Annotated in this window: 44 protein-coding genes (1 of these 44 cut by a window edge); 16 read left to right on the top strand and 28 right to left on the bottom strand. The window is 52.8% G+C overall.

Annotated elements, in window-relative coordinates:
• The 5 genes from AB1L42_RS14015 to AB1L42_RS13995 form a co-directional block, all read left to right on the top strand.
• Window positions 1–882: the 3' portion of a DUF1549 domain-containing protein gene (locus AB1L42_RS14015; RefSeq protein ID WP_367056581.1), read on the top strand. Its footprint begins 2064 nt before the window's first position; 882 of the gene's 2946 nt are visible here — the last part of the coding sequence; its start codon lies beyond the left edge, outside the window; it ends in the stop codon at window positions 880–882.
• Window positions 883–1046: 164 nt separating this feature from the next.
• Window positions 1047–2318: a DUF1501 domain-containing protein gene (locus tag AB1L42_RS14010; protein WP_367056578.1), complete on the top strand. Its 1272-nt coding sequence runs from the start codon at window positions 1047–1049 to the stop codon at window positions 2316–2318.
• Between the two features lie 133 nt (window positions 2319–2451).
• On the top strand, window positions 2452–4557 hold the full coding sequence (locus tag AB1L42_RS14005) for a LamG-like jellyroll fold domain-containing protein (RefSeq protein WP_367056575.1): 2106 nt from the start codon (window positions 2452–2454) through the stop codon (window positions 4555–4557).
• 138 nt (window positions 4558–4695) lie between these two features.
• A complete protein-coding gene (locus AB1L42_RS14000; RefSeq protein WP_367056572.1) occupies window positions 4696–5682 on the top strand; it encodes a hypothetical protein in 987 nt (328 codons plus the stop codon).
• Window positions 5683–5978: 296 nt separating this feature from the next.
• Window positions 5979–7397, top strand: a complete 1419-nt coding sequence (locus tag AB1L42_RS13995) for an arylsulfatase (protein ID WP_367056569.1) — start codon at window positions 5979–5981, stop codon at window positions 7395–7397.
• Between the two features lie 271 nt (window positions 7398–7668).
• On the opposite strand, the gene AB1L42_RS13990 is transcribed toward AB1L42_RS13995, so the two are convergent.
• The 6 genes from AB1L42_RS13990 to AB1L42_RS13965 form a co-directional block, all read right to left on the bottom strand.
• The gene (locus AB1L42_RS13990) at window positions 7669–9222 is read right to left on the bottom strand and encodes an HlyD family efflux transporter periplasmic adaptor subunit (RefSeq protein ID WP_367056566.1); all 1554 of its coding nucleotides are present in this window, start codon (window positions 9220–9222) and stop codon (window positions 7669–7671) included.
• A gap of 301 nt (window positions 9223–9523) precedes the next feature.
• Complete coding sequence (locus AB1L42_RS13985) at window positions 9524–11482, bottom strand: Hsp70 family protein (RefSeq protein WP_367056561.1); 1959 nt, start codon at window positions 11480–11482, stop codon at window positions 9524–9526.
• A 314-nt stretch (window positions 11483–11796) separates the two neighbouring features.
• Window positions 11797–12855 carry a DUF1559 domain-containing protein gene (locus AB1L42_RS13980; RefSeq protein WP_367056552.1) on the bottom strand — a complete coding sequence of 353 codons (1059 nt, stop codon included), beginning with the start codon at window positions 12853–12855 and terminating at the stop codon, window positions 11797–11799.
• Window positions 12856–13218: 363 nt separating this feature from the next.
• Window positions 13219–14499, bottom strand: a complete 1281-nt coding sequence (locus tag AB1L42_RS13975; RefSeq protein ID WP_367056549.1) for a DUF1501 domain-containing protein — start codon at window positions 14497–14499, stop codon at window positions 13219–13221.
• 147 nt (window positions 14500–14646) lie between these two features.
• A complete protein-coding gene (locus tag AB1L42_RS13970; RefSeq protein ID WP_367056546.1) occupies window positions 14647–16437 on the bottom strand; it encodes a DUF1549 domain-containing protein in 1791 nt (596 codons plus the stop codon).
• A gap of 333 nt (window positions 16438–16770) precedes the next feature.
• A complete protein-coding gene (locus AB1L42_RS13965; protein ID WP_367056543.1) occupies window positions 16771–17673 on the bottom strand; it encodes a sigma-70 family RNA polymerase sigma factor in 903 nt (300 codons plus the stop codon).
• 229 nt (window positions 17674–17902) lie between these two features.
• Between AB1L42_RS13965 and AB1L42_RS13960 the strand changes: the two genes are divergently transcribed.
• The 4 genes from AB1L42_RS13960 (at window position 17903) to AB1L42_RS13945 (ending at window position 24689) form a co-directional block, all read left to right on the top strand.
• Complete coding sequence (locus tag AB1L42_RS13960; RefSeq protein ID WP_367056540.1) at window positions 17903–18292, top strand: TraR/DksA C4-type zinc finger protein; 390 nt, start codon at window positions 17903–17905, stop codon at window positions 18290–18292.
• A 392-nt stretch (window positions 18293–18684) separates the two neighbouring features.
• Window positions 18685–22773: an FtsK/SpoIIIE domain-containing protein gene (locus AB1L42_RS13955; RefSeq protein ID WP_367056537.1), complete on the top strand. Its 4089-nt coding sequence runs from the start codon at window positions 18685–18687 to the stop codon at window positions 22771–22773.
• A gap of 31 nt (window positions 22774–22804) precedes the next feature.
• Window positions 22805–23968: an aminotransferase class V-fold PLP-dependent enzyme gene (locus tag AB1L42_RS13950; protein ID WP_367056534.1), complete on the top strand. Its 1164-nt coding sequence runs from the start codon at window positions 22805–22807 to the stop codon at window positions 23966–23968.
• Between the two features lie 163 nt (window positions 23969–24131).
• Window positions 24132–24689: a thioredoxin family protein gene (locus AB1L42_RS13945; RefSeq protein WP_367056531.1), complete on the top strand. Its 558-nt coding sequence runs from the start codon at window positions 24132–24134 to the stop codon at window positions 24687–24689.
• Between the two features lie 56 nt (window positions 24690–24745).
• On the opposite strand, the gene AB1L42_RS13940 is transcribed toward AB1L42_RS13945, so the two are convergent.
• A complete protein-coding gene (locus AB1L42_RS13940; RefSeq protein WP_367056528.1) occupies window positions 24746–25360 on the bottom strand; it encodes an N-acetyltransferase in 615 nt (204 codons plus the stop codon).
• Window positions 25361–25838: 478 nt separating this feature from the next.
• On the opposite strand from AB1L42_RS13940, the gene AB1L42_RS13935 reads away from it, so the two are divergent.
• The 4 genes from AB1L42_RS13935 to dcd all read left to right on the top strand — a co-directional run bounded on the left by AB1L42_RS13935 (window position 25839) and on the right by dcd (window position 30403).
• Window positions 25839–28010, top strand: coding sequence for an alanine:cation symporter family protein (locus tag AB1L42_RS13935; protein ID WP_367056524.1), 2172 nt, complete (start codon window positions 25839–25841; stop codon window positions 28008–28010).
• A gap of 57 nt (window positions 28011–28067) precedes the next feature.
• Window positions 28068–28508 carry a universal stress protein gene (locus tag AB1L42_RS13930; protein WP_367056521.1) on the top strand — a complete coding sequence of 147 codons (441 nt, stop codon included), beginning with the start codon at window positions 28068–28070 and terminating at the stop codon, window positions 28506–28508.
• Between the two features lie 39 nt (window positions 28509–28547).
• Entirely contained in the window at window positions 28548–29624 is a 1077-nt protein-coding gene (gene lpxK / locus AB1L42_RS13925; protein WP_367056518.1) for a tetraacyldisaccharide 4'-kinase, read from the top strand.
• Between the two features lie 194 nt (window positions 29625–29818).
• Window positions 29819–30403: a dCTP deaminase gene (gene dcd / locus AB1L42_RS13920; protein ID WP_367056515.1), complete on the top strand. Its 585-nt coding sequence runs from the start codon at window positions 29819–29821 to the stop codon at window positions 30401–30403.
• Window positions 30404–30613: 210 nt separating this feature from the next.
• Here the strand turns inward: dcd and AB1L42_RS13915 are convergent, their stop codons facing one another.
• From AB1L42_RS13915 to csrA, 5 genes are all read right to left on the bottom strand, one after another.
• Window positions 30614–31963 (bottom strand): Gfo/Idh/MocA family oxidoreductase, encoded by a 1350-nt coding sequence (locus AB1L42_RS13915; RefSeq protein WP_367056512.1) that lies wholly within the window; start codon window positions 31961–31963, stop codon window positions 30614–30616.
• Between the two features lie 385 nt (window positions 31964–32348).
• Entirely contained in the window at window positions 32349–33437 is a 1089-nt protein-coding gene (locus AB1L42_RS13910; RefSeq protein WP_367056509.1) for an exo-alpha-sialidase, read from the bottom strand.
• Between the two features lies 1 nt (window position 33438).
• On the bottom strand, window positions 33439–34461 hold the full coding sequence (locus AB1L42_RS13905; RefSeq protein ID WP_367056506.1) for a bile acid:sodium symporter family protein: 1023 nt from the start codon (window positions 34459–34461) through the stop codon (window positions 33439–33441).
• 165 nt (window positions 34462–34626) lie between these two features.
• Window positions 34627–36567: a S41 family peptidase gene (locus tag AB1L42_RS13900; protein WP_367056503.1), complete on the bottom strand. Its 1941-nt coding sequence runs from the start codon at window positions 36565–36567 to the stop codon at window positions 34627–34629.
• A 56-nt stretch (window positions 36568–36623) separates the two neighbouring features.
• Complete coding sequence (gene csrA, locus AB1L42_RS13895; protein WP_367056500.1) at window positions 36624–36821, bottom strand: carbon storage regulator CsrA; 198 nt, start codon at window positions 36819–36821, stop codon at window positions 36624–36626.
• Between the two features lie 499 nt (window positions 36822–37320).
• On the opposite strand from csrA, the gene ispF reads away from it, so the two are divergent.
• Window positions 37321–37830: a 2-C-methyl-D-erythritol 2,4-cyclodiphosphate synthase gene (gene ispF, locus AB1L42_RS13890; protein WP_367056497.1), complete on the top strand. Its 510-nt coding sequence runs from the start codon at window positions 37321–37323 to the stop codon at window positions 37828–37830.
• 46 nt (window positions 37831–37876) lie between these two features.
• On the opposite strand, the gene AB1L42_RS13885 is transcribed toward ispF, so the two are convergent.
• Window positions 37877–40174 carry a DPP IV N-terminal domain-containing protein gene (locus tag AB1L42_RS13885; protein WP_367056494.1) on the bottom strand — a complete coding sequence of 766 codons (2298 nt, stop codon included), beginning with the start codon at window positions 40172–40174 and terminating at the stop codon, window positions 37877–37879.
• 35 nt (window positions 40175–40209) lie between these two features.
• Window positions 40210–41226: a DUF368 domain-containing protein gene (locus tag AB1L42_RS13880; RefSeq protein WP_367056491.1), complete on the bottom strand. Its 1017-nt coding sequence runs from the start codon at window positions 41224–41226 to the stop codon at window positions 40210–40212.
• 248 nt (window positions 41227–41474) lie between these two features.
• Between AB1L42_RS13880 and AB1L42_RS13875 the strand changes: the two genes are divergently transcribed.
• Complete coding sequence (locus AB1L42_RS13875; RefSeq protein WP_367056488.1) at window positions 41475–42824, top strand: MFS transporter; 1350 nt, start codon at window positions 41475–41477, stop codon at window positions 42822–42824.
• A gap of 42 nt (window positions 42825–42866) precedes the next feature.
• On the opposite strand, the gene AB1L42_RS13870 is transcribed toward AB1L42_RS13875, so the two are convergent.
• From AB1L42_RS13870 to mgtE, 3 genes are all read right to left on the bottom strand, one after another.
• Window positions 42867–43658 carry a metallophosphoesterase gene (locus AB1L42_RS13870; RefSeq protein WP_367056484.1) on the bottom strand — a complete coding sequence of 264 codons (792 nt, stop codon included), beginning with the start codon at window positions 43656–43658 and terminating at the stop codon, window positions 42867–42869.
• 74 nt (window positions 43659–43732) lie between these two features.
• Window positions 43733–44422: a hypothetical protein gene (locus AB1L42_RS13865; protein WP_367056481.1), complete on the bottom strand. Its 690-nt coding sequence runs from the start codon at window positions 44420–44422 to the stop codon at window positions 43733–43735.
• A 227-nt stretch (window positions 44423–44649) separates the two neighbouring features.
• Window positions 44650–46011, bottom strand: a complete 1362-nt coding sequence (mgtE, locus tag AB1L42_RS13860) for a magnesium transporter (RefSeq protein ID WP_367056478.1) — start codon at window positions 46009–46011, stop codon at window positions 44650–44652.
• A gap of 177 nt (window positions 46012–46188) precedes the next feature.
• Between mgtE and AB1L42_RS13855 the strand changes: the two genes are divergently transcribed.
• Complete coding sequence (locus AB1L42_RS13855; RefSeq protein WP_367056475.1) at window positions 46189–48489, top strand: xanthine dehydrogenase family protein molybdopterin-binding subunit; 2301 nt, start codon at window positions 46189–46191, stop codon at window positions 48487–48489.
• A gap of 285 nt (window positions 48490–48774) precedes the next feature.
• Here AB1L42_RS13855 and atpC read toward each other — a convergent pair whose 3' ends face one another.
• From atpC to AB1L42_RS13800, 11 genes are all read right to left on the bottom strand, one after another.
• Window positions 48775–49176, bottom strand: coding sequence for an ATP synthase F1 subunit epsilon (gene atpC, locus AB1L42_RS13850; RefSeq protein ID WP_367056472.1), 402 nt, complete (start codon window positions 49174–49176; stop codon window positions 48775–48777).
• Window positions 49177–49276: 100 nt separating this feature from the next.
• Entirely contained in the window at window positions 49277–50725 is a 1449-nt protein-coding gene (atpD, locus tag AB1L42_RS13845; RefSeq protein WP_367056469.1) for a F0F1 ATP synthase subunit beta, read from the bottom strand.
• 21 nt (window positions 50726–50746) lie between these two features.
• Window positions 50747–51616, bottom strand: coding sequence for an ATP synthase F1 subunit gamma (atpG, locus tag AB1L42_RS13840; RefSeq protein WP_367056466.1), 870 nt, complete (start codon window positions 51614–51616; stop codon window positions 50747–50749).
• Window positions 51617–51652: 36 nt separating this feature from the next.
• Window positions 51653–53194, bottom strand: a complete 1542-nt coding sequence (gene atpA / locus AB1L42_RS13835) for a F0F1 ATP synthase subunit alpha (RefSeq protein WP_367056463.1) — start codon at window positions 53192–53194, stop codon at window positions 51653–51655.
• Complete coding sequence (gene atpH / locus AB1L42_RS13830; protein ID WP_367056460.1) at window positions 53145–53783, bottom strand: ATP synthase F1 subunit delta; 639 nt, start codon at window positions 53781–53783, stop codon at window positions 53145–53147. The genes atpA and atpH overlap by 50 nt, the downstream gene beginning before the upstream one ends.
• Before the next feature lie 26 nt (window positions 53784–53809).
• On the bottom strand, window positions 53810–54526 hold the full coding sequence (locus AB1L42_RS13825; protein ID WP_367056457.1) for an ATP synthase F0 subunit B: 717 nt from the start codon (window positions 54524–54526) through the stop codon (window positions 53810–53812).
• Between the two features lie 126 nt (window positions 54527–54652).
• Complete coding sequence (locus AB1L42_RS13820) at window positions 54653–55258, bottom strand: ATP synthase F0 subunit B (RefSeq protein ID WP_367056454.1); 606 nt, start codon at window positions 55256–55258, stop codon at window positions 54653–54655.
• Between the two features lie 78 nt (window positions 55259–55336).
• Window positions 55337–55651 (bottom strand): ATP synthase F0 subunit C, encoded by a 315-nt coding sequence (locus tag AB1L42_RS13815; RefSeq protein ID WP_367056451.1) that lies wholly within the window; start codon window positions 55649–55651, stop codon window positions 55337–55339.
• Window positions 55652–55727: 76 nt separating this feature from the next.
• Window positions 55728–56621, bottom strand: a complete 894-nt coding sequence (atpB, locus tag AB1L42_RS13810) for a F0F1 ATP synthase subunit A (RefSeq protein ID WP_367056448.1) — start codon at window positions 56619–56621, stop codon at window positions 55728–55730.
• A gap of 23 nt (window positions 56622–56644) precedes the next feature.
• A complete protein-coding gene (locus AB1L42_RS13805; protein WP_367056445.1) occupies window positions 56645–57070 on the bottom strand; it encodes a hypothetical protein in 426 nt (141 codons plus the stop codon).
• Window positions 57071–57116: 46 nt separating this feature from the next.
• The gene (locus AB1L42_RS13800; RefSeq protein ID WP_367056441.1) at window positions 57117–57401 is read right to left on the bottom strand and encodes an AtpZ/AtpI family protein; all 285 of its coding nucleotides are present in this window, start codon (window positions 57399–57401) and stop codon (window positions 57117–57119) included.
• Window positions 57402–57671 lie beyond the last annotated feature (270 nt).

The following is a 57671-nucleotide window of genomic DNA, read 5'->3' as shown; positions in this document are numbered from 1 at the left end:
TCCGCTCGATTGACTCTCGAAGAATCTTTGTCGTTACTCCAGCGATCGAATCAGAGTCTTTCACAGCAACTCGAAGCGAGTAGCCAGTCAGTACAACAGGCAGCGAGTGATGAGGACAAGTGCAGGCACAGACTCACGGAAATTCATTCACAGATTGATGAGCTAAAACAGACGATTGCAATCCATCAGTCAGACTTGGGTACGCAACAGAGTGCAGTCAGTCAGCATTCAGAAGAACTTGCTCGTTCCAAGCAGACCTGGGAAGAGGTTGCGGGTAAACAGCTCCTCGCAGCACGGACGACTCCACTGTCTGCGGAGCAACTCGCTTGGAGCTTTGTGACAGCGACGGGACACCAATCTCGGCAATCCGCGATTGAAACAGCTCGAATCGATGAAGAAACTCGTCAGGCGAATGAAGAGAAGGCGAAGGCTGAAAACGCTGAAGCCAGCGGAACAAACGAGGAAATGAAAGAGGATTCAATCGATCCACAAGTGCGACAGGAAAAGATCGCACAAGCAACTCAAGCGGCACTCACCAAAGATGTCGCCACAATTGCGAATCTCTTTGCATCAGAGGCGGGCCAGTCACAATACGACTTCTTTGCAACTCCCGATCAAGCGTTGTTCTTGTCGAACGGCAATGAGTTGCGGCACTGGTTGACGCCGGGGCATGGAAACCTCACCGATCGGCTCAACCAGCTGCAGGCACCAGATGAAGTTGCGACCGAACTTTATCTCTCGGTGTTCTGCCGTCTTCCAACTCCGGAGGAACTGCAAGCAGTTGTCAATTACATTCAAGACCGCGGTGAAGACCGGCAGGCAGTGGTACAGGAACTTGCTTGGGCACTTTTAACTTCTGCCGAGTTCCGTTTTCGCTACTAAATTATGAAACGAAATTGTTGCTCGTAGTAGATTCAACGGACAACACGAATACCTGAAAGCAAATCGATCTGTGTGTGTTGAACTCGAACTTATCCCTTTAAACACAATTTGAATGTCGGCGATTCCGTGGTCAGGCCAAGAGTGAGAAAGAAGGAAACGTTTCAATGAAGTGTCGATACTTCTGTGACAGCGAAGCACATGCACTTGGTCGCCGCAGCTTCATGCAGGCATTCGGAGCAGGACTGGCAGTCGGCGGCTGGGGGCTTGCATCTCAGTCACAAGCTCTGGCCCAACTCAAAAGCGAGCAGAAGCGAATGCTTGTTGTGTTTCTAGCTGGAGGGGTCAGCCAACTCGAAACATGGGATCCAAAGCCGAAAACAGACACGGGCGGCCCTTTCCGAGCAATTCCAACGTCCGTTCCGGGCATTCACATCTCTGAACTTCTACCTCAAACAGCGAAGAATTTCGACAAGCTGTCGCTGATACGCAGCATCAATTCCCACAACGATGATCACGGGAAGGGAAGCTATCAGATGGGCTATGGCCGTAATCAAATGCCCGGCGTCGCATACCCTCATCTCGGATCGGTGTGTGCCAAAGCACTGGAACGTCAGAATTCACCGCTGCCTGGATTCCTCAGAATTCCCGGAGGAGGACGTGGGAATGATGCTGCCTATCTCGGTCCTGCGTATAACAGCGTGGGAGTTAATGGCAACCCGCTGGCCAACTCAGCACGGCATGGTTCGCTTTCGGATCAGATCGATCAGAAGCGTCATGATTTTCGTCGTGGGTTAAACGATCGCTTTCTTGCCTCTCGCAGAACAGCGGAGACTGAGGTTTATACGGAGAGTTTCGAGCAGGCACTCGGGCTGATGGAGAGACGGGATGTCTTTGATGTCTCGAAAGAGTCGGCTGAGGATCAGGCTCGCTATGGCAGTCACGATTTCGGGAAACATTGCCTGATGGCCAGACGTCTTCTGGAACAGGATGTACCGTTCGTTCAGGTCTCTCATTCCAACTACGATACCCACAATGAGAACTTTAACTTTCATCTCGAACAGATGGCGGAGTTTGACACGCCATTTTCGAACCTGATTACTGACCTCGATGATCGAGGTATGATGGAGTCCACACTTGTTGTTGTGATGTCAGAATTCGGTCGAACGCCGCGAATTAATGCTCGCTACGGGCGAGACCATTGGGGAAAATCATGGTCCATCTGCCTCGGCGGGGCAGGCATTCAACCAGGTGCAGTCATTGGAAAGACAAACGAAAACGGAACGGAAGTGATCGACAGAGAAGTCGCTCCGGGAGACCTCTTCCACACCTATCTATCAGCAGTCGGAATTGATTCGTCAGGAACGTTCGACATCGATGGTCGAGAACTCCCGGTCGCAGATCCCGCACACGGTCCGATCAGTGAACTCATTACTTAAGTGCGCTGCGGAGACCTGTAAAAATCAGAGTCGTCAAACACTGTCGGAATCGCAGATGGAGATCAACTTCACCATGCTTCAAAGTTCAACGAGTGATGTGTCCTTCTTGCGAACGATGCATTGCGGACTGTTCATGCTGTTGTCATTGAGTCTGCTCGCTAATCAGACAAATGCTGAATTGAAAGTTGGTGCTGTCGCGACAGAAGTCACACCTGTTGATCTTCCGGTGTTGGTCAACGGAAGCATGGTTTCACGAACTGTCAGCGATGTGACGTCAAAGCTGCACGCACGGACAGTCGTCATTGATGACGGTGAGGAACGTTTGGCGATCTGCGTCGTCGACAGTTGTATGCTTCCCAAAACACTGGTCGATGATGTCAAAGCCCTCACAGCGGCGAAAACAAAACTCAAGCCGGATCAGATTCTCATCTCGGCGACTCACACTCACTCAGCACCCTCATCCATGGGCGCGCTCGGGACAAGCCCGGATGAACAGTATGTTGCATTCCTTCGCGAACGACTGGTCAACAGCTTTGTAGCAGCTGAGAAGCAACTCGAACCGGCTGTCGTTGGTTGGGGGCAGCAGTACGCTCCGGAGTATACCGCGCTGCGTCGATGGATTTATCGAACAGACAAGCCGCAGCTGGATCCGTTCGGAAATTCAACCGTTAAAGCCAACATGCACGCTGCTCGCAATCCGGATGATGTCACTGGAGAGTCCGGCCCGGAAGATCCGGTTCTTTCACTGTTGTCGTTTCAATCTCCTGATGGACGCCCAATCGCTCTGATCGCTAACTTTTCGATGCACTACTTCGGAGACAAGGGGCTCAGCTCGGATTACTTCGGTCTGTTTTCAAACGGCCTCCAAGAGCAACTCTCGCATCAGGACGAAAATTCGCCGCCGTTCGTGGCAATGATGTCTCATGGTTGCAGTGGAGATATCTGGAGACGCGACTATCGTAAGATCATCGAAACGGGAGAGTCTTCCGAACATCAGACGATTACGGAGTTTGCCGAAGGTCTGATTGGTGTTGCAAAGACTGCATATGACGAAATTGAATATCAGCCCGACGCGACAATCGACATGGCGGAGAGTCGGTTCGAACTCGATTATCGAACTCCTGACCAACAAAGGCTGAAATGGGCGAACGAAATCGTCGCTGAGTTGGATGGCCGATTGCCCGAAACGAGACCGGAGATTTACGCCAGAGAACAGGTTTTTCTGGACGAATTGCAGTCGACCGAAGTTGTCGTTCAAGCTGTTCGAATTGGTGATTTCGCCATCGCGACGACACCGAACGAAACCTATGCACTCTCTGGGCTGAAGATTAAGCGAAGCAGCCCGTTCGCGAAAACGATGGTGATCGAACTGGCAAACGGAGGTGACGGATATATTCCGCCACCGGAACAACATTACCTTGGAGGATACAACACGTGGCCAGCACGGTCTGCCGGGTTAGAAGTTCAGGCAGAGCCTAAAATTGTAGCTGCAGCGAAGTCACTGCTCGAAACCGTCGCTGGTCGACCCGGGAAAAATCCTGAACTGGCGGTCACTGACTCAACACAATACGTGCTCGACCGAAGTCCGGCTGCGTATTACCGACTGAGCGAGATGAACGGGCCAATTGCGAAGGATGCTACACCGAACGGGCATCACGCGTTTTATGAACCCGGGATCGCTTACTTCCTGGAAGGTCCGACGATTGACGAGACGAATTGGGAAGAAACCAACCGCTGCCCACACTTCGCCGGCGGCAGGCTCACTTCTGCTTTGGACAACATCGGTGAAGAATACACGATCTCGCTTTGGATTTGGAATGGGCTTCCGGATCAAGCCCGATCTCCAACCAAATGGTTCTTTTCACGAGCAGAGAATGATATGCCTTCCGAGCGTGGGACACATCTCGGATTAAATGGAAACGGCGTTTTGTGTGTCGGTGCCGAAGGAAACACTGCCGAGGGACTCAATGCTGTACCGCGTTGGACGTGGGCACATGTTGTGTTTGTCGTGAAAGGTCAAACGCTGACAGCCTATCTGAATCAGAATGCAGATCCAGAGTTTCAACTCCAGCTTGACGATTCACCGCGTTCAAGTCCAAGCTTCTTCTTCGGAGGAAGGGCGGACAGGGCATCCCCATGGGAAGGAAGACTCGACGAAGTTGTTGTCTTCGATCGTGCCCTCTCCAGTCAGGAAGTGGAATCAATTCAGAAAGAGTTCGGCACGTTGAAAACTGAATAGAGCATTTTTGATTTTGTGTGCACAGGAAAGAACATCTTGCTCTAACGGTCAATTCTACCCCAGCTGATGAGTGAAGGCGGAGTTGCTGGCCAGTCATTTGCCGTCCGAAGAAATCCGTCAGTGAACAGGGACTTCGTTGTGGACATCACGAAAACACATATTCAGTCAGACTGGGAGGTCAGCAAGCCGCTCCTCTCTTGTCTCTTTCATCCATCAGGAGAGTTTGTCTTCAGCGGTTCAGAAGACTACTGCGTCTGGCGTGTGAAAGTGGCCGACGGAACCAAAGAGCAACTCGATTGTGATGCCTGGGTGCGGGCGCTCGGGTTTGCCGACTCCGGAAACATGCTGATCACCGGAGGCTACGACGGGAAGCTGAATTTCTGGGAAGACATTCTTTCGACTCCGAAGATTCGAAAATCGATTGAGGCGCATGCTGGCTGGATTCGAGCGATTGCAGTCAGTCCCGATCAGTCATTGGTCGCCAGCGTGGGGAACGATTTGGTCGTTCGACTCTGGCGAACATCGGATGGAGAATTACAGCACGAATTTCGAGGACACGAGTCACACATCTATAACGTCTGCTTTCATCCATCACTGCCTCATCTGGTGACAGGCGATTTGATGGGGCAACTCATTGAATGGAACATCACTGACGGAAATCAAATTCGGACCTGGAAGGCGGAGTCGCTCTCGAAGTACGACAATGGGTTCAGAGCCCAAATCGGTGGGTTTCGAGGTTTGACGTTCGGGCCAGATGGCAAAACCCTTGCAGGGTCAGGTATCACGAAAGTCTCCAATGCTTTCGCTGGGATTGGAAATCCCTCCGTTGTCGTTTTCGACTACACAGATGTTGAGAAGATGACTGAGTACCTGACAAAGGAACCGCTACAAGGAGTCGCCTGGAATGTGCGTCTCCATCCCGACGGAACAATCATCAGCGGATGCGGCGGAAGTGGTGGAAGTTTGTTGTTCTGGAAACCGGGGCAGACCGAACAGGTGCATCAACTGAAACTTCCTTCCGATGTGCGGGACCTTGATCTCTCGGCCGATGGGAAACGTCTCTCTGTGGCACTGGCAAATGGGCATCTGGCAGTTTGCCTGATGGATGAAAAATCGCCATCATGAGCGGGAACTCGTTCCGAAACTGTCAGTAACACCTCTCGGTGTTCGTGACAGTTTGAAACGAAATTCGTGCAGTTGGTTCGCTGACTGGTCGAGTCGAATTCCACTTCGCCAATGAATTGAAGCAGCAATACGCTGTCCAATTCTAAACGTTGGGTATTGAATCGGTCTTCGGCAACTCGCATGAACAATCAATTCCGAATCTGCTTCCAAAACTCAGGTGTTTGCACAAGCACGAGCGGTCCGCTCTCGTTTTGTGGTCGCCTCATACGAAAATCGTCGAGAAGAAAGTCTTGTTTATGTTGCGTATCTTTGCTTCGGTTGCTGTTTGTTTATTCTTGTACACGATCGTTTCGTGTTTCGAGTCGTCTGCGTTCGCAGAAGAAGGCAAACGCCCGAATATCGTGTTCATCTTGGCCGATGATCTTGGCATCGGAGACCTGGGTTTCTACGGACAAGAGCGAATTGAAACTCCGCACATCGATCAGATGTTTGCCGAAGGAATGGAGTTCACGCAGCACTATTCGGGCTCGACGGTCTGTGCTCCTTCCAGAAGTTGCCTGATGACGGGGCTGCACACCGGGCACACTTACATGCGCGGGAATGGATCAGAAGTGGTTCTGAGAGATGATCCAGAGGATCGAACGGTTGCCTCCGCACTTCAGGATGCAGGTTACGCGACAGCAATGATTGGAAAGTCATGCGTTTCTGGAGGGATGTCTGACATCGATTTGCCAAACCGAAAGGGCTTCGATCACTTCTTTGGAGTCTTGAGTCATACAGAAGCGCATCACTACTTTCCGAAAGTCGTTTACCGAAACGGGCAGGCGATCGAACTGCCTGGGAACTTCGAGCACGAAGGAGATCAGTACTGCCACGATCTTTATCTTGAGGAAGCGACAAGCTGGATTCGCAAACATTCAGCGGAACCCTTTTTCCTGATGTACTCAGCTCATATTCCTCACGTCAGCCTTTATGCACCGGAGGAATGGAAAGCAAAGTACCGCGGCAAATTCGAAGAGACTCCTGTTACGAACCAGAAGCACTACAGAAACGAGCCTGAGCCGCTGACCACGTGGGCAGCGATGGTCAGTCGATTGGATTGGGAAGTAGGACAGATCCTGAAAACACTCAAGGATCAGAACATCGCTGAAAACACTCTGGTCATCTTCGCCAGTGACAACGGAGCAACCGAAGCGGGCGGACATTCGGAGAAGTCGTTTGAATCTTCCGGCCTGCTGCGGGGTGCGAAACGAGACTTATATGAAGGAGGAATTCGCACTCCCATGGTGGCCTGGTGGCCTGGAACGATTCCTGCTGGCTCAGACAGTGATCACGTTTCAGCGTTCTGGGATTTCTTCCCGACAGCGTGCGAACTGGCCGGTGCAACGACTCCATCAGACTTGGATGGAATTTCTTTCGCACCAACACTTCTCGGCAAGAAACGTGACCAAGAGCAGCACCGCTGGCTCTATTGGGAGTTCTTCGAACAGGGAGGGAAGCGGGCTGTCCGCATGGGCAACTGGAAAGCAGTGCAGGTCAATATGCTGAAGAAAAGTCCGAGTCCCATCGAACTTTATCACCTGGGAATTGATCCACGCGAAGCAAACGATGTGGCATCGGAGTATCCAAACATCGTCGAAGTTGCGAAGCAAATCTTTGAGGAAGCACGAACCGAGTCGCCAATCGAACGATTCAACTGGCCATCCAATCGGTAGACCGAGTTGAAGTTGGTCCAGCTCACACAACAAACAAAAATCGCGAAGGTGCCACATGGATGAGCGCCTTCGCGACTTTTGTATTTGGATGCTGGTTTCAGAGGAGTCGAATTCGGACTCTTCGGAAGTGCTTTTCCTTCATTTGGTCCCAATAGTTGTGGGGAACCGATTAGAGCAAGTTGCTCTTTTCTGTGCACTCGCTTGCACTGTTTCTCAACATAAATGGCTGTGCTTGCTCGTGAGAGATCGTGCACACCAAATCAAGTATGCTCTAGTTAAGGAATGCCAACCAGCCTGAGATGCCATCTTTGGTATCGGTGCGATCCTGAAGCGACGCGATCAAAGAAGCACAGGCGATTCGTGGTTTGGTAACGACCTGGTCACCTTCTTCGAGGCCGCTGATGATTTCGATTTGAGAATCGTCATTAATCCCAACTTCGACGAGTCGCTCTTCAACATGATCTCCGCTTTGAACGAACGAGTAGTAATCCCCGCCGACTTCGACGACTGATTGATGAGGAATTCGGAGAACGTCATACCGCTGGTCTGAGATGATCGAGACATTCGCTGACAGCCCGGGAGCGATCGTTCGAGCAAGCTCTGGATCGATGTCGAGTGCAACGGTCACCTTGTATTCGCGAAGGTGGTAGTTCGGGTAGCGACCGCTGGTTGGGATCTTGGAAACGTGGCTTACCTTGCCTCGGAAAGGTGTTTCCTGCAGTGCGTCAATCTTGACGACTGCTTCTGAGTCATGTCCGATCAAACGGATGTTGGACTCATGGACTCGAAGTTCCACTTTCAGGTTGTCCCGATCAGGGACGTGAGCGATCTGCTGCAGATATCGAACACGGCTGCCTTCTTCGAGTCCTTTGGCGGAGCTGGAACTTTCTCGAGCGTGAATCACTGCACCTGCGTTCTTGGCGATGATCTTGCAAGCTTCAATGTTGGTCTTCAGACGTTCCTGATATGCCTTGTAGATGTTGTAAGAACGCTCTCTCGAGCTGAGCGTGATTTGGCGACTGAGTTCTGCTGATCGAGCAGCGATTTTGACTCTGTCGAGATTTCGCTCTGCTTCCTGACTCTGAGCGACGTACTGCGTCATGTTGCGAACGTACGTGTGATCGGTGTAGATGTTGAGAGCGTCTGTGGCTTGCTTGTATTTGTTTTCCTCGCGGATCACTTTCAGACGTTCTGCTTCGCAGTCATCGTGAGCTCGATATCCTCGTTTGAACATCGAAAGCGTGAACTCGTACGACTTCTGAGCCCGGGCCATTGTCTCTTCTGCGAGGACTTTAGCACTCTCCAATTGATGAAGCTTCTGCGGATGTTCGGCGTTGACATATGCATCCAGCTTGAGCTTAGTGAGTTCGAGTTCCAACTCGGCTGCAGCAATTTTGCTCTCGTTGGTGAGAACCTGAATGTTGAGGTTCTCTCGTGCTTGTTCGAGAGCGGCGATCGAGTTGATGTAGCGGACTTCTCGTTCCTGAAGCCGTTCGCGCAATTCCGCGTCATCGAGGACAGCGATCACATCACCCGGTTGGACGATTGTTCCTTCAGGCAGAATTTCGACGATGCTTGTCGACCATTCGCAGTGATTGACAACAGTGTTCCGTTCTGCGCTTTGCAGCTCACCCTGTTGGGTCACGATTTGTTCGATGTGACCTCTTGTGACAACAGAAAACCCATCTTCAGCAACGACAACAGGTTTTTCGGCCACTCCCCAGCTGACAATCGGGACGCTCATCACCAAGAGCGTCAGAGCGACGACAAGTGAGAGCAGAACTTTTCCGCTGCGTTGGGAACCAACGTGAGTGGTAGGTTTCATGGTGGGCCAAACCTTCAGATGCGTGTTTCCATCGCAATGGTGGGATGACAGCTGAAAGCCGTCAGAGCGATGAAAGGTGGGTGAGTGGCGCAAATCGCATTGCGACCACTGGGGACTCAATTATAAGGCAGTGCAGTACAGAAGTCCAATAGACTCTATCGCCCGAGCTTCCTAATCGGAATAGTTCCTCGACCGAGCAGTTCATAATCGGCCGAAACCGATTCATCTATTCTGTTTGAGGAGAACCGCAACGGTTGGCCGAGATGCAACTCGATTTCTGAAAGTTTGAATTGATTCTCAGTTATGGATTTGAGCGGGGAGGCTGACGCTGCCGCGAAGACGTTTTGGAGCAGTTTTGACACCGATTCTGTTTGTCGAGCGGATGCCCGCACTGATTGCAAAGAGGAATGGGCCGTTCCGCACGCTCCAGCTGCGGAGTCGACTTCAGCTTGGGGGGAGACTTCTTTCGACTGGATCGTGAAGTCTTTGCGGCTGACGTTTTGGCAGCCGAGGTGGGGGATTTCTTCTCAACGGATGTGGCTGCTCCGGAGGATCTCGACGTCAACTCGCTCGATTTGGTCTCTTCTTTCACCAGCGGAGAATGTTCCTGGTCGATCGATGTTGGGAACTCGGTCGAATCTGATTCATCGACGTCGAGGTACAGTTCTGAGTCGAGATCGACTTCGAAATCATCATCTCGCCCCTCATTGGGAGAGGACTCGGCGGGCGAGTCGGTTTCAGATTCCCCCGGACGGACGATCGTCGCACGTGCTTCTCGGCCGCTTGTGGTTTCAATGGCTGAGACTCGAACTCTTCCCTGTTCGTTGTAGCCGATCGTAACCGCGATCGGTGACTTCATTGGCAGATTCGGTGGAAGTTCGTCAATCACACAGTCTCCAAGTTCGACGAACTCTTCACCCTGACTGGCTCCACTTTCGACAATGTGAAGATGAACCCGCTTCTGATTTTCGCGGACTGTTCCGAAGTTCTGCTTGTAGATGCAAGGCAGTTGCGTGTTTGGAGGAATCAAATAGTGCGGGCGGAGAAGATCTGTTTCGGGGTCGCGAACCAGAATGCCTAAGCCTCGCCCGGTCACGCTTCTCTGATGGAATTTCTGCAGTCGAGCGGTGGCTGTATCGTCTAGGGACGATTGTTCCAGCCGCTGTCCACTGAGCAACATTCCTGCGTAGTACGCTGCCCCATGAGCAATCGACTGATCTGGGGAAAGAGTCGTGTTCAGAGTTGTTCCGCTGATCTTCTGAAGCATTTCCCGAACCATCGGCATTCGAGAAGCTCCACCGGTGACGAGTACCGAATCAACATGTGCCCAGCCCAGCTTGTGCTCTTTGAGCATCTGGCGGGTGATCTCTTCGGTGCGTTCGACCAGACTCTTCGAAAGTATCTCAAAGGTATTTCGAGAGATGGCGAAAGTCTTTCTGCGGCCATCGTGCTGGACGAGAATCGAAGCACGCGGCCGAACACTCAGGCTTCGCTTGACTTGCTCAATTTCAGTGGCGAGTGCCTGCATGCTTTCGCGGTCGATGCGTGGATCACTGATGGAGTCTTCGACGTAGCGATCGCAGGCGAAATCTTCGAGGACCTTATTCCAGTCGAGTCCACCCAAACGCAAATCTCCGCCGGAGGCGATGACTGTCACCTCGTTCTTGTTGTAGCGGACCAGAGAGAGGTCAAAGGTGCCGCCGCCGAGATCGAACACCATGACGGTCTGTTCGTTGGCCAGTTCCGCAAACCACATTCCATCGCTTAGAACATGACACATGGCTGTCGCGACGGGCTCGTTAATGATGTCGACACGATCGAGCCCCGCTTCAAGACCAGCTTCGACGGTCAATTGGCGCTGAACGTCACTGAACTGTGCGGGAACGGTAATCACTGCTGCATGGATTCTGCCGAGCCGTTCTTCTGCCGACTGGAGCAGCTTCTTCAGAATGAATGAAGAGATGTCCTTGGGCCGGTAGACCTTGTTGTCCATGATCCAGGTCTTGTTCGGATCACCCATGAACCGTTTCGCGTGTCGAACCACACGATCGGGCATCATCACCGCATTGCGAAGTGCTTCGGTGCCAACGACGACTTCATCACCGTCAAACAGAACAACTGAAGGTGTGGAGAGTTCCCCTTCAGAGTTGGGAATAGCGACCGGTTGACCGCTCGGCGTGAGATGGGAAATGCAGGAATAGGTCGTCCCAAGGTCAATGCCGATCGGATGGACGCGCTTCTTTGTGCGATTCAATGACATGAGCAGCTTTTCGAAATTCGAGTCCAATACCGGAGTTTGTGCTCCAGAAATGATAACACCCGGGATTCAACTGCACCAAGCCACAGGTTGAGAACCTGTGGTGTGATGGCACTCAAACCCATTGGATCAAGCTGTGCGAATCGTGATCGTCAATCACTTTCACGGCTTCAGCTGTGCCCGGATAAAGAAACGGACTTGATGATACAGATTTAACACCCAGAAAGATGCCGCCACTAAAAAAGGCTGTGCAATTTGAAGCGGACAGTTGGGGATAGAAGAGTTCGAGTGAAACTGCGACACCCGCCGACAAGGTTCTAGAATTGTCCGAGCGATTGGCCGTCAGCTCGGTCAAGCAGATTGCGATAAACGGTTGGGGCAATGTTCTCGCTGAGAAATCTCACAGACCCATCGCACAGAAGAAATTGTGCTCCGCCAACATGATGGCTTCCAAATCCACCTGGATCGAACGCATATGAAGCTGGCAATTCCGGTTCCGGTGGACGCACAGGGGCTTCACCGTCCTCCGTGGTCTTCGAGTCCTCTTCCGTGGTCTCGTCACTACCATATCCGCCATATCCGCTGTAGCCAGCACCATACCCCCCGCCGTATCCACTTCCGGAACCGCTGGAGTTGATGTTTTGCTCGTTCCAATCAACCGAATCGCGTGATTTCTGGCCGGTCGCGATTGCGTTCAGGTCATTGTAGTAACGGCTTCCCTCGGGAGTTTGATTGATCGCAGCGCCGCCGTTTCGAAGACTCGATCGAGTGCCTGATGCCCATCCCAGATCCTGAGGATTTCGGACTGCTTCGCCCGCGAGAATCGTTGCAGCTGTCCCGTCGTAGATGTCGTTGTACTGAACGCGGCTGTTGAGAAAGAGGACACCATGGTTGTTGACGTCAATCGATGCTGAAGTCGGATGGTGGTTTCCGGAGTAACTACTTAGAGCTACTCCATGATTCTCTTGGACAGCATTTCGCGGAGTGGATTCAGAAGGGCAAATGTAAACTGAGAGAACAGTTTGACGAGCAGGTAGGTTTTCCTCTGCGTAAATGCTCAGGTTCGGGTCAATCGCAGAAAAGACATTGGGCGCATCAACATACGGAAGAATCGAAGTCAGCCATCCATGGTGATAGCCTTCGGGGAACTGCTCAATCGGGCCATTCAAGTTCACGACTCCGGGAGGAAAGACCTCATGCGAGGCGTGATAGCTGTGAACAGCGAATCCAAGTTGTTGCAAGTTGTTCTTGCACTGCATTCTCCGGGCTGCTTCTCGCGCCTGCTGGACAGCGGGCAGCAAGAGTGCCACGAGGATCGACATGATTGCGATGACAACGAGCAATTCGATGAGTGTGAATCCGGTCCGTCTGGACACGTTCCCTCCAACCAAAATCCCGGGGCAATTCAATATAAACGACCAGTTCGCTTGAGCGGTTTGTTCGAGACTCGGACGTCTGGATCAATGCTGCGGTCGATCGTTCACTATCTGAATACGATCAGTGTTATCCGACCGTTGGTCTAATTTCGCGAGTTTGACGGAATTGTGCAATTCGTACACTCAAAGTCAGGCTGCGCTTCGAACTCGGGAAGCGCTCGAAGGTGCGATCTCAATCCACGAAACACAGATCGATTCGCGCAAAAAAGAACCCCGATGACCGAAGCCACCGGGGCTGCTACTGCACCAACACAGTGCAGTCGCGCGGATTAAAGATTTTCGAATCTGATCGAGCGGAAAAGATCAGGCAAAGAGTTCAGCGACCGATTCACCGCCGTCGACAACCTTCATCGGACGACCAAGCGGGCTGATGTTTTCGTGGTTTGCATCCACTCCCAAGCTCTGGCAAATTGACTGGAACAAATCGTGGACACCGACGGGACGGTCAACGATTTCGTTTCCATCCCGGGAAGTGGCTCCAATCGTTTGTCCACCGCGAACTCCACACCCAGCCAGCCAGACATTAAAAGCCCGTGGGAAGTGATCGCGGCCGCCTCGAGGATTGACGCGTGGCGTTCTTCCGAACTCTCCGGCGAAAACCACGAGCGTGTCGTCGAGCATGCCACGTTGTTTGAGATCTTTGATCAAAGTTGCGGAAGCAGGATCAACTTCCTGCGCTTTGTCGGAAATCGTTGAGAAGTTGTCTTGATGAGTGTCCCAGCCATTCGATCGAACTTCGACAAAACTGACTCCCGACTCGACCAGTCTCCGTGCGAGCAGACAACCTCGCCCGAAATCGGAGTCGCCGTATTGGGCTGTCAATTCTTTTGATTCGTCCGTCAGATCGAAGACTTGTGACTGCGGGCTGAGGACCAGTTTCGATGCTTTGTCATAAAGCTGTCGATGGTTTCGAACGGGCTGCTCTGCGCCACGAGCGGCGAATTCGTCTTCGAGTTCTCCAAGCAGCCCGAGGCGACGTTGATAGCGTGACGCAGACTTTTGGAGTGACAAATTCTGAGGCATCGAACCGGGGCGAGTCACGTTGAACGGTTCGTAATCCACTCCCAGAAAGCCAGCGCCGATGGTCTGTCCGATTGAGACGAAACTTGGCAGGTCGTTCTCGTGATCCGCAAGTTGCTGAGCGATGCAACTTCCCAAACTCGGATGCTTCACACTTCCGGACGGGACGTACCCGGTGTGCATTTGATAGGTCGCTCTCTGGTGGGCGCCTTCTTTGTTTTGCATGCTGCGAATGATAGCGAGGTCGTCCATGACACTCGCCAGTTTCGGCCAGTCTTGAGCGATTTGAATGCCGGGAACAGATGTCGAGATCGCTTTGGTTCCGCCCCCATTCTCATGGCTCGGTTTCGGATCGAATGTTTCCAATTGGCTTGGACCTCCCGCGAGCCAGATCAGAATCATCGACTTCCCTCGCTGACGCAGTTCGTCAGCGTGTAATGACATCACATCGCGGAGCGGAAGTAGTCCGGAAGCCAAAGCCCCGACGGAGAGGTTTCTCAGAAATCGACGACGGTTCAACCGCCCCGAGTTCAGGCAGACAGATTCGTGAACGAATGCGGACATGTGTGTTTCCTTCGAGTCTCTACAACGGATGGCAGAGCAGTATTGTTGGAGCAATTTTCAAAAGAGTTCTCGCCGGATTGCACATGCAACCAATGCGACGGCACTGTCAAACAGTTCGAGAAAGTGCATGATCAACACCTGCTTTCTCTAACGGCGAGTGATGAACTCAGTGGAATTGAGAAGGCTCCAGTAGATGTCTTCGAATGCCTCGTTGCGATTTTTGATTTCGGAAAGGAACCGGGTATTGATGGACATTTCACGAGCAGTGGGCTCGCGGCTGAGGACACGCAGGTACAGCTCTGACAGAGCGTCTTCGTCGTCTGGATACTCGCGGAGCAGTCGAGCGAGCATCGAGTTCCCGGTCCCTCGGATGTTTTGCTCGATGATCGGTGAGTTCATGACGAACAACGCTTGCGGAATGTTTCCGATGATGTCTTCCGATGGTGTCGAGGGATCAACACCGAAGAGTTCTACGAATTGGTTCCGTTCAGGATCGATTCCGTAGCGCTGCTGAATCGCGTTGCCACGATTACGGCCGGGGAAACGACTCATTGAGTTGACATCGAGTACTTCCTGAAGCGACTGAAAGATCTGATCTGCACTCAACCGTGTCGGAACTGCGGAAGCGAATGGCGGTTGATATTCGTCCGTCGGGATTGCGACAAGTCGACGTTGATAGGCTTGCGTATTAGCGATCGTCCGATAGACCCATTTGATGTCGTAGCCGTGATCGGCAAAGCCTTGAGCGAGCATATCGAGAACAGGTTCGTAGAGAGCAAAACGCTCGGGGCCCATATCGTCGACGGGCATGTAAAAGCCTTTTCCGAGCATTTCAGCCCAGACGCGATTCACAAACGCACGAGCAAACCAGGGGTTTGTCGGAGAAGTGACGTAGTCGGCGAGTGCATGTCGACGCGTGAGGTCGGAGGAACCAGGGTGAATTTCTGGTCCGCGAACCTCTGGAATAAAGAAGACAGGTTGTGTGAGGGTTCCCTGTGATGCGGGGTTGTTCAAGTCAGGCATGAAGTATTCAAGTTCACCGCGTCCGGGTTGCGGCATGTTCGCCATATTCCGAACGTTCTCGAATTCTTTCAGTGAAAGTTTGCCATCCTTATTGGTATCCGAACCGGCAAGAATTTGATCAAACCGAGATGCGAGTTGGCCTCTTGCTTCCGACTTGATGAGGAAACCGTCTCGATTCCGATCAAGTGCTCGGAAGATCTGATCAAAGTTCTCAGTCGGTCGTGCGCGACGATTCGATTGTTCCAGCGACCGGACTGCAAAGCTTCGAGGATCTCCCGGTTCTTCACGGCGAACAGTAACTCGCGGAAGAAATGCAGCCAGTCCATGAAACTCGTCGCGAGTCCAGGAGTCTGTCGGATGGTCATGACAGTTGGCACAGCTGAGTTGAATTCCCAGAAAGATGCGGGAGATTTCGGCCGCGACTTCTTGAGGTTCACCGGTGTGAGAGAAAATCAGACCGGTCGCTCCAGAATCCATGACTGATCCAGTTGCAGTGATCAGGTCTCGCGTAATTTCATCCCATGATCGGCCTTCTGAAATCTGCTCAATGAACCAAGTTTCAAAAGCGGGTTCCACCAGACGAATGCGTTGTTCGGTGGCTCGCGAAGTCACGAGCTGCTTGAAATAGCGTCCCCAAAACTTGGCGAATTCTTCCGATGCGATCAGCGTGTCAATCACTTTCGCTCGCTTATCGAGATCAGGATCGAGCCCGAACAGATTGATTTCGCTGGATGAGGGAACTCGCCCGATCAGATCCAGGTAAGCGCGACGTAGAAAGTCTTCGTCTGACGTTTGAGGGGCGACTTCGACATTTTCTTCGAGAAGAAGACGCTGTAGTTCATGATCAATCCTTGATGAAAATTCGTGCTCTGATCCATGACTGGTGCTGTTCCAGACCGAAATCGATCCAGCCACCGCTATGATCATCAAGAGTTTCATATTCAATCCCGAACGAATGTCGTCGATGGTGCCTGCTTCAACAGAATTGAGAAGCTGTCAGGTTTTGGATTGAACACCGTTGAGGTCAAACAGTTCCGGCTGAGTTCAATCTTTTCTCCCCTCCTTCCACCAGCTTGTCCGGGGAAAACTGGCCGCCATTGACGGTTTGCAACTGTTTTTCTTCGCTGTTCAAAAAACGAAACACCCGCCAGCGAGTTGCTGGCGAGTGTTCGAATGGAACCGATGAATTGTTTGGAGGGGCGAACTGAATGAACTGTTCTCCTTAAGCCGAGGCGACCAACAACATGATTAAAACGTTGGCTCAAGACGAAGGTTAAGTTTCAACGCCAGGTCCTGAAGCTTCTCAATCGCTGTCATTTGAAGTTGTCGGACCCGCTCCTTGCTCAGCCCAACTTTCTTGGCCACCGATTTGAGGGTCTCGGAAGACTGTTCATCATTCAACCCGAATCGCTCACGGATGATGACGACTTCTCGCTCGTCCAGACATTGGCCGAAGTGATCGATCAATGCGTCTGCTATTTTGTGGTCGAGAGGTGCTTCAGTTTCGCGAGTTGGAACAACATCGCCCAGAATTTCCGATGAGGTGTTCACCTCGCGGTTCTGGCGGCGTTGTTGTCGCTGCATGACTCGATAGTAGTGACGCTGGATGGCGTGTGTCGCGTAGGTGCTGAAGCGAAAGCCTCTTGAGTAGTCAAACTTGTCCACGGCATTCACAAGGATCATGTTGCCTTCGCTGACAAGATCTTCGAAGTCATTTCGCGACCGGGCGAACTTCTGAGCGATCGAGGCGACGAGACGAAGATTCGCTTCGATAATCGCTGCCCGAGCTCGCTTCGCCTCTTTGACAAAACGTTCATATCGTGACATTGCCGAAGAGTTCCGAACTTCGCCATTCGAATTGATTTCAATGCGTGAAGCTCGCGACTTCATGTAATTCATCTTACGGAACAGGAACGCTTCGCCCGGTGGGGTGAGGAGTCTGTGCATCGAGCGGTTCGCCTGATCTTGATCACTCTGCTGACTCATATCGTGGGTGTCTTCATACAGGTTCTCTGGGCATTCCTTTGCCAAATTCTTCTCAGAGAGCTTCTCGAAGTCCGGGTGGTCGATGAACGCGATCTCGCGGTCGGGTACGCGGAGCGATTTTCGGGGACGAGGGGCGGCCGACGTTGCTGTTCGTGAATTTGCCATGAATCTGCTCCGGGTTAAAACGTTCAATACGGTCACTCTAAGCGATTCCTTTGTGTTGGCAATATCAAAAACATTCAAAACGTTCATTTTGTTTCGAGAAGGGATAATCGGTCACGTTCGAGTCGTCATCTGTTCAGATCGGATTTTCCGGGACGAGTTGAAAATGAGACGCACGAACGGAATAATTGGTGTTTTCCGATGACAGACTCCTCTCGAGAAGGACGTTTTGATGCTGAACAAGAAAGACTTGGAGCTGTTCAAAGAGCTTTTGAGTGTTCAGGAGGCCAGAATTCGCGGAGATGTGCAGACGTTGACGTCAGGTGCGTTGGGAACCGGCAGTGAGTCGCGAACACCAACTCATATGGCAGAACTCGGAACCGAAACCTATGAGCAGGACTTTTCGCTTCGCGTTATGGAAAGCGATCAGGAAGTACTCAAAGAAATACGTGCTGCTCTGAAACGTATAGAAGATGGAACCTACGGGATTTGCGAAGGCTGCGAAGATGCCGGGCGACCACCATCGAAGCGATGGATCCCCAAAACCCGGCTCAAAGTCATTCCTTACGCCAGATATTGCGTTTCCTGTGCGGAAAAACTCGAACGTCAGTTCAGCTACTAGAGCCAGTCAAGCGACTGGCTCTGTTTGGATTGAGTGATCTTGTGAACGATTTCATCAGTCTCAAGATCGTCCCTCAGACGAACTCCTGACAAACGCAATCGAGTGAACCGGGGCACTGATTCGGTGCACTGCTTCGAACGAATCCAGTCCGATGACTGGGGAGCAGCGAACTCTGAATTCGTCCCTGATTTGTTGGAGTGATTCACACGATCGCTTCAATTGATTTAAGAACACTCCGAAACGGTCGAGAACATCGTGTCTCGACCGTTTCTTTTTTGTATGGTTGACTGATTGATCGCTGGCCCGTTTTATTGAACATGCGCCTATCGACACAATCTCTTCCGAGACTGTCGGACGGCGCTGTGATCCTTTGACTTGATACGGTGAAGTTCATGTCGGAATTCGGCGACCTGTTCGAACAGTTTCAACACGATGCGCAGCTGCGTCACGATCGTGAAGAACAGCTGCAGCAATCCATAACGGCACCGAGCACACGTCAAAGAGAACTCCAGAATCAACTGGCCTTTCTGCGGGAAGAATATCAATCCAAACAGGGCGAACTCGAATCATCTCGCAACTCATCGCTGACTGAACTCACACAGATTTTCGAACAGAAGCGGTCTGAGATCCGAGGTCTTCACAACTCCATCGTGAAGAACATCCAGACTGAAACGGACCGCGCCTCGAAATCGGTCGAACGACAACGTGAGGATAGCGAATGGGTTGTCGAGTCGGTCCTGGACGATGACAGCGAAGGAAGTCCACAGCGGGAGTTGGAGAAGGCTACTCAATCGATCGATCGAACGCTTGTTGAACAAGATGCGGTTCTTTCCTCTACGAAAGAACGCTTCGATCGGATTCTTCGCTCAACTCGGAAGAAAACCCCGCCAGCAGACCCACCCGAAAGAGATGTCAAGGATCGATCCGAAGCAGTCGACAGGTTTCAAGAAGAGATTGGCCGCACAGATCAACTCATTCGACGGTTCGATAAGCTGGTGCTGGCCAAAGTCTTCACCGGATTCCCGGCATTGATCTCGCTGATCGGACTGATGGCTCTGTTCTCGGGTCTCGTCTTTCAATTTGCCGATCCGATGATTGCCGACATCACTGGCCCTCGCATGCAATCGAGTTGGATTGGTGTCTCGACAGCAGTCGGTGCGGTCGCTGGGCTCGTGGTCTTTGGACTGTTTTTCCTGATTGCCACAACTCAACGCTCAAATCTGATTGCCCTCATCAGCGAATCGATCGAACATGCGAAATTCTATCGATCGAGGTTTGACAGTTACTCGCAGAAGGACTTGGCAAAGCTCACCAAGAAGACAGCGGCTCTTCAGAAGAAAATCGAATGCGAACGTCAGGCTGCGCTGAATCGTTACGAAGAAGCACATCGGCAACGACTCTTCGAGATTGAGCGGTCCAACGAGGAACGTCTGACTGACGAAAAACGCAGGTTCGAAGCAGAAGAAACCGAACTCACCGCGGATCACGAAGCAAAAGTCCAAGCGATTCAGGAAGGCTTCGACCGTCAGCTTCAGGAACTCAACGAGAGTTCACTCTCGAAGATCGAACAGAAGGAAGCCGAGCTTCAAGCGCTTCAAAGTGAACAGGTGCGCTCACAAACTGAGCAATGGATGCAGCTGAAAACGGAATGGGAAGAGTCGGCCAAACTCTTCCAAACCGCGATCTCAGCCATTGGGTCTGAAGATCAGGCGACAAATCTCGACTGGTCGAAGACGTCGAACCCAGAACAGTGGTCTCCGAGTTCGCAGCTGCCAAGAGGCATCCGCTTAGGCGGTCTGCAGGTTGATCTTCAGGAATGGCCGGTCGCCGTTTCGGAGGATATCCGTTTGGCTCCGCGGACGACTCAGTTCGAAGTTCCAGCCATTGTGGAGTTCCCCGGAAATGCGTCGACCTTGTTTCTTTCGCCAACTCCGGAAGCACGAATGCAGGCGCTCGATGCACTGCAAACGATGATGCTTCGATTGCTGTTGCAGATCCCGCCTGGAAAGTTGCGATTTACGTTGATCGACCCCATTCGCCTCGGGGAAACATTCGGCGGCTTCATGCACCTCAGCGACTACGATGAGCTGATGGTGACGAATCGAATCTGGACCGAGAGCGGGCAGATTGAACAGCGCCTCGCCGATCTGACCGAGCATATGGAGAACGTTTTCCAAACGTACTTGCGGAACGAATTTCAAACGATCGAGGAATACAATCAATCGGCCGGGGAAGTTGCAGAACCGTACCACTTTCTGGTGATCGCCGACTTCCCCGCAAAGTTCAGCGAGATTGCGGCGAGACGTCTCGTCAGCATCGTGAACAGCGGACCGAGATGTGGTGTTTATACGCTTCTCAATCTCGACCCGACTAAAGCGATGCCGAATCAGTTCGACATCGAAGACATTTTGCCGCACATGACTTCATTCGAATGGAAAGACGAACACTTCCATCCGAATGAACAGATTCTCTCTCGCTGGCCGATTCGCATACAATCGCCTCCTACACCGGATGAGTTTACATCGATCGTCAAAATGGTCGGCGAAGCATCGAAGGATGCTCGAAAAGTCGAAGTCTCATTCGATCGAATCGCTCCACAATCGAGCGAACTTTGGTCGAAAGATTCGAGGAGAGAACTGGAAATTCCTTTGGGGCGTGCTGGTGCCACTAAGCTGCAAACCATGAAACTCGGACGCGGAACTTCTCAGCACATGCTTGTTGCAGGGAAAACCGGTTCTGGAAAGTCGACCTTCCTCCACATCCTCATTACAAATCTCGCACTGTACTACGGTCCAGACGAAGTCAACTTCTTCCTCATCGACTTCAAGAAGGGTGTGGAGTTCAAAGACTACGCATCATTCCAGCTTCCGCATGCTCGTGTGATCGCGATTGAGAGTGATCGGGAATTTGGAGTCAGTGCACTGCAGCGTCTCGACGAGATGCTTCAAGAACGCGGAGAGTTGTTCCGTCGCGAAGGCGTTCAGGACATCGCAGGTTATCGCGATGCAAATCCAGATCAGCCTCTGCCGCGCGTCTTGCTGGTCGTCGATGAGTTTCAGGAGTTCTTCATCGAAGACGACCGCATCAGTCAGTCGGCGGCTCTGCTTTTGGATCGGCTTGTTCGTCAGGGTCGGGCATTTGGGATTCACGTGATCCTCGGATCGCAGACGCTCGGCGGAGCATACTCCCTCGCCCGAACAACGTTGGGGCAGGTTGCTGTGCGAGTGGCACTGCAGTGCAGTGACGCCGACGCACATTTAATTCTCAGCGAAGAAAATACCGCAGCTCGACTCCTCACACGTCCCGGCGAAGCAATCTACAATGACGCCAACGGAATGATGGAAGGCAATCATCCATTCCAAATTGCATGGATCTCAGACGAACAACGTTCGGACTGGCTGGCTGATATCGAAAAGAGAGCATCGCGTTCGGGGGTCGAAGCAGAGCCAGCGATTGTCTTCGAGGGCAATATCCCATCAGATCTGAAACGCAACAAACAGCTGCGTCGACTCGCAGAAGAGTGGCGAGATCGCAGCGAACCACTGAGAGCACCGAGAGTTTGGCTTGGGGATGCTGTTGAGATTAAACCTCCTTCCGTGGTTTCTCTGGATCGACACAGTGGAAGAAATCTGCTCGTCGTCGGCCAAGATTCCGAAGCAGCGATGGGAGTCCTTCACGCGTCAGCATTAAGCTTTGTTGCATCAACTTCACCAGTGGAAGTTACGTCCGGCCAGGAGCACTTCGAACCTGAGAATGCCGAGACTTCGGACGGCGAGAATGAGGTCGAAGGAAGCGATTCACAACATCAAAACGAAGAACGCCTTGACTCTTTCATCGTGTTGGACGGCAGTTCGGTCGGCAGCGACGACTCGGAACTGTGGAAGTCGTTTCAGTCGACAATCCCTTGTCCCGTGACGATTGTTTCTCCTCGCGAAGCAAGCCAGCAAATCGGCAAGATTCACGCCACGCTGCAATCGAGAATGCAAGCAGAGACTGATCACCATGATCCAGTCGTGGTCATCATCAGCGACCTCTCCAAGTTCCGTGACCTAAAGAAAGCAGACGACGACTTTGGTTTAGGAAGTTTCGGAGGCTCCTCGGAACCAACGACTTTGACCCCAGCCCAGATGTTCGCAGAACTTCTCGCTGAAGGTCCGCTACACGCGATTCACTTGATCATCTGGTGTGACTCTCGAAATAACGTGGACCGCTGGTTCAGTCGACAGAATCTGAAAGAGCTTGAACAGAGAATCGTCTTTCAAATGAACGCGGCCGACTCGAGCCACTTGATCGATAGTCCGGCTGCTTCCAGACTGGGAACCCACCGAGCCCTGCTCTATCGCGAAGAGACCGGTGAAGCAGAAAAATTCCGCCCCTACGGAGTTCCGGGTACGGAATTTCTCAATGAGTTCGGAAATCTTATGCGGTCCGGAGGGGAAGCTGGTTTTGCCACGGACCTCGAAGAGTTCACGATTTCGTAAGTGTCGCTGACCGCAACGAGCTTTCTTCGCTATGGCAACTTCCAACGATCCTGACCTTCCGGCTCTCCTCGGCGGAACTCCGGTCTGTTCCAGCGAGACTTCGGAATGGCCGATTTGTGATGAAGCGTTGCAGCAACGGTTTAGCGAATTGATCAAGAGCGGAGATTGGGGCCGCTATCACGGGGAGTATGTCACTGAGCTCGAAGACCGACTGAGGTCTTTGTACCAGCTGACGAACATGCAACTGGTTTCGAGTGGAACCGTGGCGATGGAATTGGCACTGCGTGGGTTAAGAGTCGCGCCCGGCGATCACGTGTTGATGTCTGCCTATGACTTCAAAGCCAACTTCGTCAACGTGGTGCAACTGGAAGCCATCCCGATTCTGATCGATATCGATGAAGCTGACGGACAGTTGGATGTCGAGAAAATAGCGGCCGCAGCAACGGACAACACGAAAGCGATCATCGTCTCGCACTTGCACGGCGGACTCGTCGACTTGTCGCGAGTGAGGAGCATTGCAGAAGAGTTGGAAATTGCAGTGATCGAGGATTGTTGTCAATTGTCGAGCTGTGCTTGCGATGGCAGCACAGTCGTCGGTTCACAAGCGGACGTCTCGATTCTCAGCTTCGGCGGAAGCAAACTGCTCACTTCCGGCCGTGGCGGTGCTGTCCTGACCAACCGCGACGACATCGCGCAGCGAATCAAAACCTATTGCCAGCGGGGGAACCTCGCTTATCCTCTTTCCGAGATGCAAGCTGCGGTTCTCGGCCCGCAATACGACTCTCTTTCTCAACGTCATCGCCAACGTCAGGAGTGTGTCGATGCAATTCGTCGCGGAGCAACGAAGCACCAAGGGCTCAAGCCATTCAGCTGTCGAGAGAACGCAGTCGCTGACTACTACAAACTCGGGTTCTGGTACGACTCTCAACAGTTTGAAGGCATGTCTCGTGAGCAGTTTTGCGAAGCGATGAAAGCAGAAGGAATCCCCATCGACGTGGGGTTTCCCGCTCTGCACCGAATTCACTCCAAGCGGCGTTTTCAATGTGTCGAGGAATTGCCTGTCGCCGATCGAGCGCACGAGCAAATCGTGGTTTTGCACCATCCGTTCCTATTGGGAGCAGCTCCCGCAGCCCAGCAGTTTTTCCTCGCACTTGACAAGTTGACGCGACACGCGAGGATACTGTCTCAACCCTGATCAGGGTTTTCTTCATCTCAAGTTTGCAGCGATTCGCACGAGCGAACGTGGCATTTATCGAACCAAAACGAGTGCGTGAAGACCATGTCAATGGCCTCAATCTGTGTGCTCGTCTGTCTATCTCTTGCTTAACAGCAACTGGCTTAAGAGAGTTTCGCGCGTCATGGATTACAATCAGTTTTTTGAAGAAGCACTTCCGTACTCACAATTTCTTGAGCGGTACGCAACTCCCGATCAGAACCATCGCTGGAGTGAGTTTCGGAAGTCCGTCGAACTCACAGCTGCACAAACCGACTTGCTGAAGTCATTCACTCGCGAGATGAAAGTCCTCGTGATGGCAGGGGCCTGGTGCGGGGACTGCGTCAATCAGTGTCCGATTTTCGATCGCTTCACAGAAGTGAATCCCAAGATTCGTGTCCACTTTGCTGACCGTGACGACACCCCCGATCTCAGTGAAAATCTAAAAACCTGTGGCGGAGCCCGCGTCCCTGCGGTCGTCTTTCTCAGTGAAGATGGACACTTCTGCGGTCGAGCCGGCGATCGGACTTTGTCCAAGTATCGATCGGTCGTAGCTTCTCAGTCAGGTGCAGCTTGCCCCACTGGAATTGTCTCGACCGATGGACTGACAGCCGCAGTTGTGCAGGACTGGTTGGACGAATTTGAACGCATTCAATGGATGCTTCGCACATCAACACGTCTGCGAAATCTCCACGGAGATTGATTGGCTTTGGTCGGGAATTTGCTGGAAGCATTCTCTTCCCGAAGACTGCTTGCAAATTAAGTTGGCGATGGTGGGCTCGTCGTCGCTGTCGACTCCGACGACTTTGGAAGCGGCAGCACGATTTCCCGGTAGCTCGTTTTTACGTGTCTGAATCCGATCGACCGGTAGAGTTCAACTGCCGGTCGATTCTCAGCGGAAACATCCAGATAGACTCGCTGCATCCCGACCGATCGGAAGCAGTGCAAGTTCTTCAAGACGAGTGCCCGGCCGAGTCCGAAACCTCGGTGTTCGGGAATGATCCCGATATTCTGAATCGCACCCAATGTGCTGCTTTGGGTCAGCCCTTGAATCGTTCCACAAGGGAATTCCGGGCGAAAGTCATTCTGTGCCGCCCGAATCAACCAGGTTGATTGTGGAAGAAATGCCTGATGATTCGCGATCGACCGCATCAAGTCACGACAACCAGCTGCGGTTCTCAGGGCTGGAAAGATTTGACTGTCCAGCTCATTGTGGAAGCTGAGAAACTTCGCCAGGGCATGCTCATGCAGTAGAGAGGGATGCCACTCTGACCACATGTATCCTTCGGGCAAATCAGGCCGCGGCAAAGTGACATCCAGAAAATCGATTTCCATTCGAAATCGTTTCAGGTATCGCGGTTGTAAGGATGTCACTGTGCTCATGATTCTGGAGAGCATTCGGCGATCAGGATTTCGCAACCTCGCACAATCAACAACCTCAAACGGTTGAAGCTGATCAGGCGAGAAAGCTGGGTCGAGCAACTTCTCTAAGTGTAATCTGGAGCCTTCCGGAGTCAAAATGTGTTCGCTGCAGACGGGGCACTTCTTTCGAATCCATAACCACGTTGCAGGTTGACTGTCAGACCTGCCTCAGGCTGCAGTTGCTGATTGTTCGATAGAACCGATTCCGCTTAGACGGAATCAGCAGTCTGATGGTGGTAAGTCCGACACTTACTCATGATTGGATATGCATCGATTTTGAATTGAACGATTCATGGAAACTTTCCGGAATTTGGAATTGCGAAGTCAAGAGAATGACAAGAAGGTGTTAAGCATTGGGATTGAGTTTCAATAAGCGATCGACCTAAACTCAGCCACTCCCTGAAGATCGAACTTGCCAACGAGATTGCCCATGAAATTCCCTGCCAGGCTGATCGCACAATCGGTTCTGATTGTGCTGGTCATTTGCCCCGTGTTGTTTTCTCAAGAAGGGCCGCAGATCGAGGCCGAGACTGAATCTCCCCCGTTGCCTTCGGTCGCTCCGATTGTCGACGATCCCCCGCCTCCGACCGGTTTCGAACGAGTTGACTCGATCTTCAAGGATGCAGTCACAGCAATCGAAACAGTGCTGTTCTACCGGCTGGGGAAGACGGAAAAAGAATACCTCGTTTTTGAAGACGATGCGGTGTACTGGCGAGTTCGGGGAACCGACACACCTTTCCGTCCGCTTTCAGAAGACAATGGGTTTGATGCGAGTGAACTCGATGCTTCGCAGGTCGAGATTCTTGCTGCTCAGGGGAAATTGATCGCGGGTGACGTGATCGATGGCGAAGAAAAATACTACCGATACGGTCTGATGAATGGGGAACCGGTCGAGTACGTGACGGTCAAGCTCGATGGACCGGAGGGCAAATTCAAATACGGAAGTCGTTTTCGGTTCGACCCGACGATCGATGCCTATCGAATCGTGATGAAGAAGCGGAACCTTCCCGGGGAGCAAACGATCTCGCCGACCGAAGCGGAAGACTGGAACGCTCTCGGCTTTCTGAAACAGAATCCCGAACCGTTCTCGTCCGGCAAGCCCTACTTATTCAAAGAGTCGGTCGGAGGGATTCCGATTGTCGTGGCTTGGCTGGCTGCAGGGGCAGTCTTCTTCACGCTCTACATGAGAGGTTTCAACGTTTGGGGATTTCGACACGCCGTCGATATCGTTCGCGGCAAATACGATAACCCGGAAGAAGATGGAGAGGTGACTCACTTCCAGGCGCTGGCGTCTGCGCTCTCAGCAACGATCGGGCTCGGAAATATCGCCGGGGTGACCATTGCGATGACACTCGGCGGACCGGGTGCTTTCTTCTGGATGTTGCTCTGTGGAATCTTCGGAATGTGTACCAAGTTCACCGAGTGTACTTTGGGGCAAAAGTACCGAAGCGTGAAACCGGACGGAACTGTCCTCGGTGGTCCGATGCGTTATCTGCAGGTCGGACTTCAGGAAAAGGGAATGGGGCTTCTCGGAACCGTTCTCGCATTTGTCTTCACAGTGATGTGTATCCTTGCCAGTTTTGGTGGAGGAAACATGCTTCAGGCGAATCAGTCCGGCAGTGCGATGCTGCAAATGTTTCAACAGAATGATTTGCAGCAGCTCTCTGTGCTGAACGATCAAATCAAAGCTGCCGCTGTTGCTGGGGAAGAAGGCGAGATGAAATCGCTTCAAGCCCGCAAGCAGGATTTGCAGAATCAACTGGCGGCGTTTGAGCAACAATTTAAAGTCGTCTTTGGGCTCGTCTTGGCGTTCTTCGTGGCAGCTGTGATTCTCGGAGGCATCAAGCGAATCGCCGCAGCTGCATCGAAGATTGTGCCCACGATGTGCATCATTTATTCGGCCGCTTGTCTGTACATCATTGTGATGCACCTTGACCGCGTTCCCGAGTTGGTTGCCTCGATTTTCACCGAAGCATTTACAGGTGCAGCGATGGGTGGCGGAATCATTGGAGTGCTGGTCGTGGGTGTCCAACGAGCAGCGTTCAGTAACGAAGCTGGAGCAGGCAGCGCAGCTATCGCTCACAGCGCAGCGAAGACTGAAGAACCAGTTCGAGAGGGCTGCGTCGCACTTTTGGGGCCGTTTATCGATACCGTCATCGTTTGTTCGATGACCGCTTTGGTGATTCTGATTACCGGAGCCTGGGACAACAACGACTGGATTGTCGAGCAAGGTCTGGAAGGTGCTGCGTTAACATCCCGAGCATTCAAAGAGGAGATCTCATGGTTTCCGATGGTCTTGAGTATCGCTGTCACACTCTTCGCTTACTCGACGATCATTTCGTGGAGTTACTACGGTGAGAAAGCGTGGGAAACAATCTTCGGAGCCCGAAGCACAATCATCTACAAGTGCCTGGCGGTCATCTGTGTTTTTATCGGGACCATCGTCAATTTGGGAAGCGTGCTCGATTTCTCTGACATGATGATCCTCGGTATGGCGTTCCCGAACATTCTCGGTGTGGTGCTGCTGTCGCCTTCAGTGCGAAGTGATCTACTCAAATACTGGAAACGTTATCAAGCTGGTGACTTCAAAACGTATCGCTGACCAGTTCCAATGAGTGAATAGTAATTTGTCGCACGCAGTTACATGGACGATCGATTTATGTCTCAGCTCAAGTACGATGTGATCGTTGTTCCTGTCGATTTCTCGGAAGAATCGCAGAACGCACTTCAGACAGCACTTTCCCTCGCGGGAGATGTTTCCAAACTCCGCGTGATTCATGTGCTTCCCCCACTGGAAGCCATCTCGCCAGCCGTTGTCTGGGGAGACTTGTCGGACGACCATCGAATCGAAACGGTTAAGAAATTTGCCGAGAAGTTCCTGCAGACTCACGGAGCAACAGGTGCGTCGCTGGATGTTCGTGTCGGCGGTCCGGCGAATGAAATCACTGAGTTCGCCACGGAGGTCAAAGCTGATCTGATTGTCGTCTCGTCTCATGGATATCACGGGATGAAGCGATTTCTGCTCGGATCGGTTGCGGAGTCAGTCATTCGACATGCCGATTGTGCAGTGCTCGTTCTGCGTCGTCAGGATGCTGAATAAGATTCGCTGCATTCCCAGATCTGTCGAAAAAGAGTCGGAATGCTGATCGACGAGCACAAATTTTTAGAGGTCATCTCCGGTCGGGAATCCGGAGTCGCACCCTCGTTGTTGCGCGGTCTGCTCGTTCTACTGGAACCGTTTTACTTGGCAGGAGCACAGTCGAAAAACTTTCTCTTCGACGCCGGGCTGAAGAAGCCTCAACGGGTTCCGAGTCGAGTCATTTCGATCGGGAACGTCACGACCGGAGGGACGGGAAAGACGCCCACAGTCGCGTGGGTATGCAATTTCTTCGAGCGTCATCATCTTCGTCCCGGAATTGTCAGCCGCGGATATCGAAGCCTTGACGGTGAAGGAAACGATGAGCAGCGTTTGCTCCAGAAGTTGTGTCCCAATGTGCCCCACCTGCAGAACCGTGATCGAATTGAAGCTGCTCGACAGTTGATCGAGTCACACCACCCAGACGTCATCATTCTTGATGATGGTTTTCAACATCGCCGATTGCATCGTGAACTTGATGTCGTCTTGATCGACTGCCTCAACCCATGGGGCTACGGACACGTTCTCCCGCGTGGACTCTTGCGGGAGTCGGCCAAGGGTTTATCACGAGCAGGCATTGTGCTCCTGACACGGGCGGATCAGGTGACCGATGCTCAGCGAGAATCGATCCACAAGCAGGTTCGTAGATACACCGACTGTCCGGTCGTATCGAGTCGATTTGTCCCGACTGGATTGCGAAATTCTTCTGGGGAGAGTCTCAGCTTCTCCGAGCTGCAAGAACGAAAAGTGTTCGCGTTTTCGGCGATCGGCCATCCGGAAGCCTTTCGAAGAACGCTGTCCAGCGTCGGTTTTGATGTCGCTGATGATCGTTTCCTTCAGTTCCCGGATCATCATCATTATACGGAAGAAGACTTCGCAACAATTCGCGAAGCAGCGCGCTCAACCAGTTCAGCTTCTCTGATCACGACAGCCAAGGATCTTGTGAAGATTAATGACGATCGAATCGGAGATCTTTCGGTTTGGGCGATCGAGATTTCACTTGAGATTCTCGACTTTCAAACAGTATGGGAAGAGACTCTGCTGGACGCTGTAAGTGACAAGCGTCCTCCCGAGTCGTAAAGCACTCATGCATTCGCTTGTACCTGTGTGAACGAAGTAACTAAACGGTTTGGAACTGTTGATGAAGTGGAATCATTCAATCAACTGGAAATTCGATTGATCCAAAATGTTGTACGAGTGCGGAGAGTTCTTGAGGCATATTCAGTTGTGAATCGGTCGCATTCAAATCATTCCTTTGTCGTTGCCAGAAATCCATGATTCTCTCAAACGTTGCAATTCAGAAATGTCTCGATGAGGGGAGTCTGGTGATCGAACCGGAACCGTCTCCTCGTCGACCGACTCCGGGGCAGACTTGCCCATATCAAACCTCGTCAGTTGATTTGCTCTTAGGTGAAGAGATTGCTTTCTTTCGAGACGAGCAGCAGGCAGTCATCGACCTGCGGAACGGCGATTTTTTGTCACGCGTCGGCTCTCAGTTCGAAACGACACTTCTCAAAGACGACGAACCGTTCATTCTGAAGCCCGGACGACTCGTACTGGGACGGACGTTCGAACGCGTCGAACTCCCAATTCATGAAGAAAAAACGTGTCTGGCAGCCCGCGTTGAGGGACGCAGCTCGCACGCACGCTGCGGGTTGCTGGTTCATTTTACCGCCCCGACGATTCATGCTGGCTTTGCGGGATCGATCACTCTCGAACTGATCAATCTTGGCCCTTACAGCTTGGCCCTCTATCCGAAGACCCCCATCTGTCAATTGATTGTCGAAACAGTCGAAGGAGTTCCGTTTCGCAATGACAGTCAGTTCCAGAAGCAGACGCGTCCCGGCGGACTCACTTGAATTGAGAACGTGAAATTCACTCCAGATTTGTGTCGTGCGAGCTTCTTCGATCGGGCAAATGAAACAGGCCGCTGACAAGAGTTGCCAGCGGCCTGTTGAAGAAATCTATTTCGATCTCTCGATCGCATTCTCTCAGCGATTCACGCAAGAAAACGCAGCATTCAGTGAATCCAACGAACTTGCGCGAACGTCGAGAGTCATGAAAATTCTTTAGCTACCAGGAGCAGCGAAGACGTCTGTCACACCTGGGACTGGAACCGGGTATCGGCCTTCAGCGTCTGGAACTGTTGGCGGTGCAACGTCCCATCCGAGGTCAGCGAGAGCTGGCACGATCTGTGGACCTTCGTTGAGGGCTTTCTCCATGGTGATTTCGTCACCTGAGTAAGTAACCATTCGTCCGAGGATGGCAGTCATAGTGCTCATCGCTCCGTATTCCGCTTCGCTGTAGGATTCGCCGTTGCGAATTGCTGCGAAGAGATCGTCGTGCTCAACTTGGTACGGATTCGGGTTTTCACCTTTGAATCGCTCCGAGTTTCCGTCAAACCAGTCAATGCTGCAGTTGCGTGGTTTGCTTCCGTTCAGATTGACGATTCCCTTAGTCCCGTGGATATGCTCACTGACGCTATTCCACACGTTGCGGATATGGCGGCATTCGCTGAACATGACCGAACCGTCGTCGTACGTGTACTGAACAGCGAAGTGATCGAAGATTTCGCCGTACTTAGGGTCGGTTCGGACTTCACGACCACCCATTCCGATCGCGGAAACAGGGTACTTCTGCATGACCCAGTTTCCGATGTCGATGTTGTGAATGTGTTGTTCGTTGATGTGATCACCGCAAAGCCAGTTGTAGTAGTACCAGTTGCGCATCTGGTATTCCATTTCTGACTTCACTTCTTCACGTGAACGTCGCGGATCCCAAACTCCTCCACCGTTCCAGTAGACCCGCATGGCACGGACGTCGCCGACAGCACCGTCGTGAATTCGGTTGATGAAGTCGCGGTAGACAGTCTGGTGATGCCGTTGCAGACCAACACCAACTTTGAGGTCTTTCTCTTTGGCGATTTTGGCAGCTTCCAGAACCTGTCGGACACCAGCTGCGTCGGTCGCAACGGGTTTCTCCATGAACACATGAAGTCCTTTGTTGACAGCGTATTCGAACATCATCGGTCGGAATCCGGGAGGAGTCGCCAGAATGACGACATCGATTCCGCTGTCCATCACTTTCTTGAACGAGTCGAAACCGACGAACTTGTTTTCTTCCGGAACTTCGATGATCGCTGTTTCGTCTTTGGCGACGGATCGTTCGATGTTGTCGAGAGCACCGTCTAACTGATCCCGAAACGCATCGCCCATCGCGACGAGTTTGACATTTCCTGGTGATTGAAGTGCTTGTGCGGCAGCTCCTTTTCCGCGTCCACCACATCCGACCAGACCGATTTTGACGACGTCATCGCCACTCGCGAACGCTTTGGCGGAAACACTGCTGAGAACTCCCGTTCCCAGTGCGGCCGCAGCGGAAGTCGTTTTAAGAAAGTCTCTTCGAGTTGGTTCAGTCATGAATACTCCACATCTCGTTTAAGAATATCTGAATAGGTGCAAAGGAGCCGATTCAGTCGCTCGTGCTCTGTGCGCACACCGACAGATACAGGACTCCTTGAAATCCGAGATTCTATGATTGCAGAAACGCTGCGAAAATACAGCCATCAGCGGATATTGACCCGTTGATGTTGACCGGAAACCGTTGCGAATTGCGATCGGAAATCGGCTTCAGAACGATGTTTCCTGACCTGATTTGCAACCCTGACAAAATCGGAAGGAAAACCGATACGAGCACCTGACGTGGGGGCATCGCCCTTGCAAATAGGAACGAAGCGCACGAGCACTCGCTGCATTCGTGGGGACGAATGCGTCCAGTCGATGAACAACAAATGATCCAGGCAAGCTAGGACAAAATCGATTCGACTTCTGCGTTCGACAGAAAATTCATCACCAACGGCTGAGAGAGGTCTTCCTGGCTCTGTTGCCAGGTCGCGAACAGGCCGCGGCTGGTCGCCAAGACATCAACGTATCGGCTGCAACCGGTTCCGTAGGGGCTGATGAAACTCGGGAAGTAGCGCGACAATCGATGAATTTGCGAGAGATCACCATCGCTGAAGAATGCCAGACCGCCCAATTCTTCGCAGGAGTAACCGCGTGGCCTGACGACCGCTTCTTTGTGCTGATCGAGGTCGCGCACGCATTCGCCGCCATCGTAAAAGACGAGTGTCGCATCGATCTCTTCGAACGCCCCGACCATTGGAACGTCGAGGAGAGCGGTTCCGCGCGTCATGGCAACGTCCCACGACATGCCTCTGGCAAAGAAGTCCGAAACGACGGTCCCGTCATTTTCAACGAATGCTGTGTTCGAACTCGCCCAGTTGAACGGATGAGTGCAACAGAACACGGTCGATTCTGATTGCGGATTCGAGTAGACGAACGGATCTTTTACGTGCAACCAGTTCGGTTCTTCGCTCGACAGAAACGGAGTCACGGGCGCCTTCTTGAGATTCTCGACCGAGTCAGCTTTGAGTGAATCGATCGTCCAGACCCCCGTCCCCGGTTTTAGAAAGCCTTCAACTTCTTTCGGGTAGCCAATGTTGTCTTTCTCAGTGGAGACCAGAAGTTCCACTCCCTGATCGGTCCATCTCAGAGCACTCCCTTCAATCGAAAGAACAGGAGTTTTGCCGACGTTCAGGTCGGCCTTGGACCATTTCAGAACCTTCTCGAACGAGTCGCCCTGGTCAGATGATTGAAAGATCGCGAGTTCCAGCCCGCGTTCCCCTGCACCGATTCCGGTGCGTGAGTCTCCATAGTTGCGGTACCGACCGACAACGTACAGCTCTCCTTCGGGGGACTCGATCATGTTTCCGCCACCGAACCAGAAACCTGTCGACTGATCTTGGGCGGGGACAATCACTCGAGCCCGCTTTTGATCGATCAATGCGTTGGCGAGGTTGCTCAGTTTCTCTTGAAGTGGGAGCGGCAGCGTCATGTCAGATTTCCTTTACGGATTCAGTTGAGTCAGTCGTTGAGAGTGAAGGAGCCGAGTCGATCGGCCGTTCAGTTGTGTCTAGAGCGTCCTCGGTTTCGGCTGTCCGATTGCGTAGAAACTGGGCGAGCAGTGTTCCGGTCGTCATGCATCCAAAGGCAAACAGCCCACATGGAAGAGCAACGCGAGGATTATCGGGAAAGAGCCCTTTCGCCAGGCTCGCTCCGACACCCGCATTCTGCATCCCGATCTCCAGCATCAACGCCCGTCGCATTCCGGAATCGAGTCGAAGTAATCGCCCCCCGAGTTGCCCAGCGAGATAGCCACCAACGTTGATCAGCAGCAGACCCGCGATCAGTATAACGGGAAACTCTTGAATCGCCTGCCTGTTGGCTGCCACGACGATCGCAATGACCCAGAGAATACTAATGTTCGCGACGTGCCCGGAAATACGGTCAGCAATCTGTTTGAGAATTGAGAGTCTCTGGCTGAACAGTCCCAGCAGGACCGGAATCACAACTTGTAGAATCAGTGAGACGGCTGATTTGGTCAGAAACTCTGCATCCGCTTGCGCACCCAGCGTGAGGCGAAGAGCAATCGGGACAATGAGTGGAGAGAGAAGCGTGGCTGAAGTCGTCAGTCCGACAGAGTAGCTCACATTTCCTCGTGCGACCATCGTCAAGACATTCGAAGCCATCGCGCCCGGCACGCATCCGACCATGATCGTCCCCACGCGGAGGTCTCCGGTCATTCCGAATGTTGTTGCGACCGCCCATGCCAGAAATGGCATGGAGATGTATTGAACAGCTGTTCCTCCCACAATGAGAGGCCACCGGTTCAGAACGTTGCGAACTTCCTCAGTTGGTAACAGCGTTCCCACACAAAACATCACGGCTGCGACGATCCAGCCGATGTGCGACGCGCTGGCAAGAAACGGATCGAAAGCTGTCGCACCAAACAGGTTCGGCCAGAAGCCTGCCAGCATGGAACTGAGTGTGAGCCAGAGAAGAAGGTGTTTTTGCAGCATCGCTGAATTTCGCGGTCAAAACGGAATTCGGCAGAGTAAGCAACGCAGACAGGCAGGTCCAGCATCCCCCGGTCAATTCGATGGCAGGGTCGACTCAAATAAAACACCACCTCGGAGAAAACTCCGAGGTGGTGAGAGAGACGTTTCAATTGTCGCCGACCAAACTTAGTTGCTCGACAGATTCAGTTGAAGTGGTAGAGTGTTGATTGAAGGAGTCGTCGAGGGGACCGTTTGGAGGTTCACTTGTGGACTTCCGTTTCGGCAAGATGCTGCTTGCTGTGCCATTTGGAATGGGATTCCTTGGCTGATTTGAGCCAGGGCTGCATTGATGTCCGAGTCTCGATTTGTTCCGGCAGTTCCGGTTGAAGTCGATTCTGGAACGTAAACGTCAGGGGTGACACCGGCTCCAGCCATTTCGCGTCCTTTTGGGGAGTAGAATTTAGCTGTTGTCAATTTCAACTGAGCAGAAACCGTTTCCAGTGGGAAGTGAGTCTGAACAGTTCCTTTTCCGTACGATTGTCGTCCGACGATCACACCGCGACCGTTTTCCTGAATCGCTGCGGCAAAGATTTCGCTGGCACTTGCTGAGTTTTTGTCGACGAGGACCACAACAGGTGTGTTCCAGGTCTGTTGGTAAGTGGCTTGCTCCTGGCTGTTGTCAGAAACATTTCGGCCTTTTGTTGAAACGATTGTTCCACAAGGAACGAACAGGTTGGAAACTTCAATCGCCTGATCCAACAATCCGCCTGGATTTCCTCGCAGGTCCATGACCAGCGATTTCATGCCTTGATTGTGAAGCGACCAAAGGGCTGCTTCGAGATCTTTTCGGGAGGATGCTGAAAACTGTTTCAGGCGAACGTAGCCGACTTTGTTTTGCGTATCGATCATCTTTGTGCCTGTCACACTGCTCACGTAGATTGAGCGACGAGTGACGTTTCCGCGGTACAGCTGTCCGTTACGGTCAATGTCCAGGGTGATCACAGTTCCGATTGATCCGCCGAGTTTTCCAGCGACAGCATTCAGGTCGAGACCATTTGTCGACTGACGATTAACAGCGACGATGATGTCTCCTTCTTGAAGTCCGAGTTCGCTGGCTGGGCTGTTGTCAACGACTCCCACCAGAATCGCTCCTCGTGGATGAGTTTCGAGTTCCACACCAATTCCCACGATGTTCTCTTCGAGGCTCACGGTTCGAATTGGATCGGTCGTGGCTCCCGGAGCGTAGGCACTGGCTAAAGGCATGAAGGCTGAGTACTGATCGAGTGAGTCGATCGTTCCGTTGATGAACTCCAGGGCAACTGCTTCACGGCGAATTCCGAGTTGGCGATTCACGAGTTCGGCAGTCCACTGCATCACCCCGACAGCTTCGGTTGCGGATCGGGCAGGCTGGCTGCGGGTGATCTGCAACAGTTCCGATTGAGTCTGGCGAATGGTGTTCTGGTTGGCAGATGCTCCAGTGGCTCGCAGGAATGTTGGATTGCTCAAGGCAGCGACGAGGTACTCGACCGATGAAGCGACTCGAACTTCGTATGACACTGGATTTACGTGTCGAGCATCAATCATTCGAGAGACTTCGTGGTACAAGCTGGTCAACTGCTGCATCGAGGCATTGGAAAGGAATCCAAGCATCTTCGGGTCTGAGAAACGCGAAGTAATCTCAGTTTGCTTTTGGTCTGGTGTTTGAGGAGTGGATGGATTCTGGGTTGGAATGTTGATCGGTGACGAAGGGGCACCGGTTCCCGGAACAATGTATTGAGGTTGTGACGGGAACTGTGGTTGGACAGGATTTGAGTATCCTGGAGTGGTCGGTGTGTAAGACGGGAGAGTCGGTGACGACTGTCCCCGTCCCGGCACCACCGCCGTTCTGATCGGGGCGACGTCCTCACGGGCGAGCGGCATTCCGCGATCGTCATGAGAGATGTCGAAGCGACTTTCAGTACGAGCAACGCTGTTCAGCTCATTTGTGTGTGAGAAGAAGGTTGGTCGGCTTTTCTCGACGTGCTGAATCGCCATCTCAGAGTGGGCGAATCCACCACCGAGGAGAACGAGAAAAGCAAGAGTTGCGACGAAAGTGCTGGTCAGGTTGTTTTTGATTGAGTGGCTCATAGTGAACACGTTCCTTGGTTCAAGAGTTGGAAGGATTCGAAGACTTTGAAGGCGGGTCAAACTTTGATGGTCGAGTCAGTTGAGGTCACATTTGTGTTTCGAAGGGTCGTGTCGAGCTCCCCTCGCAAAACTCGGACATGAGCAGGAGCATCGATTCCGATCTTCACTTTGCCTCGTCCTGTTGATATCACTTTGATGACGATGTCGTCGCCGATTTGAATCGTTTCATTCTTTTTGCGTGTGAGAACGAGCATTTTTTCATCCTTTTCCTTGGAAATAATGTCAAGTTTCGTCTCTTGATGACCTGCGATTGGTCTTGACTTCCATCGTGGCCAGTTGAAAGAAACCTAATGCACGGGGCGTGCCAAACTCCCTGGTTGAGTTTTCTATTGTGTCGTAACGTCTTTGTTTTCAATTGGTTCAAAAGAGTTTGTGTGGTCTTGGAGAATTGGGGTTGACTCAATCCAGAAGAATTGTTTGTAAGGAATGCATCGCCGAGTGAAGCAAACTGACGACCTTACAACCGGACGTGTGTCACTTTGTTGACAATCTGCAAGTCCTGCCGGTGGGAAGCTCTGCGGGTTGTGTCGAATTATGGACACTTTCGCGAGATGTCACCGGAACGTCCACGTCAAATGAGAGTTTCCGGTTCAGCGAATGTTGACATTTGACCAGCCCTTTCAAGAGAGTGTCTCGGGCCAAATATTCAGAGACAAAGCCGGGACAGAGATCGGCACAGAATGAAAAGGGATCATGGCGATGGGGGAGTCTACCGAATGGCGAGTTGGTCTCGGGCACGATACCCATCGACTGGAAGCAGGACGTCGACTTGTTATTGGAGGCGTCGACATCGACCATCACTTGGGAGCGGTCGCGCACAGCGATGGTGACGTCTTACTTCATGCCCTGACGGACGCAATTCTCGGTGCGCTGGGCTGGGGAGATATCGGTGAGTGGTTTCCCGACACAGCTGCTGAGCACGAGGGAGCCGATTCCGCCGAGTTGCTATCGAAAGTGCTCACTCGAGCGTTCGCAGCTGGCTGGCAAGTTAACAACGTTGACGGAATTGTCTTCGCGCAGAAGCCAAAGCTGTCCCCCTATAAACAGCAGATCGCCAACCGCGTCGCGGAACTGCTTCAAATCCCTGCGGACCGAGTGAACGTCAAAGCGAAGACAGGCGAGAAAGTCGGACCAGTCGGTCGCGAAGAAGCCCTCTGCGCCGAAGTGGTCATCATGCTCGTGAAGAAGCCTGAGGGCGAGTAACTCCCGCAATGTTTCGTCATCACGAATGACAGGGACGATGTTTCATTTAGTTGGGAGGAGTTTTTCCCATGAGATGTTCAACGAAGAAGTCGATGCGTCTTCGTTTCATGTAAGGGATTTCGCCGACTCCGTGACCGTGGCCCGGCACGACAAGCATGTCGAATTTCTTGTTCGCTTTGATGAGAGCATTCACGACCTGCATCGTTGAGGCGGGGTCGACGTTCGTGTCTTTCTCTCCGACAGTCAGAAAGAGCTTGCCTTGCAACTTGTCCGCATTCGTGACATTTGACTGTTCTTCGTAATGCGGGCCGATGGGCCAGCCCATCCACAGTTCGTTCCACCAGATTTTGTCCATACGGTTGTCGTGACACCCACAGTCTGAGACAGCAACGCTGTAGAAGTCGCCATGTGCGAGCAGTGCGCGTGTTGAACTTTGTCCGCCTGCGGAGCCACCGTAAATTCCGACTCCAGGCGAGAGGTCGAATTCCGGATAGGTCTCGGCAGCTTTCTTGATCCACTTAATCCTGTCGGGAAATCCGGAGTCGCCGAGGTTCTGCCAACAGATGTCGTGAAATGCTTTTGAACGGTTCGAAGTCCCCATCCCGTCAATCTGGACAACGATGAAACCGATCTCCGCGACTTCCTGAGCAGAGTGAAATTCCTGAAATCTCTTCGGGACGAAAGATCCATGAGGCCCCGCATAGATCTTTTCGATCACGGGATACTTCATACCAGCTTGAAAGTTCGTAGGTCGGAAGATGATACCGTAGATCTGAGTTTGATCGTCTCGACCGTTTGTGACGAATCGTTCCGGAGCGATCCAGCCAGCATCGTTGAGTTCCGAGGCATCGGCCTGTTCAAGCTGGCAGATCAGCTGTCCGGTTTGTGCATCGCGTAGTTCTGTCTGTGGCGGCAAGTCGACGCGTGACCACTGGTCGATGAGATACCGTTCATTCGGGGAAAGCTGAACCGAGTGAGTTCCGTCACCTTCGGTTAACACCGTGAAGTCACTTCCGTCAAAGTTCACGCGTGCAAAGTGAGTGTAGTAAGGATCTTGTTCATGATTGACTCCTGAACATTCAAACCAAACGACTCTGTCTTGAGGATCGACTCGCACAACTTTCCTGACAACCCAGTCGCCAGAAGTGATCTGGTTTTTGACCTCTCCGTTGGCAATGTCGTACAGGTAAAGGTGATTCCATCCATCACGCTCCGACATCCAGATCAACTCGTTGGACTCAGGAAGTATTTCGATGAACTGCTTGTAGGCGTAGTCGATGAAGGTGTCGCTTTGTTCGTCGACGATCGTGCGTGCTTTCCCTGTTTCCGCATCGACAGAGATGACTCGCAAGACCTGATGGCCGCGCTGGTTGTAGACGAACAGAAACTGACTCGAATCCGGAAGCCAGTGAATTCGCGGAATCGACATCCAGGGGTTCGAAAACAGCTCATCGTCGATTTCAGTAATCGACCGAGTGTCGAGATGAAACAGGACCGGGAAGTGCTGCGGAATGTCGTCGCCTGGCTTGAGATATTGATGGCTGTGAGTTTTGGGTTGCAGCTGGTCTGTCGGTGAGGACTCAACGTAATGGACGAGATGAGATTGTCCATCAGTGCGGCGAAATCCGACGAGCTTTTTCAAATCTGGTGACCACGCTGCTCCAGAATCCGTAAACTTCGACTCTGAAGAACCAGCTCCGCGAAGAATTTCGCGGGAGTCTTCTTCGTCCCCTTCGAGTACGATTAAGTCTCCTTCGTCGACTTGAACGCGAAACTTGCCGTCCGGCGATCGAGTTCGACCTCGAGATCGACGTCCTCGCTCTCTTTGACTCTCGGAATTGTCTCGATCCGCTTCCGGCGTCGATCCTTGGTTGATTTCTTCGTCTTCTTCGAGAATCTCAACCGTTCCGTCAACCAAGTTGGACCGGACACGCAGTTCTTCGATCGAGATGGTGAGTTCAGTGCTGTCGTTGTTCCATTCGATGGACTCAACGTCCAAGCGGTCGGCGTCAAAGCTCTTGCCAGTTTTCTCGGAAAGTTGCTTGGCGAGTGCTTCGTGATTGAAAGCTGGCTGACGAGTTCCCGATGTCGCGTTGACGACGATGTATTGATACTGGTTCTTGCCAGTCTGAACGCGATACCAGAAGTCATTTCCCGATTCGCTCCAGTGGGGGTCAACGCGGTCTCGGTAGACTGTTCCCGTCCACTTCTTTCGAAGCGATTCGGAGCGAGCGTAGTCATCAGCGGTTCCCTGGGCCGACGTGGTTGATTCACAGAAGACGTGGCTACTGAGTGCGAATGCAAGAAGCGAGTAGGTAGCAATTCTGGAGAGCGAAGGTTGCATTCGAGAGTTTCCTTCCGTGATGAAGTGGACCGCGATCAAGCTGAAAGACTGTCCTGGTCGCTGGGGAGACTTTCAGGGGTGATGGACTCTTTTCGTGACCCCAGCCGTTCCAACATCAGGACTCCGATCGCAGAAATGACAGCAACCGCGATCGTGAGAACCAGTTGACCGTCCAGCGGAACGTCGGTCAGTGGAATCGGTTCGAAGTGTTTGTGTTTGAATTCATGGATGTCAGGAGTCGTGTCGATCTGAAACGGCCAGATTTTGTAGAGTGAGCCGATCATGAACCCGCAAAGCACCGACATCGTTTGTGCTGTTCGGTGAGCGAGTAACCATCGCAGGAGTTTTGAAAAAGAAATCAGTCCGATGAGGCAACCGGACGCGAAGACGATGACTGTCATGACTGACGAAACGGAAAGCTTGAGTTTGAGAACTTCTTTGATGATCCCGGTGATCTCGTGATACTTCCCGAGCACGAGTAGGATAAAGGCTCCGCTGATTCCGGGGAGGATCATCGCGCAGATGGCAATCGCTCCACAGAGAAAGACGTACCAGAGTGTGTCTGGAGGAGTTTTGAGTCCGGGCAGCGAGACGATTCCATATGCAATGACCACTCCTCCCGCGAGCAAAGCGAGATTGCCGGCCGTCGGCTTTCCGATCAGTCGAAACACGAGATAACAACTCGCGCTGATCATCCCGAAGAAGGCAGCAAAAGTCAGTTGTCGATGATCTTCCAGCAACGTGTGCATCACACTTCCGAGAGCGATCACACCGGAGAGAATTCCGATTCCCAATGGAATCAACAGCCTCAGATCAATTCGTTCCGCCGCGTCTCGAACTCTTCGCTGAGCGACGAGCCTGACGAGCTTCGCATCGACATGACTGATCGCAGTGACGAGTCTCTCATAGATGCCCAGAATGAGAGCGACGGTCCCACCCGAGACGCCCGGGATGATGTCGGCACCGCCCATCAACAGCCCGCGTCCTAGATTGGCAAAGTCAGCCTGAGAAGGAATGGGTTCACGAGTATTTCGGTCGGGCTGGTCAGTCATGGAATTCAGTGATTTACGCTTATTGATGTGATCGTTTGTCCCCAGTAGGGGTGGTCAGCGTAGCCTACCGTCATTCTGGCGAACAAGTGATGAACATTTCTTGAACTGACGTGAACTTCGCACGGAAGTGAGGTGTCCAAATCACTGAACTGGTACAAATCCCCCTGTCCGTAGACGACAACTGTGGTACTATGACAACTCTTCAAGCCGCCCTCCAAGCTGCACCCTGCAGATAGAGACTCTACCCGATGACAGATCCACACGCCCAGACACCGGAACACGGTGACCGTTCTGCGCAGGGGATCTACACCAAACGCTTCTGGATTGCGTTCGCTGCCAACGTCATGATGGTGACCGCCAATACCATGACGTTTCGCTTCGCGGAGTTCGTGAAGTTTCTCGGGGGGACAGAAGAAACAACGGGATTCATCGTCAGCGTCGGTTTGCTCGGCTCGTTGTTCTTTCGAGCATTACTCGGTCAGGCAATCGATACGTTCGGAATTCGCCGCATCTGGCTGATATGTGCGTCGATTAATATGACCGGCGGATTACTGATGATGACGTCATCGTCCATCGGAATTCAGCTTTACCTGGCGAGAATCATCTTCGTTGTCGGGTTGTCGGGGATGTTTGCGTCGTCGGTGTCATACATTCAAAGCCTCGCTCCCGTGGACCGACGAACTGAGATCATTGGAACCTTCGGGGCCAGCGGCTTCGTGGGGATGATTCTCGGAGCACAACTCGGCGATCTGGTCTTCCTGACGTTTCCCAACAACAGCCAGTTGTACTACGTGTTGTTCGGTCTTGTCTTCCTGTTCGGCTTCCTGCACACAGGTCTCGCATTCTGGTTGACGTCGAAAGATGTTCATCGTCGGCCGGAAGTCAGTCCGCCGATGCACAAACTTGTCGTCCGTTACTGGCCTTCCAGTGTTCTGGTCGTGACAGTCATGATGGGCATTGGCTTCGCCGTGACGATGACATTTCTCACGCGGTATTCAACTGAACTCGGACTGAGCGGCATTCGAACGTTTTTCACAGCCTATGCCATCACCGCGTTCACATTGAGAATTATTGCCCGTCAGTGGAGTCAGTCCGTGGGACGCCATCGCCTGATCGCGATGGGGTTGTGTTCGCATTCGCTGGGACACTTCCTGATGACGTTTGTGACGCAAGACTTTCACTTCATCATGCCGGCCATGTGTCTCGGTTTCGGCCATGCACTGCTCTTTCCGTGTGTCGTTTCCATGGGAGCGGGAGCATTCCCCGAACAGTACCGCGGAACCGGAACGACAGTCACGCTGGCAGCGATTGATTTAGGGACGATTCTCACTGCACCGTTTCTGGGCTGGATCATCGACCATTACGGTTTCCATCCGATGTTCTTTGTCGTCAGTGGAACACTCGGAGTCGTTGGAATCACTTATGGCCTGCTGACCTCCAAACTTGTCGATGCTGATGTCTTGATGCATCGCAAGAAGATGGAGAGAGAAGCTCAAGTCCGCCATGCTCACAGCGTCGCATGTGGCGACTCTCGACCATCCTTGAGTGCCGTCATTCAGAATGACCCAAAGACCAGCGAGGCGTGCCTCCGGCAGTAGTTGTGCCAGCTTCGATGTGTTCGCGGGGATGACGAGAATGAATTAGAGAGCGACTTCCGCGATTTCCGACTCCGGTGAAAACCGTGGCGGCAGCGCGAAAAAGTCATCCGAATTGATGACTTGATTCTCTGGTAGCAAAACACAGCTGAGGCTGCCTTCTCTGCCTCCCGTCGTGTCGATCAGAATGCGTTTCTTGGCAAAGATCACCTGCGGCACATGTGCATGGCCAGAAACGACTACCTGCAGGCATTCGCTTGGCGGGCTGTGAAACGGAAGTGTCTTGGAGCAGAGCCATTCCGGACGACGAAGCTGAAAGTCCCTCGAGCGAAGTGTCTCAAGCTGTGATTGCAGACCTTCTTCGGGATCAAGACCGGAGTGAACAAAGAGGTAATCGGGGTGTTCGACGATCCAGGGAGCGTGCATCAGGACTTGCAGGTGCGTCTCCGGTGTCATGAGTCGAAGTTCAGGAAGGTTCCCTGCTGCGACTCCGTAGCTGGCGAAGGTCTGTTCTGAACCGTAATGGTCGATCCACCTTTCGCCCCAATGGTTGGCTTCTGCTCCTTCGAACAGACCTAAAGAGCCAGCCATCGCAAGTTCATGATTCCCCGAGACGATTGTTGTCTTCGGGTGATCGCAGACCAACTCAATGAACAGTTCGATTGCACCGCACGGGTCAGGACCACGGTCGACGAGATCGCCAATGAAGACGATCCATCGTTCTTGATAATCGGGCATCTCACGCAACTGTTCGATGACCCGCAAGAGTTTGTCAACTTGTCCATGAATATCGCCAATGACCGCAACGGGGCCGTCAATCTTTCTAGGAAAAACCACTGAGAACCTTCTTTGATGGACGCAGTATCCTCAAGCATCAAGTCAGAACGACTCCTCGCTTGCGGTGATAAGAACTATCGAGAAATGTTTCCGCTCAGTATGATTTTGAGTTTGCCAATGCATTTGGCAAGTGGAGGTGTGTTCACTTTCAGGAGAAGTGTTCCCGACTCTTCCGGGACGAACTCTGTTTGCTCTCCAATCAGAAACGGCTCGAGTTCGGGGCTCTTCTTCTTCGAACCTTTCGGGGCCGAAGTCGGAGCAATCACCGCCATTAAAGCTCCCGTGGGGATTCCGTGAACGAGATCACGAGCGGCGCTGTTACTATCGTAACCCTCGGGGCCAAGGTCTGCATTGACAATGAATTTGTAACTCCCGGTCGCTTCAACGCGAATCGGTTTCCCTTTGGTAACGCGAATCCCCGATTGTGTCCATCCCAAAGAAGTGTCGAGGTCGAATGTTCGGACCTGATCTTCGAAGACCGCGTTATCATATTCCTCAAGTTTTTTCTTGACCGCTTCGGCTTCGGGCATCACGGTCAGAATTGCGTTGAGCATTTGTTTCGACTTGTCGATCGCACCAATTTGTTCGTAATTCTTTGAGAGTTCGAACAGCGAGTTCAGGTACTCTTGTTGAGCGCGATCCGCTTGCACGTCCAGCGAGCGAGTCTCCGTGGGCAGTGAACGCGAGCCCTGAGCGTTCACCGGAATGACGAAGATGAGATGAAGAAGTACAAGGATTCCGTTGTAACCAGTCGACCGGACCATGTCCTGCCTCTCTGCTGAAACAAGTAAGCAACTATCGAATCAGTCCCTGCGAATCTGCATGCAAATGAAGCGAGGACCATTTTACCCGTCGAATTAGCCCGTCTTTAGGAAACGCAATTTCCTCGGGCTGTCCCACATATCATACGCTCTGGATGCGATCGCAGGTCGGGTGAATTGTATTGTCTTTCGAAACCCCGCTTGATGCGAGACGAGTTTTCAGGCCTCTTTCAGGCTGTCGCAAAGAGTTGAACGATCGCATTGGCTGTGGAGTAGTAAATAATCACTCCCAGCATGTCGCTCAGTGCAGCGATGAGCGGATTGGACATGAACGCGGGGTCCATTCCCAGCCTTTTCAGTCCGAGCGGAAGCATCGCTCCGGATAACGTTCCCACCGTGACGACCAGAAAAACCGTTAAAGTCACAACAAGAGATGCCTGAATGCCAATCATCAGGAATGCGACGACAAACGAAATCAGCGCCAGGATTGAGCCGAGCAAGGCACCGATGCGAACTTCTCTCCAGGCGATCCAGGAAACACGTCCGTCTGTTTCATGAAGTGCGAGTGCTCGAATCACGAGTGTTGCGGATTGAGAGCCCGCATTTCCTCCACTCGCAAGCACCATCGGCAGGAAGAGAACCATCCAGGTTCCCCCATCTCCGGGATCGAAGTATTGAAGAACTTTCGCTGTCATCGAGGCAGCGAACAGAAGGATCACCAGCCAGACTCCACGCTTCCAGGCCAGTTCAAGAAACGGCGTCGCAACGTACCCGTCTTCGAGCGGTTGGACCGCACCGAGCAGGTGGGCGTCTTCCGTCGCTTCTTCCTGCATGACGTCGGCTGCATCATCGTGAGTCACAATCCCGACGAGTCGGTTTTGATTGTCGACAACCGGGATCGCGATAAAGTCGTAGCGGGCAATCTCGTTGGCGACATGTTCCTGATCGTCGTCGACTCGCACGCAAATCACATCACGCTGCATGATCTCTTCAAGTCGCGTTGTCGGCTTGGCGAGAATGAGTTTTCGAAGCGACAGAAACCCCAGCAGATGCCGGCCTTCATCGGTAATGTAAATGTAGTAAATCGTTTCACGACTCGGTGCCTGAACCCGCAGTCGTTCCAGTGCTTCCTTGACCGAAATATCAGCTGGCAACGACGCGTACTCGGTCGTCATAATCGAGCCAGCACTGTACTCCGGATAGGAGAGCAGCTTGCGAATGTCACTTCGCTCCGCTTGGGCCACAAGCCTCAGAACCGTCTCGACATGGTCGGGGTCCATCCGCTCGAGGAGGTCGACACGGTCGTCGCCTGACATTTCTTCGATGATCCGCGAGAGAGGTTTGTCTCCCACGAGTTCGACGAGTTTGATCTGAAAACTGATGTCGAAGAACGGAAAGATTTCCCCTTGTGTCGCAGCGGGAGCATGCTTAAGAACCTTCCATGCTTCCTCCGGTTCCATATCTTCCAGAATCTCTGCAACGACACCCGGATAGAGCGCCGTGCAAAACTCGCGCAGGCCGAGTTCATCGTTCCCTTGAATCATCTGAACGATGTCTGGCTCAAGCAGCGAATGAAAGATTGAAGAGCTCATGGAGAAAGGTCCGCGAAGAATTCACGCAATCAAGTGAGGGCCATCATAGCACGCGTCGGATCGATCGGCGATAACCCCAGTCGTGCGAAATCCTGTCATCAGTAAGTGTTGAAGCTTGCCAGTTCAAATGCCTCTTCGTACAAAGTTGGGATACCATCCGCACTCAGGAGAGAATGAATGTCGATTGCAGAAGGCCCCGCGACCAACGGCTCGAAGACCGTCAGACATCATGATCGAGAGTATCAGGTGATCGGCACGCGTCCGGTCCGCCATGATGGAGCGGATAAAGTCACCGGCCGCGCCAAGTACGGCGCCGATGTCCGCCTCTCCGGAATGCTGCATGGCTACGTGCTTCGAAGCCCTGTCGCCCATGCGAAGATCGTCTCCATTGATACGTCGCGTGCAGAAGCTTTGCCCGGCGTGCGAGCAGTCGTCACCGGTGCTGATCTTCCCGAAGTTGGAGATCGAATCGCAGAACTCGGAGAGGGTGCGGTCAATCTCCGACACCTGAGTGCAAATATCCTCGCCAAAGACAAAGTTCTTTATCAGGGCCACCCCATTGCTGCTGTCGCTGCTGACACCATTCACATCGCCGAAGAAGCAGCTCGGCTGATTGAAGTCCAATACGAAAAACTGCCGGTTGTCATCGATGTTGTCGAAGCAATGAAGCCCGACGCGGCGGTCTTGAATGACGACGTACGGACGGTCGAATTCGGGGAAGTCATCTCCGATCAACCTTCGAACGTTGCAGAGAAGTTTCTCTACGAGCAAGGTGATCCCGACGACGCCTTTTCAGCTGCGGATGTCGTTGTCGAACGCGAATTCCGAACGGCGACCGTTCATCAAGGCTACATCGAGCCACACACATCGACCGCACTCTGGCATGGAGACGGACGATGCACGATCTGGACGAGCACTCAGGGCGCCTTCACTGTCCGTCAGCAAGTTGCTGAGCTTCTGGAAATTCCGCTCACCTGGATCAAAGTTGTTCCCCAGGAGATTGGCGGGGGCTTCGGTGGGAAGATTTCCGTCTATGAGCAACCGGTTGCGGTTTTGTTGTCCAAGAAATCGGGGCGACCAGTCAAAGTGACGATGTCCCGGACTGACGTCTTCCAATCGACCGGACCGACTCCGGGTTCCTACATTCGCGTCAAAATCGGAGCAAATCGCGACGGGAAAATTGTCGCAGGCGAAGCCTATCTCGCCTACGAAGCAGGAGCGTATCCCGGATCACCGATCAACCCGGGCTGCATGTGCATTTTCGCTTGCTACAACATTCCGAATGCACGAGTCGAAGGTTACGACGTCTGTGTCAACAAGCCACGCACAAACGCCTATCGTGCTCCCGGATCGACCAATGCAGCCTTCGCCGTTGAAGCTGTGATCGACGAAGTTGCCGATCAACTCAACGTCGACAAGTTGACCTTCCGCATCGAGAACGCCGCCCAGGAAGGAACCCGCCGCCCGGATGGAGTGGTCTATCCGCGTGTTGGACTCGTCGAGTGCTTGAACGCCATTCGCGAAAGCGAGCATTACAATTCTCCGCTCGAAGGTCCCAACCGAGGACGCGGCATCGCGTCCGGATTCTGGTTCAATGCTGGACTCAAATCGAGTGTCACTGTTAACGTCAACACCGATGGAAAAGTGACTCTCGTCGAAGGCTCAACAGATATTGGCGGAACGAGAACCTCACTGGCGATGCAGCTTGCCGAGACGCTCGGAATCACCGCAGAAGACGTCCAACCGATTGTCGCTGACACGGATTCCGTGGGATACACCGACGTCACTGGCGGAAGCCGAGTGACGCTGGCGACCGGAATGGCGGTCTACGAAGCTGGGATCAAGATTCGAGAACTGATGTGTGCCCGAGCGGCAAAAATCTGGGAGTGTGATACGACCGACGTCCGCTATGAAGACAACGGAACGATCTCAGGACCCGGCAACCAATCGATCAGCTTCAAAGATCTCGCTGGCAAGATCATCGCGACTGGAGAGTCAATCACAGCTTCGGCCAGCATCAGCGCACCAGCTTCGAGCAACGCCTTCGGAGTCCATTGTGTTGATCTTGAGGCTGATCCGGACACGGGGAAAGTTCGCATCCTGCGATACACAGCTGCTCAGGACGCGGGCACAGCCATTCATCCCGCATACGTCGAAGGGCAAATGCAGGGAGGCGCCGTTCAGGGAATCGGATGGGCTCTGAACGAAGAGTACATCTACAACCGAGACGGTCTGCTGACGAACGCCAACTTCCTCGACTACCGCATGCCGACTTGTTTCGATATTCCAAGCATCGAGACAATCATCGTCGAAGTGCCCAATCCTGATCATCCTTACGGTGTACGAGGCGTTGGCGAAGTCCCAATCTGTCCACCGCCGGCAGCACTCAACTCCGCACTGTATGACGCCATTGGTGTTCGCATGCATGAGTTGCCCATGTCGCCACCAAGAGTTCTTCACGAGATTCTAAAGAAGTAGAGAGCTCGATGAGATTCCCCAAATCGCTCAGCCTCTTCTTCGATGAAGGCTGAGTTCGGTTAGGTGGAACGCATACAAACAGAAGAATGAACCCAACGAGCGTGCTCGTTGAAAATGCGAATGCATCACGCCGCACGGCGCATTCTTGGTTCGTGATTCACTCGCGGTCTTGAAGAATACAGATCGATTCCGCGTCGAAGCGAGATTGTTCAGATCATTCACTCCGAGGCATCACGAGATAGAGCGACGACGATGTCTCATCGTCACTGGAATGCATCGGACTTCTTAGCGGCGTCCGAGATTTTTCATCGCGCGAGCACGATTGACAGCTTCGTCTTTGGCAGCGAATCCCGCTTCGTCAGTTGGGACAAGTGCCAACGCGGCCTGCAATTCTTCGTCAGCTTTCGCGGGGTCAACTTTCCCAGCTGGCAAGGCTCGATTTGTCAGAAGTGTGACGACTGAGCCTTTGATCTGAGCGAACCCGCCTTCGATGTAAAACGTTTCAGAGCCCGAAGTCGTTTCAACTCGCAGTGCACCAGAACCCAATCGACCAACGAGAGGGGCGCGTCCGGGGAGCACTCCAATCTGTCCGTCGAACAGAGGGAAACGCAATGTCTTGACTGGCTGGTCAAGCAGCGTCTTTTCTGGGGTCACCAGCACAAGTCGAAGTTCGGTGCCTGCAATCATTTTCGATGGGCCAGAATTTGTACTTATCGGAACTTCGCCACGAGCTGATCACCCGTGGCGAAGTCTGTTTGTTGACGAAAACCGCTGTCGCCGGGGCGACTTAACCTTCTTTAGCCATTCGTTCGGCTTGCTCAGCTGCTTCCTGCACGCCACCGACGTACATGAAGGCCGATTCCGGCAGGTGATCCCACTTACCGGCACAGATCTCTTCGAAGGACTGAATGGTGTCTTCGAGTGAGGTGAAGTTACCTGATTTCCCGGTGAAGACCTCGGCGACGTAGAACGGCTGAGACAGGAATCGCTCGATACGTCGAGCTCGTGCCACGACCTGTTTGTCGTCTTCTGAAAGCTCTTCCACACCGAGAATCGCGATGATGTCCTGAAGTTCGCGGTATCGCTGCAGGATTTGTTGAACCTGACGAGCAACGGCGTAGTGTCGTTCCCCGACCACTTGTGGATCGAGAATTCGAGACGAAGACGCCAGTGGGTCGATCGCAGGGTAAATCCCCTTTTCCGCAATCTTTCGTTCCAGGTAGATGAACGCATCCAGGTGGCTGAACGCCGTCGCTGGGGCGGGGTCTGTTGGATCGTCGGCAGGCACGTAAACAGCCTGTACAGATGTGATCGCACCCTTCTTGGTCGATGTAATACGTTCCTGCAGCTGACCGAGTTCGGTACCCAGTGTTGGCTGGTATCCCACAGCAGAAGGCATACGACCGAGAAGAGCCGACACTTCTGAACCCGCTTGCGAGAATCGGAAGATGTTATCGACGAACAACAGGGTGTCTGCACCTGTTTGATCACGGAACCATTCTGCCATCGTCAAACCGGTCAGAGCCACACGCAGACGGGCTCCAGGTGGTTCGTTCATCTGTCCGAAGACCATACAGGTCTGGGAGAGAACCGAACGACCAGTGTCTCCGATTTGAGCTTCGGCCATTTCGAGGAGAAGGTCGTTTCCTTCTCGAGTTCGCTCACCCACACCCGCGAACACCGAGTAACCCCCGTGTTCACGTGCGATACGAGCAATCAGCTCAGTCAGAATGACGGTCTTACCAAGTCCCGCTCCACCGAACAGTCCCGCTTTACCACCACGGACGAACGGTGTCAGGAGGTCGACCACTTTAATCCCGGTTTCGAAGACTTCAGTCTTCGAGGAGAGATCGTCGAGTTTTGGAGCTTCACGGTGAATCGGCCATCGCTCGGTGGCTCCGCACTCGCCTTGACCGTCGATCGTTTCGCCGATCACGTTGAAGACGCGACCGAGAGTCTCTTTTCCGACGGGAACAGTCACAGGAGCCTGAGTGTCGAGAACGTCCATGCCCCGCACCAGACCGTCGGTTGAACCGAGTGCCACGCAGCGAACACGACCACTTCCGAGGTGCTGTTGCACTTCCCCGGTCAAGTTGATCTTAACCCCTTTGACCTCTTGTTCAATTTTGACAGCATTGTAGATCTCCGGCATGCTGTCTGCCGCAAACTCAGCATCAAAAGTTGAGCCGATGATCTGCGTGATTTTTCCGGTATGCTGAGCAGTATCTGTAGACATGTTCGGTTCTCAATCTGGCTGTTACTCAAGTGCAGCGGCACCGCCGATGATTTCGGACAGTTCGCTGGTAATCTGTGTTTGACGGGCGCGGTTGTACTCTTGAGAAATACTGCGAATCATATCATCAGCGTTCTCGGTCGCCGCTTTCATGGCCACCATCCGAGCGATTTGCTCACCCACTGCCGCATCGAGGAAACACTTGAAAAAACGTGCTCGAAACGCTGCTGGAACAATTTCTTCGAGAATCTGCTCCGGGCTCGGCAGGAATTCATAGTCGACGCCGGTCGACTCTTCCGTACCAGTTGCGAGGTCTCCGAATGGGAGGAGTGTTTCGACAACTGGAGCCTGGCGGGCTGCACTCTGAAAACTCTGATACGCGACGTCGAGCCGATGCAATTTGCCGCTGATGAAATCAGCCAGGTAACGGTTGGCGATTTCGTTGACATCGTCGAAGGCGGGCTTGTCTTCAAATTGTTGGTAAGACCCAGCAATTTCGACACCCTCAAACTTCATCGCTGAAATTCCCCGCTTACCGGAGACTTCGACGGTGACGTTCTTGCCTTCGGCTTTCAGCTCACGCATGCGGCTATTGGCCTTACGCAAGATTCCGCCGTTGTAACCCCCACAGAGTCCACGATTCGAAGTGAGAATCAGCAACGTCACGTTCTTCGTTTCTGCAGGCTGTTTCAGCAGCGGATGACTGAAGGTCAAGTCCGCCTGAGACAGGTCAGAAACGATTTCGTTGATCTTGCGGGTGTAAGCAGCCGCTTCAGCCGCCCGGTCCATCGCTTTTTTGAATCGCGAGGTGGCGATGAGTTCCATCGTCCTCGTGATCTTGCGAATGTTCCGGATCGACTTCCGGCGCTTCACTAAAACTCGTGCGTTACCCATTGCTATGCAATACTCTTCAGTCTAAGGGCGATCAAATCAGGCAGTGGCCTCAGCTGGGGACTCCGCAGCATCAGCTTTGAAACGGCCCTGGAATTCCGTAAGAGCTGCTTTCAGCTTCTCTTCGAGATCGCTGGAGAGTTCTTTGGTCTCGATCAGTCCGTCACGCACTTCGCTCTTTTCTTCTGCGATGAACTGAAGCAGTTCTTTTTCAGCTCTCGCAACTTGATCGACAGGCACTTTGTCGAAGTAGCCTTTGGTACCGGCGTAAATCGAGATGACCTGGTCTGCGAAGTGAAGTGGCTGGTATTGGGGCTGCTTGAGCAATTCGACCATTCGGTAACCGCGGTCGAGCTGTTTCTGTGTGGCAGCGTCGAGCTCTGTACCCATCTGTGCGAACGCTTCCAGTTCACGGAAGGCAGCGAGGTCGAGTCGCAGAGATCCGGAGATCTTCTTCATCGCTTTCGTCTGAGCGTTACCACCCACACGAGAAACGGAAATACCGACGTTAATCGCGGGACGAACACCAGCGAAGAACAGGTCTGGCTCGAGGTAAATCTGACCGTCGGTGATCGAAATCACGTTTGTTGGAATGTACGCCGAAACTTCCCCTTCGAGGGTCTCAATGATCGGCAGTGCGGTCATTGACCCGCCGCCGAGTTCATTGTTGAGTTTCGCTGCCCGTTCCAGAAGACGGCTGTGACAGTAGAACACGTCCCCAGGATAAGCTTCACGACCCGGCGGACGTCGCATCAACAGCGACAACTGCCGATAGGCCTGAGCCTGCTTGGTCAAATCGTCATAGACACAGAGCGTGTGCTTGCCCTGGTACATGAAGTGTTCGGCAATTGCTGCTCCAGAGTACGGGGCGATGTACTGCAGTGGAGCAGGATCGGCTGCGGACGCTGCAATGACGATGGAGTAGTCCATCGCTCCGTTGGATTCGAGAGCTTCCACCACTTGAGCAACGTTCGATGAACGCTGACCGCAAGCGACGTAGATGCAGATCACATCTCCACCCTTTTGAGCGAGGATGGTATCGATGGCGACGGCGGTTTTTCCCGTCTTTCGGTCGCCAATGATCAATTCACGCTGTCCACGTCCGATAGGAGTCATGGAGTCGACAGCTTTGATCCCTGTCTGGAGCGGCTGCTTCACAGGCTGTCGCTCAGCAACACCTGGTGCAGGATATTCGACCGGTCGGGACTCGGTGGTCACGATCGGGCCTTTACCGTCGAGAGGGTTTCCGAGTGGGTCGATGACGCGACCAATCATCGCGTCTCCGACTGGCACGGAAAGCAGCTCTCCGGTGGTCTTGACTTCGTCGCCTTCCTGAATGGTCAGGTAGTCGCCGAGAATAATAATACCGACGGAATTTTCTTCGAGGTTGAAGCAGAGACCACGAGTGCCTCCTTCGAATTCAACCATTTCTCCCGCCATTGCAGACGAGAGTCCGACGACACGAGCGATCCCGTCGCCAACCTCGATCACTTTTCCGACTTCGGCAGTTTGAACCTGCCCTTGAAAGTCTTCAATTTCCTTCTGGAGAACTGAAGCGATCTCGTCCGCTTTGAATTTCATTGAGGTACCTCTCGCGAAGTCGCTGTCGAAGGTCACGCAACCGCGTGCGCAGCGAACCATCGTAAACTGTGTCGCCGACTTGAATCACCAGCCCACCCAAGAGCTCCTGATCCAATGACGGAATAAGAATCGGCTCAAATGACAAAGCGTCATGCAGCCGTTGTTTAATACGCTCCAGCTGGTCGCTGGTAAGTTCAACTGCAGATCGAAGCTTGACCCGTACCTGTCCCTGTTGCTCTTCGTGAGACTGCCAGGCTTCGCTCAGGATTAACGGGAGAAGTTCAAGTCGATCGTGTTTCGCAAGTGTCAGCAGAAAGTTGGTAAATTTCTCAGACGCATACGGTTTGACGGTTCGTTCGATGACACCGCGTTTCTGCTCGGGGCCAGTTGCTTCCGTTGTCAGCAATCGCTCGAAGTCAGGGTTGGCTTGCAGGACGTCATCGTGAAATGAAGTGAACTCTTCGAGGAGTTCAGCTTGCTTATCTTGACCGGCGGCGTTCAGGAATGCAGTGGCGTAGACCTGTGCAACCGCTTTTGCACTGGGGTCTTCCAAGACATGTGATGGCCGAGTTGTTTGTGAGTCGGACATGAAACCTGGGAGTCCTTGAACGTCTTCTAGTTACCAGCCATTTGGTTCAGGGTTTCGTCGATCAGACGGTCCTGGTCCGAATCGTTAAAGCTGCTCCGCACGCGCTGCTCGGAAACCTCGGCCACGCGGGCTGCAAGATGTTCGAACAGTTGATGCAGGGATTGGTCACGTGCCCGGTCAATATCAACCTCAGCCCGTTTGACCATCAAACCCGCTTCATGATTGGCGAATTCAACAATCTCATTGCGAGTGTGGTCGGCGTCTCGTTTGGCTTCCGCGAGGGTCTCTGCCACGGTTTCGTCCATTGCTTCGAGCTGACCGCGATACTTGTTGAGAGTTTCACGTGCAGTCGACAGATGACGTTCCGCAACAGAAATGGTTTCCTGCTCCTGAGCCTCTCGGTCTGACATGCTGGTCAGCATCCAGTCCCAGATTCCCAGTTTTCCAATTGCGAAGCAGAAACCTGCAAACGCGATGATTGACCAGAACGAAAGGTCTTCCCAGATCGACGGAGCGGCATGTTCATCGCCATGCCCGGTCCCGTGTCCGGCACCGTGATCATCATGTCCGTGGCCTGCCTCATCATGGCCATGGTCACCGTCGGCATGATCACCTTCGTGTTGTGCATCGTGGCTTTCGTGAGCGGCTTCTGAATGAGCCTCTCCGGACTCAGCGTCCTGGCTGTAGGCCGAATTCACTGGGCCAGCTGTCAGGGCACAGGTCAGTGCCAGAATCCACGCCATACGAAGTGACTGGACGAACAATTTGTGATTCTCACGGACGTTCAAAAGACGACCTCACACCTGATTCCGGTCTTCCGAAGAAGGTCCGGTTCCCACTCGATGGTTCAATGATTGGCTGCAAATTGATTAGAGCCGACGACCGACAACGTGTTCCGTTGCAAGTCCGACCTGTTCGTCGACCCGTTCATCCAGTGTCTGGAGTGCAGATTCCTGGGCTTCACGAATCGCTCGCAGCGCTTCCTCTCGAATTCGCTTCGATTCCTGTTCTGCTTGAGCGAGAATCTCTTGTTTCTGCGTTTCTGCTTCAGACCTCGCGGAGGCGATGACTGATTTCACTTGCTCCTGAACTTGTGCGAGTCGGGCTTCCGACTCGGTTCTCAGCCGCTCAACTTCAAGCAGAGCAGCTTTGGCTTCGCGTTCAGCGTTAACGACTCGACCTTCTCTCGCGTTCAGGCCCTTGATCAATGGATTCCAGGCAACTGCTCGCATGATGAAGATGAACCCGCCGAACACAACAAGTGTCCACAGGAAGATGTCGAGCTTAGGCTGCACAGGGGGAAGGTTGTAATTCGGCTCTTTCGGAAAGAGCAGCGACGTAATTGGATCTTCCTCTGCTCCGGAACTCGCATGCTCTGTGGAATGTCCACTCGAAGCATGGTCTTCTCCAGGATCTGGAGAGTCCGCAGCAAATCCAATTGGCGCACCAACTCCCAGGCAGAGAGTCAGGCACATTACAAACTTCAGGCAGTCACACACGTCGACACCTAGAAACAGGAAACGGTCTCAAAAACACTCGCTCAGAGTGCAGAACTAGCCTGCAAAGACGATTCCGAGGATACAAACGATCAGGGCGAAGAATGTCGCACCTTCGATCAGAGCGGCTGCGAGAAGCATACCACCGCTGATGTCTTTGGCAGCTTCTGGCTGGCGAGCCATGCTCTCAACAGCTGCAGCACCGATCTTTGCGATTCCGAATCCGGCAGCGATCATGACCAGACCTGCACCGAAGGCAGGAGTCAGGTCAATGAGTGGCTGTTTAACGGTAGCTTCTTGAGCCACTGCAGGAGCCGCGAAGAACAAGACAGCGATAGCTGCACACCAAACGACTTGAAAAACGCGAGACACTTGACATCTCCTCATAGGGGTGAATTCGAAACTGAATTCAATTGAACAGAAACTAACTCATAATGCCGACAAGCGATTAGTGCTCGTGCAGCGACAGTGCGATGAAAATCGTCGAGAGGAAGGTGAAGACGTAGGCCTGAATAAACGCGACCAGCAACTCCAACAGTCCCACACCAATCTGTCCGAGAAGACTTCCCGGTGTGACGATAAACCAGGCCCCGCTCGTCGCCGCATCGGCGATGAAGGCCAAAATCACAGCGATCACTGTGTGACCGCCCATGATGTTTGCAAAAAGTCGCACAGCAAGAACGCCGTGCTTAATGAAGAGCCCACCAGCCTCGATCGCAAAGATCATAGGAACCAGCAGAACTTTGACAGCACCCGGTGCGTCAATGTTTGGCACCATGTGTGTCCAGAATCCGACAGGCCCATGCAATTGGGCACCGTAAATAAATGTGGCGATAAACGCAGTCAGTGCCAATGCACCGGTCACATTAATGTTTGCGGTCGCTGAACCAAACCACGGGAAGGCCCCGAGCAGGTTGCAGAACAGGATGAAGAAGAAGCAGGACCACAAGAACGGAAGGTACTTGTCTGCGGGATGAGTCACTCCGTCAGGCTCAGCGTGATCGCCGTGCGAATCAGTCGGGTAGGTCCCGACATGAGAGTGATCGTCGCCTTCATGGTGATGTGGATCGCCAATCACAGGACGAACGACGTTGTCCCGAATGTAAAGGGCGAGCATTTCCCAGAAATTCCAGAACCATCCGGAGACGGGATGTCCGTCTTTGGCTCGGGTTGCGACGCCCCGAAAGATGATAATGGCAAGGCCTGCAGCGACCAGCTGCAAGACCATATACTTCGTCAACTGGATTCCCATGATCTCCGGCAACGGAATGTGAATTCCGAACGGGAGATGGAACTCCGTGAAGTCGTATACGTGATGGAATGTCCCGTGACTGGCTAGCATGTCCGCGAGTCTTCAAGGTTTGATCAGGAGTCCGATTCTGTAGGAACAGAATCCTGAAGAGTTTTCCAAGCGAGCCACGTTTCTACAAAGAGGCCTGCCAGATAAACAACCGTCACTGTCAAAAAAAAACTGAGAGTTTTCAAACTGGGAAACTTCCAGGCTGCTAACCCCGCCAGTGCCATCGTCATCCCCAACCTGAGCAGTGTCATGGAGAGGATGGCTCCCGCACCGGAGCCGTGTCGATGCAAGATCCACAACGAAAAAAGTCCAGCGGGAATTGCCACGAGTGTCGCGACAATTGAGTCGTTGAACCCCGATCCCTCGTGGACGCCGAGCAACACCAGTCCCTGTGTCGAAAACCCACAAGCTGCGCCGGCGATGATCATGGCTCCCAGGAGCAGCAATTCATTTCGAAGAAATTCTTTGAATGATTGCTGTCGTGCCTCCAAGGTTTCACAACCTTATATCTCTCTTGTTCATCTTATCGTTTGCGAGTCACTTGTCCGACTCGGAACGTGAAGCTGATTCTGTCTTGGGAGTTCGCTGAGATTTCCCTGCCAGGACCCCGTTCATTCCAGAGCGGACCAGTCGGAAGAGTTGCCAGCCAACGGCCAGTAACCCGAGTCCGCATCCACCGAGGAGAAAGCCGGGGCTTGTTCCGTACTTCAAATCCAGCCAGTAACCGACACCGATCAGAAGCCCCATTTCGAGAGACATCGTTGTGATCTGTGACGACCAGTAGAGGAACTTGACAGGAACAAAAGATTTGTTTGGCCTCACGATGGAAACACCTTTCCCGAAAAGGGTTATTGGGGTCACCACCTCGCGAAATCGTCGCGCGGAGTCTACTTCCGTAGACAACTCAAGTCAAAGCGTTCACGTCGACCGGTGGCAGAATCCCCATTTCTGGTGATATCATAAATGGTGGATGAATTTAGAGTGCATTGCCGTTTGACTGTTTTTTCGCCGGATTCGGGGTGCTGTTCATGTCGCGACGCGTCGTGTAATCGCTTTTGCTGACGGAATTGGAATTCCTGCTGCTGAGAATCC

The organism is Thalassoglobus sp. JC818, from assembly GCF_040717535.1.
Lineage (GTDB): Bacteria > Planctomycetota > Planctomycetia > Planctomycetales > Planctomycetaceae > Thalassoglobus.
Note: the sequence above shows the minus strand (reverse complement) of the source record. Positions and strands in the feature narration are given on the sequence as shown.

What these genes read in the sequence shown, in the direction of transcription:
- AB1L42_RS14010 (WP_367056578.1), top strand. Translation starts at nt 1,047, where the DNA reads ATGAAGTGTCGATACTTCTGTGACAGCGAAGCACATGCACTTGGTCGC.
- AB1L42_RS14005 (WP_367056575.1), top strand. Translation starts at nt 2,452, where the DNA reads ATGCTGTTGTCATTGAGTCTGCTCGCTAATCAGACAAATGCTGAATTG.
- AB1L42_RS13995 (WP_367056569.1), top strand. Translation starts at nt 5,979, where the DNA reads ATGTTGCGTATCTTTGCTTCGGTTGCTGTTTGTTTATTCTTGTACACG.
- AB1L42_RS13990 (WP_367056566.1), bottom strand. Translation starts at nt 9,222, where the DNA reads ATGAAACCTACCACTCACGTTGGTTCCCAACGCAGCGGAAAAGTTCTG.
- AB1L42_RS13985 (WP_367056561.1), bottom strand. Translation starts at nt 11,482, where the DNA reads ATGTCATTGAATCGCACAAAGAAGCGCGTCCATCCGATCGGCATTGAC.
- AB1L42_RS13975 (WP_367056549.1), bottom strand. Translation starts at nt 14,499, where the DNA reads ATGTCCGCATTCGTTCACGAATCTGTCTGCCTGAACTCGGGGCGGTTG.
- AB1L42_RS13965 (WP_367056543.1), bottom strand. Translation starts at nt 17,673, where the DNA reads ATGGCAAATTCACGAACAGCAACGTCGGCCGCCCCTCGTCCCCGAAAA.
- AB1L42_RS13960 (WP_367056540.1), top strand. Translation starts at nt 17,903, where the DNA reads ATGCTGAACAAGAAAGACTTGGAGCTGTTCAAAGAGCTTTTGAGTGTT.
- AB1L42_RS13955 (WP_367056537.1), top strand. Translation starts at nt 18,685, where the DNA reads ATGTCGGAATTCGGCGACCTGTTCGAACAGTTTCAACACGATGCGCAG.
- AB1L42_RS13950 (WP_367056534.1), top strand. Translation starts at nt 22,805, where the DNA reads ATGGCAACTTCCAACGATCCTGACCTTCCGGCTCTCCTCGGCGGAACT.
- AB1L42_RS13945 (WP_367056531.1), top strand. Translation starts at nt 24,132, where the DNA reads ATGGATTACAATCAGTTTTTTGAAGAAGCACTTCCGTACTCACAATTT.
- AB1L42_RS13935 (WP_367056524.1), top strand. Translation starts at nt 25,839, where the DNA reads ATGAAATTCCCTGCCAGGCTGATCGCACAATCGGTTCTGATTGTGCTG.
- AB1L42_RS13930 (WP_367056521.1), top strand. Translation starts at nt 28,068, where the DNA reads ATGTCTCAGCTCAAGTACGATGTGATCGTTGTTCCTGTCGATTTCTCG.
- lpxK (WP_367056518.1), top strand. Translation starts at nt 28,548, where the DNA reads ATGCTGATCGACGAGCACAAATTTTTAGAGGTCATCTCCGGTCGGGAA.
- dcd (WP_367056515.1), top strand. Translation starts at nt 29,819, where the DNA reads ATGATTCTCTCAAACGTTGCAATTCAGAAATGTCTCGATGAGGGGAGT.
- AB1L42_RS13915 (WP_367056512.1), bottom strand. Translation starts at nt 31,963, where the DNA reads ATGACTGAACCAACTCGAAGAGACTTTCTTAAAACGACTTCCGCTGCG.
- AB1L42_RS13910 (WP_367056509.1), bottom strand. Translation starts at nt 33,437, where the DNA reads ATGACGCTGCCGCTCCCACTTCAAGAGAAACTGAGCAACCTCGCCAAC.
- AB1L42_RS13905 (WP_367056506.1), bottom strand. Translation starts at nt 34,461, where the DNA reads ATGCTGCAAAAACACCTTCTTCTCTGGCTCACACTCAGTTCCATGCTG.
- AB1L42_RS13900 (WP_367056503.1), bottom strand. Translation starts at nt 36,567, where the DNA reads ATGAGCCACTCAATCAAAAACAACCTGACCAGCACTTTCGTCGCAACT.
- csrA (WP_367056500.1), bottom strand. Translation starts at nt 36,821, where the DNA reads ATGCTCGTTCTCACACGCAAAAAGAATGAAACGATTCAAATCGGCGAC.
- ispF (WP_367056497.1), top strand. Translation starts at nt 37,321, where the DNA reads ATGGCGATGGGGGAGTCTACCGAATGGCGAGTTGGTCTCGGGCACGAT.
- AB1L42_RS13885 (WP_367056494.1), bottom strand. Translation starts at nt 40,174, where the DNA reads ATGCAACCTTCGCTCTCCAGAATTGCTACCTACTCGCTTCTTGCATTC.
- AB1L42_RS13880 (WP_367056491.1), bottom strand. Translation starts at nt 41,226, where the DNA reads ATGACTGACCAGCCCGACCGAAATACTCGTGAACCCATTCCTTCTCAG.
- AB1L42_RS13875 (WP_367056488.1), top strand. Translation starts at nt 41,475, where the DNA reads ATGACAGATCCACACGCCCAGACACCGGAACACGGTGACCGTTCTGCG.
- AB1L42_RS13865 (WP_367056481.1), bottom strand. Translation starts at nt 44,422, where the DNA reads ATGGTCCGGTCGACTGGTTACAACGGAATCCTTGTACTTCTTCATCTC.
- mgtE (WP_367056478.1), bottom strand. Translation starts at nt 46,011, where the DNA reads ATGAGCTCTTCAATCTTTCATTCGCTGCTTGAGCCAGACATCGTTCAG.
- AB1L42_RS13855 (WP_367056475.1), top strand. Translation starts at nt 46,189, where the DNA reads ATGTCGATTGCAGAAGGCCCCGCGACCAACGGCTCGAAGACCGTCAGA.
- atpC (WP_367056472.1), bottom strand. Translation starts at nt 49,176, where the DNA reads ATGATTGCAGGCACCGAACTTCGACTTGTGCTGGTGACCCCAGAAAAG.
- atpD (WP_367056469.1), bottom strand. Translation starts at nt 50,725, where the DNA reads ATGTCTACAGATACTGCTCAGCATACCGGAAAAATCACGCAGATCATC.
- atpG (WP_367056466.1), bottom strand. Translation starts at nt 51,616, where the DNA reads ATGGGTAACGCACGAGTTTTAGTGAAGCGCCGGAAGTCGATCCGGAAC.
- atpA (WP_367056463.1), bottom strand. Translation starts at nt 53,194, where the DNA reads ATGAAATTCAAAGCGGACGAGATCGCTTCAGTTCTCCAGAAGGAAATT.
- atpH (WP_367056460.1), bottom strand. Translation starts at nt 53,783, where the DNA reads ATGTCCGACTCACAAACAACTCGGCCATCACATGTCTTGGAAGACCCC.
- AB1L42_RS13825 (WP_367056457.1), bottom strand. Translation starts at nt 54,526, where the DNA reads ATGGCGTGGATTCTGGCACTGACCTGTGCCCTGACAGCTGGCCCAGTG.
- AB1L42_RS13820 (WP_367056454.1), bottom strand. Translation starts at nt 55,258, where the DNA reads ATGTGCCTGACTCTCTGCCTGGGAGTTGGTGCGCCAATTGGATTTGCT.
- atpB (WP_367056448.1), bottom strand. Translation starts at nt 56,621, where the DNA reads ATGCTAGCCAGTCACGGGACATTCCATCACGTATACGACTTCACGGAG.